The sequence below is a fragment of the Peptococcus simiae genome (genome assembly GCF_046569735.1).
In the GTDB taxonomy this organism is placed as follows: Bacteria; Bacillota; Peptococcia; order Peptococcales; family Peptococcaceae; genus Peptococcus; species Peptococcus simiae_A.
The window spans coordinates 1-44,772 of record NZ_JBKICG010000016.1 but is presented as its reverse complement, the minus strand read 5'-3'; the positions used below and the strand labels follow the sequence as shown (position 1 = coordinate 44,772).

36 protein-coding genes and 4 tRNA genes are annotated in these 44,772 nt (G+C 51.5%); 13 read left to right on the top strand and 27 right to left on the bottom strand.

Features of this window, described 5'->3' with window-relative positions:
- Window positions 1-92: 92 nt before the first annotated feature.
- The 17 genes from ACLGL1_RS07465 to leuS form a co-directional block, all read right to left on the bottom strand.
- Window positions 93-362 (bottom strand): type II toxin-antitoxin system RelE family toxin, encoded by a 270-nt coding sequence (locus ACLGL1_RS07465; RefSeq protein WP_411008071.1) that lies wholly within the window; start codon window positions 360-362, stop codon window positions 93-95.
- The gene (gene relB / locus ACLGL1_RS07460) at window positions 359-583 is read right to left on the bottom strand and encodes a type II toxin-antitoxin system RelB family antitoxin (RefSeq protein ID WP_408976491.1); all 225 of its coding nucleotides are present in this window, start codon (window positions 581-583) and stop codon (window positions 359-361) included. Before relB ends, ACLGL1_RS07465 begins: the two co-directional genes overlap by 4 nt.
- Window positions 584-723: 140 nt before the next feature.
- The gene (locus ACLGL1_RS07455; protein ID WP_411008070.1) at window positions 724-1,446 is read right to left on the bottom strand and encodes an amidohydrolase family protein; all 723 of its coding nucleotides are present in this window, start codon (window positions 1,444-1,446) and stop codon (window positions 724-726) included.
- Between the two features lie 95 nt (window positions 1,447-1,541).
- Window positions 1,542-3,344, bottom strand: a complete 1,803-nt coding sequence (gene lepA, locus ACLGL1_RS07450; RefSeq protein ID WP_411008069.1) for a translation elongation factor 4 — start codon at window positions 3,342-3,344, stop codon at window positions 1,542-1,544.
- A 20-nt stretch (window positions 3,345-3,364) separates the two neighbouring features.
- Window positions 3,365-4,939, bottom strand: coding sequence for a murein biosynthesis integral membrane protein MurJ (murJ, locus tag ACLGL1_RS07445; RefSeq protein ID WP_411008068.1), 1,575 nt, complete (start codon window positions 4,937-4,939; stop codon window positions 3,365-3,367).
- Window position 4,940: 1 nt separating this feature from the next.
- Window positions 4,941-7,055: a glutamine synthetase III gene (locus tag ACLGL1_RS07440; RefSeq protein WP_411008067.1), complete on the bottom strand. Its 2,115-nt coding sequence runs from the start codon at window positions 7,053-7,055 to the stop codon at window positions 4,941-4,943.
- 2 nt (window positions 7,056-7,057) lie between these two features.
- Window positions 7,058-7,516, bottom strand: coding sequence for a hypothetical protein (locus ACLGL1_RS07435; RefSeq protein WP_411008066.1), 459 nt, complete (start codon window positions 7,514-7,516; stop codon window positions 7,058-7,060).
- Window positions 7,517-7,624: 108 nt separating this feature from the next.
- Window positions 7,625-9,319 carry a lactate permease LctP family transporter gene (locus ACLGL1_RS07430; RefSeq protein WP_411008065.1) on the bottom strand — a complete coding sequence of 565 codons (1,695 nt, stop codon included), beginning with the start codon at window positions 9,317-9,319 and terminating at the stop codon, window positions 7,625-7,627.
- Window positions 9,320-9,583: 264 nt separating this feature from the next.
- Window positions 9,584-10,426, bottom strand: a complete 843-nt coding sequence (locus ACLGL1_RS07425; protein WP_411008064.1) for a metallophosphoesterase — start codon at window positions 10,424-10,426, stop codon at window positions 9,584-9,586.
- The gene (locus ACLGL1_RS07420; protein ID WP_411008063.1) at window positions 10,419-11,045 is read right to left on the bottom strand and encodes a phosphoribosyltransferase family protein; all 627 of its coding nucleotides are present in this window, start codon (window positions 11,043-11,045) and stop codon (window positions 10,419-10,421) included. The genes ACLGL1_RS07425 and ACLGL1_RS07420 overlap by 8 nt, the downstream gene beginning before the upstream one ends.
- A 345-nt stretch (window positions 11,046-11,390) precedes the next feature.
- A complete protein-coding gene (locus ACLGL1_RS07415; RefSeq protein WP_411008062.1) occupies window positions 11,391-11,708 on the bottom strand; it encodes a TusE/DsrC/DsvC family sulfur relay protein in 318 nt (105 codons plus the stop codon).
- Between the two features lie 12 nt (window positions 11,709-11,720).
- Complete coding sequence (locus ACLGL1_RS07410; protein ID WP_411008061.1) at window positions 11,721-11,921, bottom strand: hypothetical protein; 201 nt, start codon at window positions 11,919-11,921, stop codon at window positions 11,721-11,723.
- 90 nt (window positions 11,922-12,011) lie between these two features.
- Window positions 12,012-12,236, bottom strand: a complete 225-nt coding sequence (locus ACLGL1_RS07405; protein ID WP_408976480.1) for a hypothetical protein — start codon at window positions 12,234-12,236, stop codon at window positions 12,012-12,014.
- Window positions 12,237-12,277: 41 nt separating this feature from the next.
- Entirely contained in the window at window positions 12,278-13,366 is a 1,089-nt protein-coding gene (dsrB, locus tag ACLGL1_RS07400; protein WP_411008060.1) for a dissimilatory-type sulfite reductase subunit beta, read from the bottom strand.
- Window positions 13,366-14,574, bottom strand: coding sequence for a dissimilatory-type sulfite reductase subunit alpha (dsrA, locus tag ACLGL1_RS07395; RefSeq protein WP_411008072.1), 1,209 nt, complete (start codon window positions 14,572-14,574; stop codon window positions 13,366-13,368). The genes dsrB and dsrA overlap by 1 nt, the downstream gene beginning before the upstream one ends.
- Window positions 14,575-14,815: 241 nt before the next feature.
- A complete protein-coding gene (locus ACLGL1_RS07390) occupies window positions 14,816-16,210 on the bottom strand; it encodes a cobyrinate a,c-diamide synthase (RefSeq protein ID WP_411008059.1) in 1,395 nt (464 codons plus the stop codon).
- Window positions 16,211-16,218: 8 nt separating this feature from the next.
- On the bottom strand, window positions 16,219-18,675 hold the full coding sequence (gene leuS / locus ACLGL1_RS07385) for a leucine--tRNA ligase (RefSeq protein WP_411008058.1): 2,457 nt from the start codon (window positions 18,673-18,675) through the stop codon (window positions 16,219-16,221).
- Window positions 18,676-18,990: 315 nt separating this feature from the next.
- On the opposite strand from leuS, the gene ACLGL1_RS07380 reads away from it, so the two are divergent.
- From ACLGL1_RS07380 to ACLGL1_RS07370, 3 genes are all read left to right on the top strand, one after another.
- Window positions 18,991-20,889, top strand: a complete 1,899-nt coding sequence (locus ACLGL1_RS07380) for an aryl-sulfate sulfotransferase (RefSeq protein WP_411008057.1) — start codon at window positions 18,991-18,993, stop codon at window positions 20,887-20,889.
- A 74-nt stretch (window positions 20,890-20,963) separates the two neighbouring features.
- On the top strand, window positions 20,964-22,400 hold the full coding sequence (locus ACLGL1_RS07375; RefSeq protein WP_411008056.1) for an SLC13 family permease: 1,437 nt from the start codon (window positions 20,964-20,966) through the stop codon (window positions 22,398-22,400).
- Window positions 22,401-22,441: 41 nt separating this feature from the next.
- Window positions 22,442-23,104, top strand: coding sequence for a Crp/Fnr family transcriptional regulator (locus ACLGL1_RS07370; protein WP_411008055.1), 663 nt, complete (start codon window positions 22,442-22,444; stop codon window positions 23,102-23,104).
- A gap of 179 nt (window positions 23,105-23,283) precedes the next feature.
- On the opposite strand, the gene ACLGL1_RS07365 is transcribed toward ACLGL1_RS07370, so the two are convergent.
- The 5 genes from ACLGL1_RS07365 to murA form a co-directional block, all read right to left on the bottom strand.
- A tRNA-Arg gene (locus tag ACLGL1_RS07365) sits at window positions 23,284-23,357 on the bottom strand.
- Window positions 23,358-23,421: 64 nt separating this feature from the next.
- Window positions 23,422-23,508 (bottom strand) — tRNA-Ser (locus ACLGL1_RS07360).
- Between the two features lie 98 nt (window positions 23,509-23,606).
- A tRNA-Ser gene (locus ACLGL1_RS07355) sits at window positions 23,607-23,691 on the bottom strand.
- A 108-nt stretch (window positions 23,692-23,799) separates the two neighbouring features.
- The gene (rd, locus tag ACLGL1_RS07350; RefSeq protein WP_411008054.1) at window positions 23,800-23,961 is read right to left on the bottom strand and encodes a rubredoxin; all 162 of its coding nucleotides are present in this window, start codon (window positions 23,959-23,961) and stop codon (window positions 23,800-23,802) included.
- 97 nt (window positions 23,962-24,058) lie between these two features.
- On the bottom strand, window positions 24,059-25,339 hold the full coding sequence (gene murA, locus ACLGL1_RS07345) for a UDP-N-acetylglucosamine 1-carboxyvinyltransferase (RefSeq protein ID WP_411008053.1): 1,281 nt from the start codon (window positions 25,337-25,339) through the stop codon (window positions 24,059-24,061).
- A gap of 240 nt (window positions 25,340-25,579) precedes the next feature.
- Here murA and ACLGL1_RS07340 point away from each other — a divergent pair.
- From ACLGL1_RS07340 to ACLGL1_RS07320, 5 genes are all read left to right on the top strand, one after another.
- Window positions 25,580-25,650: transfer RNA gene (locus ACLGL1_RS07340), tRNA-Gly, on the top strand.
- A gap of 121 nt (window positions 25,651-25,771) precedes the next feature.
- On the top strand, window positions 25,772-26,203 hold the full coding sequence (locus ACLGL1_RS07335) for an RrF2 family transcriptional regulator (protein ID WP_411008052.1): 432 nt from the start codon (window positions 25,772-25,774) through the stop codon (window positions 26,201-26,203).
- Between the two features lie 316 nt (window positions 26,204-26,519).
- A complete protein-coding gene (locus tag ACLGL1_RS07330) occupies window positions 26,520-27,257 on the top strand; it encodes a (Fe-S)-binding protein (RefSeq protein WP_411008051.1) in 738 nt (245 codons plus the stop codon).
- A gap of 35 nt (window positions 27,258-27,292) precedes the next feature.
- Window positions 27,293-28,729 (top strand): LutB/LldF family L-lactate oxidation iron-sulfur protein, encoded by a 1,437-nt coding sequence (locus ACLGL1_RS07325; protein ID WP_411008050.1) that lies wholly within the window; start codon window positions 27,293-27,295, stop codon window positions 28,727-28,729.
- The gene (locus ACLGL1_RS07320) at window positions 28,730-29,449 is read left to right on the top strand and encodes a LutC/YkgG family protein (protein ID WP_411008049.1); all 720 of its coding nucleotides are present in this window, start codon (window positions 28,730-28,732) and stop codon (window positions 29,447-29,449) included.
- A gap of 243 nt (window positions 29,450-29,692) precedes the next feature.
- Here the strand turns inward: ACLGL1_RS07320 and ACLGL1_RS07315 are convergent, their stop codons facing one another.
- On the bottom strand, window positions 29,693-30,592 hold the full coding sequence (locus ACLGL1_RS07315; protein ID WP_411008048.1) for a MerR family transcriptional regulator: 900 nt from the start codon (window positions 30,590-30,592) through the stop codon (window positions 29,693-29,695).
- Window positions 30,593-31,029: 437 nt separating this feature from the next.
- Between ACLGL1_RS07315 and ACLGL1_RS07310 the strand changes: the two genes are divergently transcribed.
- Genes ACLGL1_RS07310 through ACLGL1_RS07300 form a run of 3 tightly spaced genes read left to right on the top strand, consistent with a single transcriptional unit; the run spans window position 31,030 to window position 34,027 of the window.
- Window positions 31,030-31,449 (top strand): hotdog fold domain-containing protein, encoded by a 420-nt coding sequence (locus tag ACLGL1_RS07310; RefSeq protein ID WP_411008047.1) that lies wholly within the window; start codon window positions 31,030-31,032, stop codon window positions 31,447-31,449.
- A 21-nt stretch (window positions 31,450-31,470) separates the two neighbouring features.
- Window positions 31,471-32,670, top strand: coding sequence for a CaiB/BaiF CoA transferase family protein (locus ACLGL1_RS07305; RefSeq protein ID WP_411008046.1), 1,200 nt, complete (start codon window positions 31,471-31,473; stop codon window positions 32,668-32,670).
- 34 nt (window positions 32,671-32,704) lie between these two features.
- Entirely contained in the window at window positions 32,705-34,027 is a 1,323-nt protein-coding gene (locus tag ACLGL1_RS07300; RefSeq protein WP_411008045.1) for a branched-chain amino acid transport system II carrier protein, read from the top strand.
- A 139-nt stretch (window positions 34,028-34,166) separates the two neighbouring features.
- Here the strand turns inward: ACLGL1_RS07300 and ACLGL1_RS07295 are convergent, their stop codons facing one another.
- From ACLGL1_RS07295 to ACLGL1_RS07280, 4 genes are all read right to left on the bottom strand, one after another.
- Entirely contained in the window at window positions 34,167-35,225 is a 1,059-nt protein-coding gene (locus tag ACLGL1_RS07295) for an NAD(P)H-dependent oxidoreductase (RefSeq protein ID WP_411008044.1), read from the bottom strand.
- Complete coding sequence (locus tag ACLGL1_RS07290; protein ID WP_411008043.1) at window positions 35,222-36,472, bottom strand: lactate/malate family dehydrogenase; 1,251 nt, start codon at window positions 36,470-36,472, stop codon at window positions 35,222-35,224. Before ACLGL1_RS07290 ends, ACLGL1_RS07295 begins: the two co-directional genes overlap by 4 nt.
- Before the next feature lie 2 nt (window positions 36,473-36,474).
- Complete coding sequence (locus ACLGL1_RS07285; protein WP_411008042.1) at window positions 36,475-41,301, bottom strand: hypothetical protein; 4,827 nt, start codon at window positions 41,299-41,301, stop codon at window positions 36,475-36,477.
- 81 nt (window positions 41,302-41,382) lie between these two features.
- Window positions 41,383-42,630, bottom strand: coding sequence for a M18 family aminopeptidase (locus ACLGL1_RS07280; RefSeq protein ID WP_411008041.1), 1,248 nt, complete (start codon window positions 42,628-42,630; stop codon window positions 41,383-41,385).
- An 82-nt stretch (window positions 42,631-42,712) separates the two neighbouring features.
- Here ACLGL1_RS07280 and ACLGL1_RS07275 point away from each other — a divergent pair, with 82 nt between their 5' ends.
- Both ACLGL1_RS07275 and ACLGL1_RS07270 read left to right on the top strand, forming a co-directional pair.
- On the top strand, window positions 42,713-44,026 hold the full coding sequence (locus ACLGL1_RS07275) for a CHAD domain-containing protein (RefSeq protein ID WP_411008040.1): 1,314 nt from the start codon (window positions 42,713-42,715) through the stop codon (window positions 44,024-44,026).
- Between the two features lie 141 nt (window positions 44,027-44,167).
- On the top strand, window positions 44,168-44,635 hold the full coding sequence (locus ACLGL1_RS07270) for a pyridoxamine 5'-phosphate oxidase family protein (RefSeq protein ID WP_411008039.1): 468 nt from the start codon (window positions 44,168-44,170) through the stop codon (window positions 44,633-44,635).
- The last annotated feature ends 137 nt before the right edge of the window (window positions 44,636-44,772 follow it).

The following is a 44,772-nucleotide window of genomic DNA, read 5'->3' as shown; positions in this document are numbered from 1 at the left end:
TGGCACTTGGTGGGCTTTTTTAGTGATTATAATGTATCATATTTCCTTAAGCCTAGTATATACTTCGGAATCAATCTTGCAAGATTGGTGATTTATGAACGATAGATATCTTTTCTATGCCCTATTTCCACGACTAAGATGATGAGCGTCTCATCTTCTATTCTGGCAATAATCCGATAGTCACCAATTCTATACCGCCAGTAGTCAGTTAAATGACCTTTTAAAGCCTTACCATGAACCCTTGGTTCTTCAGTATTTTGTAGGTGCTTAGCCAACCACAGGGCAATACGTTTCCTAGTGGTTTTATCTAGTTGACTGAGCTTTTTTTCAGCATTACGGGTAAGGACAAGCTCATAGCTCATACTTGTAACTCTTTTTCAATATCGGAAAAAAGCACAATATCGCTAGGGTTTTCCAGGTAATTTTGGTAGGCCTCATCAGCAACTTGAATGTCCCACTCATCTTCAATCTTCTCAATAACGGTCTGCCGGATAAAATCAGAAACGGACAAACCGAAGAAGCGAGCATAACTTTGAATGAGGTCTTTTTCTTCTGCATTGACTCGTGTGGTTATTGTAGCCATCTACCTCACTCCTTTCATATTACATTGTAACACAAAGAGCAGGTCCACAACAAGAGGAGCAAGCCCAGCTAAGCTATATACGCTGCTAGCCATCCTTGCAAGCGGCTGATAGATAGGCAATTATCTTTTTATCGCTAACCTTACAGGCCCATAAATTTTTTAATGTTGTTGTAAAAAACGTCTGCCTGGGCGGCTTCTGACAGGCCGCTGTAGCGGACCTTGTCTATTTCCACTTGGGGAGCGTGGAAGGGCAGGTCAGTGCCAAAGAAGATCCGGTCATGGCCGACCCGGTCATAGGCTTCTTTTATCTTGGTGGGCATGGGCATCCCGCTCATTTCCAGCCAGATATTGTCATACCGGCAGGCCATATCCAGGGCAGCCTGGACGTAAATGCCATGGCCATGGCCCATGTGGATCATGACCACCCGGACCTTGGGGTGGCGTTCTGCCAGGAGAGCAATCTGCCAGGGGGTAGAGAAGGGGACGTGGCCGGAATGGATAAAGACGGGGACATCCAGCCGCTCCGCCTCTTCCATAATGGGGTCGACACCGGGGTCATCGGCGGCGTAGGCATTGAAGAGGGGGTGGAGCTTAATCCCCTTAAAGCCCCGTTTTTCAATATAATGGTGGGCGGCTTCCGGGCCGGCATTCATGGGATGGACCCAGGCCAGGGGGATAAACCGGTCCGGGTACTTGTCTGCAGCGGCGGCTGCTTCATCATTGGTATCAAAACCGGTGGGACAAATAATGGCTTGTTGAATATGGTATGCATCCATGGTTTTAATGAGGTCGGCTGGGCCATTGGCGACATTGGCCCAGCCACCGAACTGCCCAACATGGGCATGAGCATCAATTATTTGCATACGAACACCTCCATAGGGTCTAGGATAGCGGATAGCGGGGCCAGAAAAAAGCGCCAAATGGCAGGATAAAACACCGACCATTTGGCGCTTTTGCTTTAATCTGTGTCGTTCAGGGAAAGGACGGCCATAAAGGCTTCCTGGGGAATTTCCACATTCCCCACCTGTTTCATCCGCTTCTTCCCTTCCTTCTGCTTCTCTAAAAGTTTCCGCTTCCGGCTGATATCCCCGCCGTAGCACTTGTCCAAAACGTTCTTCCGCAAGGCCTTGACCGTTTCCCGGGCAATGACCTTGTTGCCGATGGCAGCCTGGATGGGGACTTCGAACTGTTGCCGGGGCAGGAGTTCCTTGAGCCGGGCAGCCAGGGCCCGGCCCCGGTGGTAGGCCTTGTCCTTGTGGACAATACAGGACAGGGCATCGACCACTTCGCCATTGACCAGGACGTCCAGCTTGACCAGCTTACTGGCCTCGTAGTCGCCCATTTCATATTCCAGGGAGGCATAGCCCCGGGTCCGGGTTTTCAGTTGGTCAAAGAAGTCAAAGACGATTTCCCCAAGGGGCATATCATAGATGACAGTGGCCCGGGTTTTGCCGGTAAACTGCATATCCTTAAACCGGCCCCGACGCTCCTGGCCCAGTTCCATAACGGGACCCACAAAATCTGAGGGAACCATGACCTGGACCCGGGCAAAGGGTTCTTCAATGTGATCAATCTTTTGCGGCGAGGGCATAAAGGCCGGGTTGTCCACCTCGACCATGCTGCCATCGGTTAAGAAGACATGGTAGATAACCGAGGGGGCGGTGGTGATGAGTTCCAGGTTGTATTCCCGTTCCAGCCGCTCCTGAATGATTTCCATGTGGAGCATGCCTAGAAAGCCACAGCGGAAGCCAAAGCCCAGGGCCTGGGAGGTTTCCGGTTCGTATTCCAGGGCCGCGTCATTAAGGGAGAGCTTGATGAGGGCCTCCTTCAGTTCCGGATATTGTTCATTATCCACCGGGTAGAGGCCGCAATAGACCATGGGGGTAGCTTTCTGGTAGCCCGGTAGGGGCTCTGCCGCTGGCCGGTCGGTGGTGGTGATGGTATCCCCCACCCGGGTATCCGCCACTTCCTTCATACTGGCGGCAATATAGCCAACTTCCCCGGCAGCCAGGGACTTGACCTTCTTCTCACCGGGGACGTGGACGCCCAGCTCGGTGATGTCAAAGCTCTTCTGCCCGGCCATCATGGTGATCCGGTCCTTGTCATGGAGGGTCCCTTCCTTGACGCAGACGTAGGCAATGGCCCCCCGGTAGGCGTCATAAAAGGAGTCAAAAATCAGGGCCCGGACGGGGGCATGCCGGTCTCCTGCCGGAGCCGGGACGGTCTTGACCACCGCCTCCAGGATATCCTCAATGCCTTGGCCGGTTTTGGCGGAACAGAGGATGGCATCGTCCCCATCTAAGCCGATGACCTCTTCTATCTCTTCCTTGACCCGGTCCGGGTCTGCCGAAGGGAGGTCAATCTTATTGATAACCGGGATAATCTCCAGGTCATGCTCCAGGGCCAGGTAGACATTGGCCAGGGTCTGGGCTTCAATACCCTGGGCCGCGTCAACAACCAGGAGGGCCCCTTCGCAGGCGGCCAGGGACCGGGACACTTCATAGGTAAAGTCCACATGCCCCGGAGTATCGATGAGGTTTAAGATATACTCTTCCCCATCTTTAGCGGTGTAATTGAGGCGGACCGTCTGGAGCTTGATGGTGATCCCCCGCTCCCGCTCTAAATCCATATTGTCTAAAAGTTGGGCTTGCATGTCTCGCTCACTGACCGTTCCCGTGGCTTCCAATAAGCGGTCTGCAAGGGTAGATTTGCCATGGTCTATGTGAGCGATTATGCAAAAGTTACGTATCTTTTTTTGCATAAAACTCCTTCCTGAAGCGGCTATAAGCGGAGTTTGCGGCGCAAACTGCCAACCGCCTCTTCCATTTCATCAATCCGTAAAACAAGGGCCATGCCGGTGTAGCTGGCCATGCCAATGCTGATGGCCATGCCCAGGACAAGGAGCTGGGCGGCCTTACTGGTCAAGGTCAGGCCGTCTAGGCCAAAGAGGGTCAAACGAACGGCCAAGAGCATAACGGCACTGGCCACCAGGACCTTGACCAGGCTCTGGGCAATGTGCCGGCCGCCAAAGGGGCCGATTTTCTGTCGTAGGACCACAAAGAGCAGGACCATGGCCAACATCCCGGCAATAGAATAGGCCAGGGCCAGGCCGCGGAAGTCCATGGGGCCAACCAGGAGAAAGGACAGGGCAATATTGGTCCCGATGACCACTACATTCATCAAAACCGCCGACCGGGTATCCCGGACGGCGTAAAAGCCCCGGTTTAACATTTGCTGCTGGCTGTAGCCCACAATGCCGATGGCATAAAGGGCCAGGGCCTGGGCGGTAACCACCACATTGTGGTCGGTAAACCGCCCTTGTAGGTAGAGGGCCCGGATCAGAGGTTCACTGACCGCCCACAGGCCCACAGAAGCCGGGACCAGAAGGAAAAATATCTGGTTAATCCCGGCGGTTAATTGCTTCTTAAAGGCTGCTATTTTCCCGGCAGAGACCGACTCGGCCAGGCGGGGAAAATAAGCCGTAGCGATGGCAATGGCAAAGACCCCGACCGGCAGCTGCATGAGCCGGTTGGCATTATTGAGCAGGGTCACCGTCCCCGGGGCCAGCCAACTGCCCAGGTACTGGGTCACGAAGGTATTCAGGTAGATGACCGACAGGCCCAAAATCACCGGCAGGGCCAGGCGGAAGAATTCCACCACCCCCGGGTGGCGCAGGTTCAGGACCGGGTAGTAACGGAAGCCCAGCTTGACCAGGTAGGGCACATGGACAGCAAAGTTTAAAAAGCTCCCGATAACCACCCCATAGGCAAAGGCCCGGATCCCATACTGGTCCATCAGCTGGAGGCCGATGAAGATAATGGCGATATTATACAGGAGGGGCCCCACAGCCGGCGCTGTAAACTGCTGGTGGACATGGCAGATGCCCTGGGCAATCCCTGACAGGCACATGAAAAAGCTCTGGATGAGCATGACCCGGGTCAGGTAAATGGTCAGTTCCTGGGTTTCTGCGGCATAGCCGGGGCTGATAAAGTGGAGGACCACCCAGGGGGCCGCCAAATATAAGAGCCCGATGCCCACCGTGACAGCAACCAGGACAAAGTTTAAGATGGTTGAGGCCACCTTCCAGGCCTCTTCGTCTTCGTCCTTGGTAAAGTAGCCGGAAAGAACCGGGATAAAAGCGGTGCTGAAGGCTCCGCCAATTAAAATCAGGTACAAGACATCCGGGATTAAGAAAGCGGCCTTATAGGCATCGGTCATTGGCCCCTGGCCGAAAACCGTGGTAAGGACAATTTCGCGCACATATCCCAGCACGCGGGAGGCGGCGCTCATCAGGATGAGAAAACCTGCAATCTGTCCCAAAGACCGGCGCTTTAGGCCACCTTTAAAAAGGCCCATATCAGCCTTCCAGGAGTAGCGCCGTATAGCTGGGCATGCTCCAGACACTTTCGTCGCAAATCACTTCCAGCCGGTCTCCCAGCTCCCGGACCACCTTCATATTTTCTGTGACATCATCCTGGTAACTGTAGGCACAGGCCACCAGGTCATCCTGGAGGGCCTGGGCCGACCCGATGGAATGGTCCAGCTTAATGACCGCTTGGCGGAAGGCATTTAAGTAACCGGACAGCTCCGTTAAGAGGGCGTATTCAGCGCTTTCAGAGACATTGAGTTGGAGGTCCTTCTTGTCCCGCAGGATGGACAGGAGCAGGCGCTCGTAGCGGAGGACATCCGGGATGATGTTTTTATTGGCCATTTCTACCATGGTCAGGGCCTCAATATTAATCCGGCGAATATATTCCAAAAGGTGGATGTCCCGGCGGGAGTCAATTTCTTCCTGGGTGTAAATATGCTGCTCGGTAAAAAGGCCACAATTCTTAGGGCTGTTGTACTCCATAAAGGCATCCAGGGCATGGTCAATAATTGGCAGCCCCCGCCGCTTAGCTTCTTCAACCCATTCGTCTGCATAGTTGTTGCCGTTAAAGACCACCCGCTTATGCTCCCGGATTTCATCGACGATGAGCTGGCTCAATTCATCCCAGAAATTTTCCGCCCCTTCCAGCCGGTCGGCATATTGGCGGAGGACTTCAGCATAAGCGGCATTGATGGCAATATTGGGTCCGGCGGTCGAAGATGAGGCCCCCGGCATCCGGAATTCAAACTTATTACCGGTATAGGCAAAGGGCGAGGTCCGGTTCCGGTCGGAAATATCTTTTGGGAGCTTGGGTAGAATATTGACCCCGAGCTCCATCATCCCCTTGTCAACGGTATTGTAGTCCCGGCCCTTTTCAATTTCTTCTAAGATGCCGAGCATTTCCTCACCAATATAGATGGATAGAATGGCTGGCGGCGCTTCGTCGCCGCCTAGGCGGAGGTCATTGCCGGAGGAGGAAATCACCGCCCGTAGGAGTTCCGGATAAGTATCTACGGCATGGAGCATGGCGCAGAAGAAGAGAAGAAAGCGAGCATTTTCCTTGGCGGTATTGCCGGGCACCAGGAGGTTGACCCCGTCATCGGTTCCTATCGACCAGTTGATGTGCTTACCGCTGCCATTGACCCCCTGGAAGGGTTTTTCGGCCAAAAGACAGGCCAGCCCATGGCGGGGGGCAATGTTATGCATGCAGGCCATGACCAGTTGGTTTTGGTCATTGGCTACGTTACAAGTATTGAAAACCGGCACCAGTTCAAACTGGCCCGGGGCCACTTCACTGTGCTTGATCTTGGCCGGTACCCCGAGCCGCCAAAGGGCTTCGTCCAGCTCCCGCATAAAGCCGGCGACCCGCTCATTGATGGCGGAAAAATAGTGGTCTTCAAACTCCTGCCCCTTGGGCGCCGGGGCCCCGAAAAGGGTCCGGCCGCAAATAAAGAGGTCCTTCCTTTTGTGGTAATGGTCCAGGGGGACCAGGAAATACTCCTGCTCGGCCCCCATATAGGCATGGATTCGCCGGGTCGCATAGTCACCAAAGAGGCGCATAATCCGCAGGCCCTGCTGGTTGATGGCATTCATGGACCGCAGGAGGGGGGTCTTTTTATCTAAAACGTTGCCGGTATATGAGAAAAATACCGAGGGTATGTAGAGGCTTTTATCCTTGATAAAGGCCGGGCTGGACGGGTCCCAGCTGGTATAGCCCCGGGCTTCAAAAGTATCCCGCAGGCCCCCGGATGGAAAACTGGAGGCATCCGGTTCCCCCTTGACCAGGTTATTGCTGGAAAACTCGGTAATGGCTCGACCATTGCCGACCGGCTCCAAAAAAGATTCGTGTTTTTCAGCGGTCATCCCGGTCATGGGCTGGAACCAGTGGGCAAAGTGGGTTGCCCCCCGTTCAATGGCCCAGTCCTTCATGGCAGCCGCAACGACTTCTGCGATGTCTTTGTCTAAGTCTGACCCAGTTTCAATGGTCGCTTTAAGAGATTTATATATCCGCTTAGGCAGACGCTGCTGCATCACTTCATCACTAAATACATCTGCTCCAAAAAGGTCGAATTTAGAACTTGTCTCTGCACTGAATTCCGTCATGGTTATCTCCTTTTAGCTGGTTTTTTCTTTTTACGGCGGCCATTCTGAGAGGCTTCTTGGGCCCGACGCAAACTGTCATTGACAAAGTGCTTGGCATGGTTCAGATAACTGCACACCGGTACAAACAAGAGAGGGACGACCACCAGCCACTCTTCCTTCAGGACCGGGACAAGCTTGGCCAGGGGGATAGAAAAAAAGATAGCGCCCAGGACCAGCCCGCCGGCCAGGATGAGAAGGATGACTGCAAACCACTTGACCATATAAAAGAAAAGGCCGGCCTTCTCTACCTTAGGCCATTCCTTCACCCCTTCAGGCGAATAGGGCCGGAGAAGCGTCCCTATCGGCAAAAGAAAGGCGCCACCCCAATAGGGCACCCATTCCTTGTAGCCCATCCATATGACAGCATAGACCAGTAAGGCCATGGCTAACCGCCAGTAACCCATTTTTTGTTTAGCTGACATCACTTCACCCCTTCAGTCTCTATAACACTCCTATTCTATCATGAGGAAGCTTGCCTGTCACACAAAAAATGCGAACCCCCATCCGGGAGTTCGCAAGTTAATTCCTAATCAGCCTATAACAGCAAAGGGCAGTACATAAGCAAAGAGGCCATTGACGATACAAATCAGTAGGGCGAAAAGGAAACTGAAGCGAATCGTGTAGCGGAGCAATTCACTTTCTTTACCAACAATACCAACAGCTGCACAGGCAATAGCCATGGATTGCGGAGAAATCATCTTCCCAGTGACCCCACCGGAAGAGTTAGCTGCAACCAGGAGGACATCAGAGACACCAACTTGGTTGGCCGTCGTTGCCTGCAGGCCGCAGAAGAGGGCGTTCGCAGAGGTGTCGGACCCGGTTAAGAAGACCCCTACCCAACCGATTAGTGGAGAAATGAAGGGGAAGAAAGCACCGGTAGAAGCTAAAGCCAGGGCCATGGTGGAGGCCATACCGGAGAAGTTCATGACATAGGCAAAGGCTAATACACAGCCAATGTTGACAATCGCCCATTTCATTTCATTGACGGTTTCTTTAAAGGTATCAATGGCCTTGCCTGCGCCCATGCCGTAAACAAAAACAGTGGCAATGGCTGCCAGGAAGATGGCCGTCCCGGTCCCACTAAGGATATCCAACTTAAAGACCGCCGGCAGGACACTGTCCCCAATCGGCATGGCCTGTTGGACCATATTGTGGAGGCCCGGCATTTCAAAGGTGAGGACTGTCCCAGCTAAAGGACCGGCAGCAGCTCCGTCTACACCAGGCGCAAAGAGGGCCTTAAAGCCTTTATTGGTCCAGATGATGACGAAGACGATGAGCAGTAAGAAGGGGCTCCAAGCCCGAACGATGGCGCCGGCAGAATGGTGCTGCAGGTCAGCCAGGGCACCGGCTTGGACTTCTTCACCGGCTTCTTTAGCTGCTTCTTCAACGGTATAGACGTGTTTCGGCTTCCAGACCCGTAAAAGAACAACCATGGCCAGAAGGGAAACAACAGCAGAAATAATAGAAGGCAGCTGGGGCCCAAAGATATGAGCGGAAACCAACTGGGCACCGGCAAAGGATACACCGGCTACAATGGCTGCAGGCCAGCATTCGCGGATCCCCCGCATGCCGTCCATCAGGAAAACAATAAAGAGCGGTACGATCAGGGACAGGATGGCCAATTGGTTGGCGGCCTGTTGACCGATTAAGCTGGCATCAATCCCGGTAACAGACCCGGCTGTAATAACCGGTACCCCCAGGGCGCCGAAGCAAACCGGAGCAGAGTTGGCCACTAAGCAGAGGCCGGCTGCATACAGGGGTTTCAGACCAATCCCAGCCAAGAGGGCGGCAGCAATAGCAACCGGGGCCCCAAAGCCAGCGGCCCCTTCCAGGAAGGACCCGAAGCAGAAACCGACCAGAATCACCAGAATCCGTTGGTCTTCCGTAATGGACAGGATACTGTCCCGGATAATGTCAAACTGGCCGCTGTTAACGGATAGTTTGTACAGGAAGACCGCACAGATAATGATCCAGGCAATGGGCCACAAACCATACAGGAACCCATTGACCCCAGCCATCACTGCGGATGCGACTGGCATTTTAAAGACAATGATAGCAATAAGTGCTGATAAAACCGCCGTACAGAAGCCGGCAACATGCGCTTTCCAACGTAGTACCCCAAGGGTGACTAAGAAGAAAATAATAGGGATAAGTGCAACAAGGGCGGACAGCCAAACACTATCGTCGATTGGCGTATAGTTTTGCGTCCAAATAGCGCTAATCATAAGATACCTCCTCTACAATTTTGTATGATTGCTTAGTTTATTATACGGGGAATGGTAGCTAATTTCAACCTGTTCTGTATCAGTTTTTAGTGATTTGTCCAGAAAAAATGATAAGGCTATAAATATCCGAATGTATCCGGTTATTTTTCGAAATATTCCTGCTAATCTGTTTGCTTTTTCCCTATCTTTTTTTAAAAAAAGTGACTAAATATAAAAATACAGCTAACATTAAATCCATTAGCTGTATTTTTGTTATACCACAGGTCATGAAGCAGCGATATCCACAATGACCAGCTCCGGCCGGTTGTTCACCCGGGGGACCAGGGGGTGGAGGGCAAAGCCTGCGCTCACCACCATCCGGTAGGGATGTTTTTTCCCACACCGGTAGACCCCCCGGGTCAGCCGGGGAAAGAGGCCCTGGCCCGGCGCATAAAGGCCGCCAAGGCCCGGCAGCCGCCACTGGCCGCCATGGGCGTGGCCAGCCAGGACCAAGTGGGCCTGTAACTGGCTATAGAAGTTTTTTTGTTCCGGCCGGTGGGAAAGAACAATCCGGTAGGCCGAGGCACTGGGGGCCTTTTCCTTAAGGGGGAGGCCTGCTGCCCAGACCCATTCATCCCGGTCGGCGTAGGCGGTCTGGTCGACAAAGCCCAGGACCTCCACCCGCATGCCGGCCAGGTCAACGGCAACTCCGGCATTATCCAGGACAGCCACCCCCATCTCTTTCAGGTTATTGGCCATGTCCGCCCGGTCAAAGCGGCTTTCTTCATGGTTACCTGTGACAAAAAAGACAGGCATGTGGGGTACCAAAGCCGTTAATAAAGACACGCCTTCATCAATACCCCCCTTGGCATCAAAAAGGTCACCGGCAATGCAGAGGGCATCCACCTCTTCATTTAAGATAATCCGCCCCAGGGCCTCCCCACTCCATTGGCCGCTGCCGGAGTGAAAGTCGCTGACCAGGGCCAGGCGCAGAGGCCGGGCCCCCTGCCAGGCCGGGTCCGCCAGCCGATAGCGGCTGATGGTCGGTTCATAGGAAAAGAGCCGCCATATCCCGTAGTTGATCCCGGCCAGGGCTAGGACGGCACCCGCCCAGGGCCACTTACTCATAGTCCGCCTCCCCATCTGGGTCAGGTGTCTTGTCTTGCCCAATAGGTGCCATAGGCAGGTCAGCCACCTGGTCAGCCGTATAAACCGGTAGGGATACCAGGGCTACTAGGTCGGGGAAAAGGCTAGCCTCTTCCTGGACCATAATGGTCGCCATACCGGTGACATACCCGCCCAAGGCTTCGACCAATTCACCTAAGGCATACATGGTGCTACCATGCAAGACGCAATCATCGACCAGGAGAATCCGTTTGCCCTTGATAAAGGCGGCATCCTCCTGGCTGAGGTAGAGCTTGCGGACATCCAGGGGGACGTCATCCGTCCCCTCCATCTGCATGGCAACCACATCATCCATATGGGCCTTGGCCTGCTTCCGCGCCACAATATAACGTTTTAAACCGGCTTGCTTGGTCATCTCATAGGCCAGGGGGACCCCCTGGGTTTCTTCTGTGAGGATACAGTCAAAGGCCGGCACCCGGTCTAAAAGCTCTGTGGCCGCAGTGGTTGTGAGCTCTACATCGTTAAAAGCGGTAAACACCGCCTCAAAAGTGTCTTCATCCACTTGATACAAAGGTAAGCGCCGATACACACCTGCAACAGCTATATTGATAAATTTACGCATCTTTTGCCCTCCTTGTCGGTCAAGTGTCATATGCTTCATAATAGCAAGCAATTTCCTTAAAGTCAATTCCAAGGGAATGCGGTCCGGCCCAATTCTACCGGCAGCTTGTTTATTCTCAAGAGCAAGCCAAAAACTTTCTTACCTTAAGTTCACTACTTATAGGTTAACCAAAAATGACCCCTCGTTTTCTAGTAGAATAATGCTGGTTCAATAAAAAACGCCTCAATTGGCTTGAGGCATTTAAGGGTGCGCTTCGTTTTTTGTATAAAGAGCATATGGCTGACGCCAACTATTGGCATAAAATAAAAAAAGAACTCAGCCGAGGCTGAGTTCTTGGTCGCATGATTATACGCAACCGGTCGGTTTCGGCAGGCCAGCGATTTTACAAGCGCCTTTAGCCGGGCCGGACGGGAACAGATCATAGATCTGCTTTAAGCTGTAGCCGGATTCTTTGGTCATCTTACGAACCATCGGAGCAATCCCGTATTCTTTGAAATAGTTTTTGAGGTATTCAATGAGCTTCCAATGATCTTCATTGAGCTCACTGATGCCTTCTTGTTCTGCTAAATATTTAGCAACTTCTTCGTTCCAGTCGTCAAGGTTTACTAAGAAACCGTCTTCATCGACTTCAATTTTTTGACCATTTACATCGATTTCTGGCATGGTATCTTCTCCTTACATTTTGAATTGATCGAATTTACGAAGTGGATCCACATAGCCCGGATAGTCCGCCAGGTAATCTTTCAGCATGTCGGCAGCCATTCTCAGGCCGTCGACCTGCCCCTGTCTAAACTCCGACGGTTTGGAATCACCGAGTTCACGGATTAAATCCTCCACGTAATCCAGCCATTCCATACAGTCTTCCATGATCGCCATGATTTATCCCTTCCAACAAGAGTATTATAGCAAATTGTCTGTCTAATAGCAAAGTGCTAGCTATCAGTCTTGCTTATACTACACACAGCCTTATTCTGCGCCGGCAGTTCCTTTGGAACCGGGCAGGCAGATATAACTGGTACCCAGGTACAGGAATTCGATTTTACCTTCTTTGGCGAGGTCATTTACTGCCTTATCAACGTCACGTTTCTTCACGCCGATAGCAGCAGCGACTTCTTTGTTTTTCGCTTTTTCCACAGTACCCAGGAATTCAAGGATTTTTGCCGACAATTCCTCTTGGGTGAATTCAGCCATAAAGACATCTCCTTTCGGCAACGCGCACGAAAGCGAAGACTTTACATCGTTTCGACAGCGTCGGTGAATTTAAAGTTAGAGGTGGTACGGAAAGTCTTCACGGAGAAGGTGAAGTCGTCAATGTGTTTGTCGGTGAATTCAAGGCCAGTTAATTCAAAGAATTTTTCCCAACCAATACGTTCAACCCATTCACCATAACGTTCACCCGGACGTGCGTTTTCTACCCACACTTCAACAAGCATTTTGATGGTTTTGACCAGGGTCGGCCAACGGGGCGGTTCGTTCGGAACGTAAGGAACAACCAGTTTGGAGAAAGAAGGCCCTTTACGGGTGTTGGAAACCTTACCGCCGACGAAGATAGCGATACCGTCATCATCCGGGTTTGCAATCGGCAGGGCCGGGCAAACGGAGAAGCAGTTCCCGCAGTACATGCATTTTTCTTCGTTAATGGTAACGGATTTCTTTCTCGGGTTCGGACGAATAGCGCCAACCGGGCAGCTGGCTACCAGGTTCGGGATTTCACAGCTGTTAGCCACTTCTTCGTCAATGACGCGGGGCAGGGTTCTGTGAATACCAACGAAGGAAATGTCGGAGCAGTGAACTGCACCGCACATGTTCAGGCAGCAAGCCATAGAAATTTTAAGCTGAGCCGGGAGATCATCACGTTTGAAGTAGTCATAGAGTTCGTCCATAACAACTTTAGTGGTCCCGGAAGCATCTGTTGCAGCACTGTGGCAGTGTACCCAACCTTGGGTGTGCAACAGGGTTTTTAAGGAGTTCCCGGTACCGCCAACAGGGAAGCCGTATTCTTCAACTTCTTCGATAATTTTATCAACATTATCTTTGTTGGGGGTCAGGAATTCGATGGAACTACGGGTGGTAAAGCGGAAGTGGCCGTCACAATACTTGTCAGCCAGTCCAGCAAACCAGCGCAGGGATTCGATAGAAAGCAGACGCGGAGAGCCTACACGCACGGTGTAAACATCGCCGGCCGGGCCATGGTGCATGTAAACGCCAGGCTTAATTTTTTCGTGGTATTCCCATTTGAAATAGTTGTCCTGACAGACTTGGGGCATTCTCTCAAAATAATGAGGAGGTCCAATGTCAGTAGCTGCGAATTGTTGCGTCATTATTCTGCCACCTCCGTATCATTTTCAAAGTCATCGCCATACCAGTAGATATAGGGGTTTTCACGCGGGTGATGAACCATTTGCGGAACCGGTTTCATGTCGATGGCTTTGAGCAGGCTGTTCATCCCTAAGCGGTAAATTAACTCACCAAGACGTTCACGGGTTTTAGCGTTTTCATCCCACCAATCCCATACGCCTTCGAGGAACTCTTTGAGGTTGGCGTAGTCGTCTTCTTTATCGAGTTTCATGAAAGGAACAACAACCCAGCCGATGAAAGCGGACTGAACGATGGTTGCTTTACCACCGAGCAGGATGCTGGCGCCTTTTTCCTTACCGACCTTAAGCGCTTTCGGCATTAAGTTGATGCAGTGCATGCAACGGCTGCAGTTGGCATTGTCGATATTGAGTTCTTTCTTCTCAGCATCGTACTTGATGCATTGGGTCGGGCAGGGTTTAACGATAGCAGCTTCCATCGGCATGCCATTGTCAACATACTTAGCCACTTCAGCTTGATCCACTTGGATAGCGTCACGCCAAGTACCGATAATAGCAATGTCGGAACGTGCAGTGGAAGATACACAGTCGTTCGGGCAGCCGGAAATTTTAATTTTGGACTTGTAGGGCCACATCGGGCGGTGCAATTCCATTTGGTATTCCATGGTAATATTATAAGTTAAGTCCAGGGTATCAATGCAGGCGTATTCACACCGACCCGGGCCTACGCAGCAGCAGGGGGTTCTTAAGTTGGAGCCAGAGCCACCTAAGTCCCAGCCAGCGTCAGACAGGTCGTTGAAGCAGGGTTGCAAGTGGTCAGTGGTGGTCCCTAAAAAGACTGCATCCCCGGTGGTCCCGTGCATATTGGTTAAACCGGAACCGTGTTTTTCCCAGATGTCGCAAAGGGTGCGAATATCATCTGAGGTGTAGAAGAAACCGGACGGTTGGTTGATACGCATGGTATGGAATTCCTTAACTGCCGGGAATTTTTCCGGTTCCAGCGTATAACGGCCGACGACACCGCCGCCGTAACCACGAACGCCTACAATACCGCCGTGTTTCCAAAGGGGTACTTTGCGTTCATAGGATTCTTCAAGCAGGTCGAGAAGTTCGTGAGACATTTCATTGCTTTCACTCTTCTCAATCTCGGTGATGAAGGAGGGCCAGCGGCCGTTTTTCAATTCCTCCATCATTGGTCTGTTGTTAGTTGACAAATCCATACACCTCCATGTGATTGGGTTCGACCTTTTCCCTTAGGTCAGGTCTAGTCAGCTGTCATAAATAATAGTAATAAGCTCGGGGATACTAGGGCACCCCTCCATGTTGATAGCTTGTGACAAAAACCTAATGTATCCATCTACTGACTATAGTTTCCCACAAATGTCAGTATTTTGCAACCAATTGCACAAAGTTAGCGAAATGTTTTTCTTATGCTAGCAATAACCCTCCTTTATGTCAGGCCTTTGCGGCCATTTTTACAAATTTTTCCGCCCACAGGGCCTGGGCTGCGGCATGATAGTGGTGGTAGGTGGCCAGGGTATGCTGGTAGACCAGGCCATCGTATGTGATTCCATTCACAACCGCTAACCCCTTCCCCCGCTCGGTTTCAAAGGCGAAGGCCTGGTCGGCTGGGTCAACACCTGCCGGCCAAACGGCCCTGGAATGGTGGAATTCATGGCCGGGGATAAGGTCCCCCGGGGTGAAGTAGGGGTTGTTGGTCCGGATGCGCTGGAAGGCATAACCATGGCCCTGAGGCTTGCTGGTCATTTCAATTTCGCAGGGAAAGATCCCGCACATGGGGAAGTAGCCCTCGGTGGTCCGGATGCCCTGGCTCAGGTACATAAGCCCCCCGCATTCTGCGTAGATGGGGATGCCCTGATCAGCGGCTTTTTTGACCGAGGCCTTGAGGCTTTCGTTGGCGGCCAGGTCGGCGGCCATGACTTCCGGAAAGCCACCTCCAATGTAGAGGCCATCCAGGTCGTCCACATCCCTTGTTGTGAAGGCATTGACCGTCACCAGGTCGGCGCCGGCCTCTTCCAGGGCTTCCAGGTTTTCCGGGTAGTAAAAGCTAAAGGCCCGGTCCTGAAAAACGCCGATCTTGGGCCGCCGGGGCAGGTCCACCTGGATGGCGCCTCCACCTGGATCCTCAATAGGCGGGGCCGTCTTGGCAATGGCCAGGAGCCGGTCAATATCCAGGTGTTCTTCAACGAGTTCACCGAGCCGATCAACCCGAGACAGGAGCTCGGCCTCTTCGCCGGCTGGGACCAGGCCTAGGTGGCGGTCGGGAATCTTGATGTCGTCCCCCTTGGGGAGGGTCCCCAGGATGGGGACCTGGCAGTACTTCTCAATGGCCCCGGTCATGATCCGCTGGTGGCGGGGCCGGGCGACCCGGTTTAAGACCACGCCGGCAATATTGATCCGGTCATCAAACTGGACCACCCCATTGATGAGGGCGGCGACGCTCCTGGTAATCCGCTGGCCGCTGACCACCAGGATAATGGGGATATCCAGGAGGTGGGCCAGTTCGGCACTTGAGTTGGACCCGTTGATGTCAAAGCCGTCAAAGATCCCCATGGCCCCTTCGACAATGGCCAGGTCCGCCCGGTCGCTTTGGCTGCAAAGGCTGTGGATGAGCTGGTCATCCTTCATCATAATGGCATCCAGGTTCCGACAGGGGAGGCCGGAGGCAATGGTGGCCCAGCTGGGGTCAATGTAATCCGGTCCCTTTTTATAGGGCTGGACCCGAAGACCCCGGTCCCGCAGGGCCTTTAAGAGGCCAATAGTTACCGTTGTTTTCCCACTCATGCCCTGAATGGCGGCAATCATCAGCCGGGGAAATTCAGTTGCCATATGCCCCCCTAACCGACCACGAGGTTAACCAGTTTTTGTGGCACCACAATGGTCTTACGAACCGTTTTCCCGCTAATCAGGGCTTGGACACTGTCATCAGCCAGGACTTGTGCTTCAGTTTCTTCCTTGGATAGGCCGGCCGCTACCATGAGGTGGGCCCGGACCTTACCGTTGACCTGGATGACGATTTCCACTTCGTCTTTTTCCAAAGCTGAAGGGTCATAGGCCGGCCAGGGTTGGGCGTGGATGCTGTCCTTATGACCCAGGGCCTCCCAGAGTTCTTCCGCCAGGTGGGGCACGAAGGGGGCCAGGACGTGGATGAGGATATCGGTGGCTTCATCAATGGCCGGGGACCGGTGGTCCTGGTAGCTATCCAGGATGCTGTAGAGGCCGTTGACCAGTTCCATGATGGCGCTGACAGCCGTATTGAAGTTGAACCGGTCTTCAATGTCATCAGTAATCCGGGCCAGGGAGCTGTGGGCTAGGTAGCGGAGGTCTTTTTCCGCTTCCGGGGTCCCTTCGCCGGCCGGCAGGGCCAGGTAGCGCTGGATATACCGGTAGACCCGGCCCAGGAAGCGGTAGCAGCCTTCTACGGCCCGGTCATTCCATTCCAGGTCTCTTTCCGGCGGGGCTGCAAAAAGGATGAAGAGCCGGGCGGTATCGGCCCCGTAGGTCTTCATGATATCTTCCGGGCTGACAATATTGCCCTTGGACTTACTCATTTTAGCCCCATCTTTTAAGACCATCCCCTGGGTGAGGAGGTTTTTAAAGGGTTCATTGGCTGAAACCAGGCCCCCATCCTTGAGGACCTTGGTGAAGAAGCGGGCATAGAGCAGGTGGAGGATGGCGTGTTCCACCCCACCGATGTATTGGTCAACCGGCATCCACTTATCGGCCTTGCCCTTGGCAAAGGGGAGGTCGGTATTTTGAGCGTCGGTATAGCGGAGGAAGTACCAGCTGGAGCAGACAAAGGTGTCCATGGTGTCGGTTTCCCGCCGGGCCGGCCCACCACAGGCGGGGCAGGTGGTATGGACAAAGTCTGGGGCGTCATTTAAGGGTGATTCCCCGGTTGGCTTGAAGTCCACGTCTTCCGGCAGGCGGACCGGCAGCTGGTCTTCCGGTACCGGTACGGCCCCGCACTTGTCACAGTAGACAATGGGAATGGGGGCGCCCCAGAACCGTTGCCGGGAAATAAGCCAGTCCCGTAGGCGGTAGTTGACGGTCTTCTTGCCGGCGTCCTTTTTGGCCAGGGCTTCGACAATGGCGTCCATGGCCGCCACATTATCCATGCCGGTGTAGTCACCGGAATTGATCAACTTACCCGGGGCGGTATAGGCCTCCGTCATATCCGCTGCCTGAAGGTCCTCCCCTTCTTGGCTGACCACAGGGATAATCGGCAGGTTATATTTTCTCGCAAAGGCAAAGTCCCGGTCATCGCCGGAGGGCACACCCATGACGGCGCCGGTCCCGTAGTCGGCGATGACATAGTTACCGACCCAAACGGGGATTTTAGCCCCATTAATGGGGTTCGTGGCATAGGCCCCGGTGGGGAGCCCTTCTTTTTCCGCTGCATCCCCGGTCCGTTCCAGGTCTGTCAGGTGGCTCATCCGGTCGGCAAAGGCCCGGACGGCTTCAGCCTCGTCCTTGCCTTGGATCAGTTTTTCAACCAGCTGGTGTTCCGGGGCAAAAACCAGGTAAGAGGCCCCAAAGAGGGTATCCGGCCGGGTGGTGTAGACCTCAATGGTGTCCCCGGTTTCCAGTTCAAAGGTGATCATGGCCCCTTCAGACCGGCCAATCCAGTTTTCCTGCATGGTCCGAACCTTTTTCGGCCAGCCATCCAGTTCGTCCAGGTCTTTTAAAAGGCGGTCGGCATAGTCGGTGATCCGGAAGTACCACTGCTCCAGGGCCTTTTTATGGACCTCGGTCCCGCACCGTTCGCAGGCCCCGTCTACCACCTGTTCATTGGCCAAAACCGTTTGACAGGAGGGGCACCAGTTAACCCGGCCTTCTTTTTTATAGGCCAGGCCAGCCTTGTAAAATTGCAAAAAGAGCCACTGGGTCCAGCGGTAGTAGTCCGGCTGGCAGGTGGTCACTTCCCGGTCCCAGTCAAAAGACAAACCCAGTTGCTTAAACTGCCGCTTCATGGTTGCGATATTTTCCCGGGTCCACTTGGCCGGGGGGACACCATTTTTAATGGCCGCATTTTCTGCCGGCAGGCCGAAGGCATCCCAACCCATGGGATGGAGGACATTGTAGCCCCGCATGGTCTTAAAACGCGCCACCACATCCCCAATCGAATAGTTCCGCACGTGGCCCATGTGCAGTTTACCACTGGGGTAGGGAAACATTTCCAGACAGTAGTAAGAGGGCTTATCTGTCGCATCCTCGGTTTTATAAATGCCGGATTCTTCCCAGCGGGCTTGCCATTTTTTTTCAATATCACTTGCGAGATATTGGTCTTTCATAGGATATCCTCCTCTTTCCGCATATTGCGTATCAGTATTGGCCTTATTATACGGTTTGCGGTAAAAACCGTCAATGTAAGCACAGCTAAAGATAAAGCCAATATAACAGATAAAAGTAAAAATCTTGCCTTTTGGCAGCTTTCCCACAGCTCAGGAGGCATTATTATATAACAGACTCCTCCTCACAAACAATGTTCATTTATTTTTCTTATGAATATTATCGCTATTGTTTAGCCCGGGCTATGGCTTTTATTTATTAGCCCATGCCATACTATTTTTAGTAAATATAGAACTTATATGAGGAGGATAATTTTTATGCCTATTACATGTATTGAAGAAAAACACCTAATCAACAGGCAAGCAAATCGGGAGAAAGAAATTTTAGAAAATTTCGCTAAATCTAGTTATACTCTTGAAAATCCGTACGTCATCATCAACCCCTACTTTATTAATCCCTTATCTGCTCTGGTTTGCTTTAAAACTGAGCAAGAAACCAGCGTGGAAATCGTCATCAAAGGGAAAACAGAGGCCGCCAATTTCACGCAAAAATTCTCTGCCGCCAAGGAGCACATCCTGCCCATTGTCGGTTTATACGACGACTATCAAAACACCGTCGAAATAGCCCTCTCGGATGGACGGACAGCTGACGTAAAAATTCCTATAAAAAAACAAGATGTCAACAGGCCCTTATCTTGCGACACTGACCCCGATTACTTCAAGGGTCACTTGATGTTCTTATCTGCTAAAACAGCCGGCACAAATCACGCCTATTCTATCGGCGTGGATTATACCGGTGACGTTCGATGGATGTGCACAGAGATAGACAGCTGGAATATTGACCTCTTAGCTAATGGACATATCCTTTATACCTCTACCCGGACTTATGCCAAGCCCTATTTTACAGTTGGCCTTTTTGAAATGGATTTAATCGGGAAAATCTACACCGAGTACCGCATTCCTGGCGGTTTTCACCACGATGCTTTCGAACTACCCAACGGCAATATTTTAGCAGCTTCAAATAACCCGGACCCGGCAGCCGATTCAGTAGAGGACTACCTTGTCGAAATTGACCGCCGAAACGGACAAATTGTCCAAGCCTGGAACCTACTAGACCTGCTGCCCAGGGATGGCGGGAATGCCGGCGACTGGACCTACCATGACTGGTTTCACAATAACGCCGTCTGGTATGATGAAAAAACAAATAGCATTTCACTTTCCGGTCGCCATAAAGACGCCATAGTCAATATCGACTATGGCAGTGGCCAATTAAATTGGATTCTTGGCGATCCAACTTCCTGGCCCGAATCCCACCAGCCCTACCTCTTTTCTCTCAAAGATCCAAAAGCCCAATGGCACTATGAACAGCACGCCGTCAGCCTTTTACCCAATGGTGATGTTCTCCTATTTGACAACGGGACTTACCGCAGCAAGGGTAAGGACCAAGGCCAAAGGACCAAGCCTGAAAACAACTTTTCACGAGGACTTGTCTACCATCTTGACAAGTCTAAAATGGAAGCCAGCCAAGTTTGGGAATATGGCAAAGAACTGGGCTCTTCTTTTTATTCACCCTACATTAGCAACGCGACCTACTATGCCGACAATCATTTTCTAGTGCATTCAGGCGGCATCGGCACTTACAAAGGAGAACACACCGATACCCTAGGTGCCTATTTACTGCGAACCTATAAGGACGAGCCGGAAAATGTACGTGTTAGTGCGATAACCTTAGAAGTTCTCAACAATGAAGTTGTCTACAAGATGGAAATCGAAGGCGGTAACTACTATCGTGCTGTTAAAATGGCCCCCTACCAGACCCCTTCCAGCTTTAAACTGGGTGCCGGCAGCCTCAAAGGTACCCTCGGAAAGACAGCTACCGCTAGACCTCTTGAAGCTGTAGCCACTGATGCAGAGGTCCCTGAAAAGCACCACCTCCAGTTCATCCAAGAAGAAGACCGCCTAGCCATCAAGGGCGATTTTAAAGAAGGAAGTACTATCGGCCTTCGTCTTTATCAGCTGGACCGGAAAGATCAGGTCCGCCACTATAGTCTACCGACACAAGTTCACCGCGCCACAACCGAAACCGGCCCCACAGACCCGAACCAGCTAACATCCTTTGATTACTACATTCATTTCGATGGCTTATCCGGTGATTATGCCGCCTTTATTTGTATCGAAGGCTGCTTATATGATACGAAACAAACCATTCGTATATAGGTCGTAAATGCTTTGATAAGCCGCCCCGTAAATTTTCTTTCGAAAGGGCAATGAAAGAACTAAGGAGATCAACTATGGGTTCAGTTAAAGATAATCTTATGCTAAAAGTCATCGGCTACTTGATCATTTTCATCACTTTTTGCTTATTACCACCAGTAGGTTCTATTACTATTGAAGGTATGCGACTTCTAGGCGTATTTATCGCCTTTATCTACGGATTAACCGTCACCAGTGAGGTCTGGCCCTCTCTGTTGACCATCGTTATCCTCCCTTTAATAGGCTTAATTGATTTTACCGACTTGCTTAGTTACAGTTTCGGTAATGATGTTTTTATATTCGTTTTACTCTCTTTGGTCTTAGTCTCTTACATGGATAGCTCTGGAGCTTCTACCTTTGCCGCTGTATGGCTCTTAAAGCGACCTTTTTTAAAAGGGCACCCCTGGTACTTGTTTTTCATGCTACTTTTTATTTGCTGGCTCTTATCCAGCTTTGTGAATGCAATTGCAGGTATGATGTTGGTTTGGATTTTTCTTTATAAGATATTCGACCAATTTGACTTAAAACCCTTTGAAAAGTTACCAACGATTATCCTGATTGGGACCTGCGTCACAGGCGGGCTTGGCCTCAGCACCCTCCCCTGGGGGAACAATTCAATTGTTATCTTAGATGCTTTTACAAAAAATACTGGCCTTGAAGTAAACTATTTTCTTTACATGGGCTATTCCATCCCCTATTCCATAGCTGCCATACTGGTTTATCTTTTCCTGGCCCGGTTCCTCTTCCGCGTTGATGTCGAAGCCATCAAAGAATTTGACCCCGATACCCTATCACAGGAATCCCAAGTATTAACCCGTGAAAAAGCCTGTGCCCTATTATCGATTGCCGCTCTGGTCCTACTAATTTTAGTACCAACCTTATTCCCGTCCAATTCCCTGGTTGCTACAGTCAGCAACCAATTAAAGTTAAGTGGTAAACTGATCGCCGTTTTTGCTTTTCTGCAAATATATAAAATCAACGGTAAGCCAGCTTGCTCTTTTGTTAAAAACGCTAAAGCTGGAATCAACTGGAATTTAATGATGGTTATCGTTAATATTATGGCCTTTTCGGCCTTGATTAGCTCTGATGAAGTCGGATTAAACACCAGCTTAGCCAACTCCATCGCACCTTTCTTTGAAAATAAACCTAGCCTACTATTTATTGTACTGGCAGGCATTATGACGGTCACCGTAACCAACTTTATGTCTAATAAGATTGTCGCTGTCCTTATGATTAGTATCACCATGCCGATTGCTCAATCTTTAGGCGTTAACCCAACACAGCTGGCCTGCCTCTACACAGTTATCTGCACAGTGGCCTTCCTACTCCCCTCATCATCCCAATCTTCCGTTGTGCTCTTTTCAAATACAAAATGGATCCGTGCCGGAGATGTCTTTAAATACGGTTTTCCCGTTCTCATTGTACTCACGATCATACAGCTAGGTTGGAATATCATCTACTTTCATTCCTTCTAAAATCAAGACCTATGTTATACTGGTCAAAAGGAGGGCTCTAGATGGATTTATCATTCTTATGCCAGGATGTAAGCGCCAAGCAAGTATCCTTTTCCAAGGGCGAATATATTATACACCAAGGGGATCAGTTGACGCATGTCTACTACATTAGCCAGGGGATTTGTGAACGCATCGAATACGCTGAAGATGGTAACGAGATTTTATTTAGCACTAAAACTTCTACAAAAGGCTTAGAGGCTTTAGTTGGGTTAAATAATCTTTGGAATCCAAGCCCTTATAGCATCAGTAGTTTTAGAGCTATTACAAACCTTACCTGCTGGCAGATTGATGCGGCCAATGCAAAAAAACACCTATCTGCCTCAACCAGCATATTGAATGCTATCGTGGCTATGCAGGCAAAAAACTACATCTCTTTGAGGCGACTTTTTAAATCGCATCATGAACGACGGGTCCCTTCCCTGGTCTGCCATTTTTTATTGGATCACGCTAAGGCGGATAAGGGAAACTGGCTTGTCCCTAAAAACTACACGAATGCTGCTATTGGTAGACATCTCGGCGTTCACCCAGTAACAATCTCCAGGGTGCTTACCTTCTTGAGAAAAAGAAGTATCCTCACCCGCACCGAAAAAGGCCTTTACATCATCAATCGCCAAAAACTGGAGACTTATGCCAATGACAAGAAAATGCCTTACAAGGAGACCTGAAAACGCCTCTACAATATATACCTAAGCATATGACAAAGGACTACTGCAGCCTTAGCTGCCTGTAGTCCTTTATTTTTTATATGTATTTTAGCGTTTCGACTTAAAAATAGACCTTTGTCTATAGCATAAACAACTATAAAAAGGCACAAAAAAAGCCCCTGCTTTTGCAAGGGCAAGGCCGCGCCGCAAGGGATTCGAACCCCTGACCTTCTGGTCCGTAGCCAGACACTCTATCCAGCTGAGCTAGCGGCGCACATATCAAATTTTTCAAAGAGAATCTATAACCATACCCTACGGAAGCATGGTCTTCCCTCTCACGGAGAGAGAGGGATTCGAACCCTCGATACGGTTCCCCGTATACTCCCTTAGCAGGGGAGCACCTTCGGCCTCTCGGTCATCTCTCCAGCGAACGCAAGAGTTATTATAACAAACGATTTACACTTTGTCCATACTCCGCTAACAAATTCCCTGTTTTTTTATGTCCCTTATGATTCCCGGGCAACGGAGAGGGTGGGATTCGAACCCACGGAACCTTTCAGCTCAACGGTTTTCAAGACCGCCGCCTTCAACCGCTCGGCCACCTCTCCAGAGTCTTCCAACAAGTAAATATTTTATCAAAAAAGGTCCCCCTGGTCAAGGCGCAAAAACAGGCAAGAAAAAAGCGCCTAAGCAGGCGCTTTAATGATGGTTTAAGATTATTCTTCTACACTAAATTGGCTCTTGTCAGCGCCGCAGAGCGGGCAAACCCAATCTTCCGGAAGATCAGCAAAAGCAGTGCCGGGTTCGATACCGCCGTCTGCATCACCTTTAGCCGGATCATAGACATAACCACATAAGTCGCATACATATTTTTCCATTCGTAAATCTCCTCTCCATAGTAAGGTTTTCCCACAAGCTTAATTGTCATGGTTTCTAATTTTATTATACCCGCTTTCACAGGTAACAAACACAAGTTTATTGGTCAACTCGCTCAATTTTAGCACCGAGTTGTTTGAATTTGCCAATCAGGTCTTCATAGCCCCGGTCTAAATGGTGGAGCTGACTGATCGTCGTTTCTCCTTCAGCAGCTAAGGCAGCAATAATGAGGGCAGCCCCGGCCCGAAGGTCTGTCGCTTTCACATCCGCCCCATAAAACATGGGTATCCCAGTAACAAAGGCATTTTTTCCATCAAGTTGGATATTTGCCCCCATTTTTCGCAGCTCATCAACGTGCATAAAGCGGTTTTCAAAGATTGTTTCCGTAAAATTCGCCGTCCCCTCCGCCAGACACATATAAGCCATAAATTGGGACTGCATATCTGTCGGGAAACCGGGATAGGGCAGGGTCTTGATGTTGACCGGGCGAATATGAGCCCCACCAACGACTTCTACCGTCATGGCCTCAGCATCAATAAGAACTTTTGCCCCACTCTCTTCCAGCTTCTCTAAAACCGGCCGCAAGTGGTCTGCGATACAGTTGGTCACCTTAATTCGACTCTTAGTAATAGCCCCAGCCAGCAAGTAGCTGCCAGCTTCGATGCGGTCCGGAATAATGGTATGGCTAGCCCCATGTAGGCGGTCGACCCCGGTAATCCGGATCATTGAGGTGCCGGCTCCGCGAACTTCTGCCCCCATGGCATTGAGCATGTTGGCCAGGTCAACAATTTCCGGCTCTTCAGCAGCATTTTCTATCCGGGTCACCCCTTCGGCCAGGGCTGCCGCCATCATGATATTTTCCGTCGCACCAACTGAAGGGACCCGCAAGAAGATATCATTGCCATGTAAACGACCATTACTTTCCGCATGGACGCCGTCCTCATCAATATGGATGGTCGCCCCTAAAAGTTCCAAGCCCTTTAGGTGGAGGTCAATGGGCCGGGTGCCAATGGCACAACCACCCGGCATAGATAGGTTCACGCGACCAAAACGCGCCAAAAGCGGCCCCATAATCAATACCGAGGCCCGCATTTTTTGTACATATTCATAAGGGGCTTCCGTCTTGGACACATCAGCCCCCTCGATGACCATAGTGTGCCCCTGGTAGTCCACCTTGGCTCCTAAAGACTGGAGCACTTCGGAGATGGTTTGAACGTCTGCTAAGCGGGGCACATCATATAAGGTACACTGGTCTTCTGTTAGAAGGGTTGCCACGATAATCGGCAGAACAGCATTTTTGGCACCACTGATTGCCACTTCTCCAGATAAGGTCTGCTGACCGGATACGATAATTTTTTCCAAATGATCGTCTCGGCCCATGCCGAGTCTCCACCTCCCACTCTCTTTTACACTTACCCCTTTATTCTACTTGAAAAGAGAAATGAGGTCAACGACTTCACTGGTTTTAAAACCTCTTAATCCAACTGTCATCCGAAGCAGCAGCTGGATTCACAGCTTGAATGAAGAGCGAGCTTAAAAAGACCAACCTGTTTTTAGTAAAAATGATTGACAAAGTCTCCAATATTCCTTATACTGTCTCAAGACTTCTTTGAAGATTGAGCGGATGTGGTTCAATGGTAGAACATCAGCTTCCCAAGCTGAAAACGAGGGTTCGATTCCCTTCATCCGCTTATACCCCAACTGTACTTTGTGCGGTGGGGTTATTATTTTATCCCAAGCGTTTCCTATGCATTAAAAGTTTTCTTTAAAAACTCTTCAGGCATGTCTTAGAATTTCCGGAGGAGGTTAGAAATGGCATTAAATGTAACGACTGATTACGCCATCCGCATTATGCTCTACTTATCTGGAAGCGCACCCGTAGGCGTTAGCGTGACCGGTAAAGTGATTGCCGAAAATATGCGCATTCCCTACAATTACTTCCTTAAAATTGTCCCTCACTTAAAAGAGGCCGGTTTTATCGAATCTTTCCAAGGGAAAAATGGCGGTTTCGCCCTCATACGCAATCCCGAAGATATTACCCTTTACGACATTATTGCAGCTATGGATGATACCCTTATCATTAATGAATGTTTGCAGGACCCGGTCGCCTGTGGCCGGAATGCAGCTGGCCATTGTGCCGTCCACAATGCTTTTGCCAACATCCAGGTTGACCTGGACAAGCGGTTAAAGAGCATCACCCTGGCCCAAATTCAAAATGACCAACAAATGCTCAATGACCTTTAAAAAGACTCTTGTAAAATAGCCCCAACTCAAAAATGAGCTGGGGCTTTACTTGTATGCCCACCACGCATATATGACCTATAGCATAGAGATAATGACACTCCTTTTAGATGTATTAGTGCCTAGCTCAATTACTAATAAACGGATATCAGTTCATCCTTTGCATGGAATAAGAATTATTTATTGATTTAGGCCCTCAAAAACCTTATTCCCGAGAGAATTCTTTTGCAGTTCCTACAGGCCCTTGTTATAATATAGTTAAACTTTTTTTGACTGTCTCCCCGTGAGGTGAGCATACAACATTGAGGAAGGTGTAAATATGAAAATTCATTTGTTTACGCAATGCATGGTAGACATGTTCTATCCCCAAGTGGGCATTGCCGCTGTCGAGGTCTTGGAGCGCCTCGGCTGTGACATTGTGGTTCCAGAGAAACAAGCTTGCTGTGGCCAACCGATGATTAACTCCGGCTATGTTCAGGCCTCTAAAGCAGCCATGAAAAATACCATTAAAGCTTTTGAAGGGGCAGAAACCATCGTTAGCCTGTCCGGTTCCTGTGCCTTTGCTATGAAGCATGAATACGAACGTCTTTTTGCCGACGAACCTTCTTGGCAATTGCGTGCTGCCCAAATGGCTGATAAGCTCTACGAATTCACTGATTTTATTGTGAATGTTTTAGGGGTAACTGATGTCGGCGCCCGTTTAAACAAGAAAGTTACCTTCCATAAAAGCTGCCATGCGACCCGCCTGCTAGGTGTATCTGAACCCCCTCTAACCCTACTGAAAAATGTCGAAGGCATAGAGTACATTGAACTGGAAAAAGCAGACCGCTGCTGCGGCTTCGGTGGGACCTTCTCCGTCAAACAGCCGGAAATTTCCGAACAAATCGTCGCTGAAAAAGCCCAATACATTGTCAATAGTGGAGCGGATGTCCTCTGCGGGGCCGACCAGGCTTGCCTGATGAATATTGCCGGCCGCCTGGACCGGATGAAAGACCAGGGGCAAATGCCTCACCCGGTTAAAGTAATGCACATTGCAGAGGTGTTGAACTGCCGTTAAGCTAACCCCTTAACGCCACGATAGAGGAGGATATTATGGCTATTATTTATGATTCCAAGCCCTTCAAGGAAAGGGTTGAAGGCGCCTTAGCGGACGATTTTAAACACCAGGCCATTGAAGCTGCCCAGGATATGTTCCAAGGCAAACGCGTCAATATTGTAGCCGGTGTGCCGGCTTGGGAAGAATTCCGGACCCAGGCGGCTGAAATTCGTGACCACGTTTTATCAAACCTGGACTACTACCTGGACCAATTTGCCACCAATGCCGAAAAGGCTGGAGCCAAGGTCTACTTTGCCAAAGACGATAAGGAAGCGGTTGACCAGGCCATTGAAATTTTCCGCCAGGTCAATGCCAAGTCTTGCGTAAAAAGCAAATCCATGATGACGGAAGAAATCGGCCTCAACCACGCCCTCATCGATGATGGCGTCACCGTTTATGAAACGGACCTGGCTGAAATGATCCTCCAGTTAAACGACTGGAACCCCCCTTCCCACATCGTTGTACCGGCCCTGCACAGAGACCGGTATATCATTAAAGACCTCTTTGCCGATTCCGGCTATGAGGGGTCTGAAGATCCGATGGAATTAACCCACTTTGCCCGTCGCTATATGCGGGATAAATTCCTAACCGCCGACGTTGGCGTCACCGGTTGTAACTACGGGATTGCCGAAACCGGGACCACCACCCTGGTCACCAACGAAGGGAATGGCCGGATGGTCACTGCCCTGCCGAAAACCCAAGTTATTTTCTTAGGTATGGAGCGGATTTTACCCAACTTTGAATGCCTGGATGCCATTATGGAACTCTTTGTACGGGCTTCTGTCGGCTCTAAGATCACCTCCTACTTCTCCCTGTCTACCGGTCCGAAAAAGGCCGATGAAGTAGACGGTCCTGAAGAACAGCACATCATCATCATCGATAATGGCCGGACCGACATCTTAAAAGGTGAATTCCGCGAAATGCTCCGCTGCATCCGCTGCGGCGCCTGCCTAAACATCTGCCCGGTTTACCGCCACATCACCGGTCACGGCTACGGGTCTATCTATCCGGGACCGATGGGCGCTGTCTTAACCCCGCTTTTGGTTGGCTTTGAAAATGCTAAGTACCTGCCTTTCGCTTCCACCTTATGCGGCGCCTGCACCGACCACTGCCCGGTTAAGATCCCCCTCCACGAAATGCTCTTGCGCCAGCGGCAGGTCATTGTTGAAGAACTGAAACTCATGAGCCCCATCGAAGGCGGTATCTTCCGCGGTGCCGGTATCGGTCTAGGAAACAGCACCATCTATGACTTAGGGACCAAGGTAGCTGCCCCGGTTATGAAAGTCTTAGGTGACGGGGACCGTCTTAAAGACAATGTCCAAATTCCAGTCCTCCGCGATTGGACCTCCAGCCGCGACATGGACCTCTTAAAGAGCTATAAATTCCGTGACTGGTTTAAAGACCACCAAAAACAGAAAGGCGGGCGCAAATAGATGTTAACCCAACAAAACAGAGAAGCTTTCTTAAAAAATGTATCTCGGGCGCTCGGCCGTGAAGCCATTCCGGCCCATGTAAAGGCACCCGACCTTTCCAAGGGCCCCCAAGCCACCATGTACCAGGACCTGAGCCAAGATGAGGTTCTGGATATGTTCAAGAACGAATGTGACGCCCTGTCCATTCGTTACCGGGAAGCCAACCCCGATAACCTGGCCGATGTGGTTATGGAATCCATCAAAGACTGGGGCGGCGGCAAGCTCGTCTACCCCCAGGCGCCGGAAATGGAAGAATTCGGCATCCAAGCAAAATTTGATGAAGCCGACGGTAAAGATGACCTCTCCTTTGTTCAATGGGATCCTGAAAAAAGCCGGGAAGAAAACATCAGCAATGCCGAGGATGCCAACCTAGGTCTAACCTTCCCCTCTATGGCCATTGCTGAAACAGGCACCCTGATTCAGCCGATGAGCCGGGGATCCGGCCGGTCTGTGGGCCTCCTGCCCATTACCCATATTGCCGTTGTCCGCCGGTCCACCATTGTTCCCCGGATGACCCAGTCCATGGCCAAACTCACCGAGCAATTCCGTGAAGACCCGGCCAACTTCCCCTCTTCTGTCATTCATATCTCCGGTCCTTCTTCAACCGTTGATATTGAATTGGTCCGGGTGGTCGGCGTTCATGGTCCGATCAACCTCACCTACATCATCTTAAACGACTAACATATAACAGAAAAGGCACTGTATTCATTTGAATACAGTGCCTTTTCTGTTATATGTTTTTTATTTTTCTATACCTATAGATGATTTGCAGGCATGTGATCCAACCCCATTTATCATAGCTTAAAATGTTTTCCTATTTTTTAATAATTGAGTTTAATTCTCAAGGCAAATTTGGAAGGGTGCTACACTAATTATCAGCTATAGGTACATAAGATATATGCCATCCTAGCTGCGAAACAAGGGCTATGCTTTTTGACTGGATTTTTCCGCAGGTGCAAGAATTTTCGTTAAGCAATAGTCTCGGCTACTAGTATCAATAGGCGATACTAGAAAAGTATCCCGGATGCAACCATTTAATCGATAATTATTTTTATTAATCCATCTCATAATTTGTAAATAAGGGAAAATCAGTCCCTGATAATTTCCCTTATAAGTTAAAGTTGCCGCATTAAATCCAGGACTTTCTTTTAAATAAGGCCTTAATTCGCCAACATCTCCATCTTCTATACTAGAAACTTTAATGGGAAGTACAATTTCGTAATCACAAACGTCTGTATAAAATTGCTCCATAGGCCTGCAATGGTATATGACGGAAATAGGGCCTGCTGAAATAAGGCGGTAACGATTGGCAATATCTAAAAGTTTACCCCATAAGCTTATATTGATTTCTTCATTTTTATAATGCTTTATGGTTTTACGAATTGATAAAAGTGTTTGATCGGGGATCCACTCCAACTTAACACCATCACTATTGTCATTAAATTTACCGTAAGAAGTAGCACCTTCTACTTCAATGTCCTTTAACCGACGAAGCAAGGTGTCAGCCTTTGCATGCATTTCCGCCAACATAAGAATATCCTCACTAATTTGTTGAACCTTGCTATTCATAACTACGCGTGCCTCTTTAATGACATCTGGAGAATTAATAACTTGTTTAATTGTTGATAAGGGTACATTAATTTCTCTTAATTGTTTAATAAAAAGAAGATGAATCAGCTGGTCTAATTGGTAATATCTATACCCTGTCTTCGGATTTCTATAAGCTGGTGGCAATAGACCAATTTTATCGTAGTACCTTAGTGTTTTTACAGATATACCGCAAACTGAAGCTGCTTCACCAATAGAATAATATTTAATAATCATAGTGATCATCCTTAATATTGATATTAAACTTTTATTCATGAACGGTGTTTTCTCAGAAAGTCATACTTATAAAGAGGCTGTAAGGAAATGATTCCTTTTAGATAAAATTTTTAGCTTATACCAATTATATCCTAAAACCACTGCTTATTTTTTGAAAGTAATTGTAAAATACTCTCCCCTTAAAAAGTTTTTTATCCCTTAACTATTTATTCTAAAAATATCATTTTTTCAAAAAATCAACAATTAATGTCTATTTTACTATTCCATTTTCGCTTTTAAGGGTCAATTTTTTGGTAGTGTTTACGTTGAGCGGAGCGTATTTTCTATAAGTTCCAGCTTGAGTCTCCTCTTATAGACTCCTGTATATTGACTGTAAGCTTTTAAAAGCCAACCCCCTATTAACGAACACCTTAACTATTATGAAGGAGGAAATGACTATGATTGGCGAAAAAGTAATGATTAGGTTACGTATGAGCGTAGGGGATGCTCATTATGCAGGTGAGTTAGTGAACGGATCGCATATTCTAGATATCTTCGGAGATATTGCAACCGAACTTTTGATTCGGATGGATGGTGATGAAGGTCTATTTAGAACATATGAACATGTAGATTTTCTAGCTCCTATTTATGCTGGGGACTTTATTGAATACACTGGCTGGATTGAAAGTGCCGGTAACTCTTCTAGAAAAATGAAGTTTGAAGCGCATAAAGTAATTGAACTCTGTAAAGATCCTGCTCTTGCTAATTCCGCTGCTCACATCCTTGAAGAGCCACTTTTAGTAGGAAGCGCTGAAGGAATTTGTGTTGTACCTAAAACCGTACAGCGTGGTGTTCAAGATCCTGCTTTTAACGCCTAACAGACCTGTGCAACAAGTGAGGTGAATTCATTGAAAAAACCTTTAGACGGCCTGATGGTCCTCGATCTAACACAAGCTTATAGCGGACCTTTTTGTACCATGCACTTAGCCGACCAAGGCGCTGAGGTCATTAAAGTTGAATCACCAAAAGGAGACCAATCAAGAACTTGGGGCCCCTTAAAAAACGGTTACAGCGCCTACTATGCTTATATCAACCGCAATAAAAAAGGAATCGTTCTAGATTTAAAAAAAGATAGGGGAAAAACAATCCTCTGGGAGCTCATCCAAAAAGCCGATGTCCTTTGTGAGAATTTTCGTCCAGGGACTATGGATCGCTTAGGATTTCCTTACGACAAAATAGAAAAGGCTAATCCAGGGCTCATTTATGCCTCCATTTCCGGTTATGGACTAAATGGCCCCCTATCTAATCGCCCTGCATACGATATTGTGACTCAAGCAATGAGTGGCATGATGAGCGTAACCGGTTATCCAGATCAGCCAGGGGTAAAAGTAGGACCATCTATTGCTGATAACTACTCCGGGACCTATTTATCCCTAGGCGTTTGTATGGCCCTTTATCAGCGTGAAAAAACTGGTCGCGGGCAAAAATTGGATGTAGCCATGCTTGATACCCTTTTCTCAATTATGGAAAACTATGTCGTTATGTATACCGTTGGTAATGAAGTACCCAAACGACGGGGGAATATTGACTCAGGCATTGCTCCCTTCGATTCTTACCAAGCTTCAGATGGTGAGTTCGTTTTAGGTTGTGGTACCGACAAAATGTGGGCAATCCTTTGTCGCTTAATGGAGCGTGAGGACCTTGTTGACAACCCTCTTTACTGTACAAATGACAGCCGTTGTCAAAATTATGAACCTGATTTAAAAAACATCATTGAAAGATGGAGCATGACAAAGACTGTAGATGAATTAGAAGATCTTTTGGTATCCGCCGGCATTCCCTTTGGTCGTATTAATGATATCGCTAAAACCTGTGCCTTAGACCAAATTGCTGCCCGCAATATGTTATGGCAGGTCGACGATCCTGGTATTGGAGAAAAAATTCAAATACCAGGCACGCCAATAAAAATGCAAGGCCACATAGATGAGGCATCAAATCCGGCACCATTGAAAGGGCAAGATACAAAATCGGTATTACAAAAATACCTTAACCTGACAGATAACGAATTATCTATTTTATCTGAAGAGGGCATTATATAGTGGCGACTATTTAACTCGAAAGTAGGATGATGCCATGAAAGCAGACCTATCACCTAAGCAACTAATTATCATGAGCGGTGCACTTTTTTCAATGCATTTTGGCGCATCTTGTATGCTATTTCCTGTAACATGGGGGAAAGAAAGTGGTTCTTCTTTTCTGCTCGCCTATATTGCCATCGTTTTATCAGCCATATTACTCCCTCTCTTGGCTTACTTTGCTCTAGCAAGAGGTAATGGAAACTTTTACTCTTTAACTGAACGCATCCTGCCAAAATTCGGACGAATTTTTTGTTCTATCACCGTGTTAGTTATGGGCCCTTTATATGTTATTCCACGGATGAGTGCTGCCTCCTGGGATGCTTTAATGCAGCTCCTAAATACCAATATAGATAGTCATATACCAATTTTTTTATTTAACCTTATCTACTATGCTATCACCTACTGGTTTGTGGCCAGTCGGTCTGATACTGTAGATAAAATCGGAAAAATTCTATTCCCAATCCTAATCTTGATTGTGCTTGGAGTCATTGGTAAGGGACTTGTAACACCAATTACAGGTCATATGCTCCCTAAAACTTACGAAGAATCCGCCTTAGTCTATGGCTTCCTCCAGGGCTACCAAACAGGTGACCTTCCGGCAGCCTTACTGTTCGGTTTTGTAATCATTCAAGGTATAAGGAAAGCTAAGGTTCCAGAAAACCGCATCAACCATTATTTGATGGTTCTTGGGTTAATGGGCTTAGGATTTCTAGCCTTAACCCACTTAGGACATATGATAGTTGGCGCTTTTACAGCAGGTACAATTGACCTGACCCTTTCCAGTTTATATGCAGAAATCGTCCTCCAGTTATGGGGTACTATTGGTGGGGTGTTTTTTAATATTGCCCTTATATTTGCAGCCCTAACAACTGCAGTTGGCTTATCCGGATCAACAGCTGAATTTTTTGAAGAAGTCTTAGATGCAAGGGTTTCTTATAATAAGGTCGCCCTTGCTACTGTGGTGGTTAGTACCCTCATGGCAAGTATGGGTCTTGGAAACATCGTTAAATTTATAGGCCCTTTATTGGATGCTTGTTATCCGGCTTGTATTATCCTTGTATTGTTTTACGTCATTGCAGGGACTAATTTACAAGGTCGTTTTGTAAATGGAACCAAATTTGCAATGATTGGTGCCCTGATCGTTGGGTTTGTAGATGCTATAAATGTCTACAATGAACTCCTAGGCATTAATAACCAGATGTTAACGGATATTTATACTCTTATTCCATTGAGTTCCGTGCGGTTAACTTGGGTTCCCATCAGCAGCCTATGCTTTATCATCGGTGTCATGATCAGTAAAGCAAAAAGGCCTGCCTAAAACAACTTAAATGTTTGAAAGGCCGGGCTTATATTTTCAGGAGCCGGGTTGTTACTTTTTTCTTTACATTCTATAATTCTATAGACAAGAATAAAAAGGCCAGGGGCCATGAGAAAAACTCATGGCCCCTGGCCTTTTATCAATCGTCAGGGTCTAGGATGGCAGCAATCTGCCGGGCAAAAAGCTGGGCTCTTTCTTTTATGTGGTCCCGTTCCAGGATGGCTCTGGGGCGGTTGGCTGTGACCATGGCTGCAAAGTAAGGTGGCAGGCGGAAGCCTTTATTGAGGCAGAAGGCATTGAGCAGCTGCCGGGCCAGGAGGTCACTACCGGAGTAGCCGCTGACAATAATGGCGTAGAGCCACTGGCCGATGATCCGGTCGGTATTGGCCAGGTGGGTCAGCCGGTTGATAAAGGCCACCAGGTCCGGGCCCAGGCCGTCGTTTAAGTTCGGGGCCAGGACCAGGAGGGCATCTGTCTGGGCCACCCGGTCAAAGCCGCCTTCCACCATGAGGTCCCGGTCCGGGCACCCTCTTTCTATGCAGGCTGCATAGGAACAGCCCCGGCAGTCGGCAATCTGGCCCTTGCCCAGGTTCATAAAGTTCGTTTTTATGGTCTCCGGCAGGGCTCCCCGGACCATTTCCCAAAAACAGACTGTATTGGCCACTTTCATCCGGCTGGTGGCAGCGACGGCCAGGAGCCGGGCCGGAGGCACCAGGAGGGGCGGCCGGTCTTCTTGGAGCCGACCCACCAATTCAGCCAAATGGTAGCCATAGGCAGTGGCTAGGTCGGTATCCAGGAGCCGGGCCCGGAGTTCAAAATTATAGAGGTCCCCTATCCCCTCGACTAGGGCCTTGGGGATAAAGGCGCAGCCGGCCCGGTTGGTATAAAAGACGATTTCCCGGGCCACGCTCTTGGTAAAGAGGTCCCCGGGCCCATCGACTAGGAGGGCACCGGTGGACCCATGCAGGAGGGAGGGGTCCCGGGCCAGCCGCCGTTTCATAGCGTCCAGCTCAGCGTTCATCCCGCTTTCATCCAGGCTAACGGCAAAGAGGATATGCCTGCCCCGGGCCTTTTCCAGGTCATCAGCCTCCTCAATCAGGGTGGCCTCCGGCGGAAGGTATTTTCTCAGCAGGCTATCTAACCGCTTGTTATCCTGCCGCTTGGCTGCCGGTGGCGCCACGATGGCTAGGGGGTTCATATCCCTTCATCTGCCTCAATCTCCGCTTTCAGCTGGGCCACACCCTCAATGAGCCGGTCACATAGTTGCTGGTCTAGGTTCAAATACTCTAAGGCCGGCAGGCCATTCCGGGTCCGTAGGGGGACCCCATAATAGACCCCATCCATAAAGACAGCGCTGTAGTGTCTTTCCCCCCGGAGCCGGCTTAAGAGGCTCAAGGCGCCACTGGATACAGCCGGTCCGACAAAGGGCTTGTAGCCGATCCGTCGGAGTTCCATATTGAGGGTGGCGACCCGCTGGCTTAAATCTTGAGAAAGCTGATCATCATAGGCAGTGATGTCATTGGCCAGGATAAGACCCTCGCCATGACGGCCATAGGCCCGGCCATGTTTGATATAGCTAGGCATCACTGACCCGGCTCGGGCATGCATGACCCCCAGACCATAGCCTTCAACCTGTTCTGGCCGGAGGCCCTGGCCGTCAAAGACGCCTGCCTCATTTAAGTTGGACTGGCGCCAGGCCACCTGGGCCAACCGCTCCACCGGGTCTGACAGCATGATAAACATCCCATCATAATCCCGGTCTCTGGCCAGGCGGGCGTACTCGGCCACCATGGGGGCATTCTTTAGGTACTGGTCTCGGCGGACATCGTCCACTTCTTCGCCGGGCTGGGCAATCCCTCGGGTTGCCGCAAAGATAACGATATCAGTGTGGCGGAAGAGGTCTTCTTTTTCCAGCCGGTGGACCCTGGGCATGGCCTCACCGGAAAAGGACCAAACGCACTGTTCCATCTCAAAGGCCCAGCGTTCAATGGCTGGGTCCAAGACATCATAGATGCCGATATCCCCAATGAGGTCCCCGCCCAGAAGTTTCAGAGCCATGAGGCAGGTATGCCCCACATCCCCCAGGCCGATAATCTGGACCCGGGCCGGCAGCCGAGAGGGAACACCCGGGTGGTGAAGCCGGTACTCCCAGCCTTCCCAGGAGGTATTCACCGCAATGATCCGGTGTTCGGTCAGCGAAACCCTAAAGGGGGCATAGGCCTCGCTCAGACCTTGACCGTCATCCATCAAGCCGCGGACGCCAAAATGCGGTGCTTCGATAAATTGTGGCCGGTTGACAATATAGGCACTGGGGTCCTCATAGCCCCCTTCATAGAGACGCAGGATGGTATCCGCCTGGGCTGTTTTACCAAAGGCTATTTCTTCAGCTCCTTCCGGCGCTTGATCAGCCAGCACGGTATAGCCCTTGTACAAGTATGCTTTCATGGTTATCGCTCCTTTGGAAGGATATTTTCAAAATAGGCCAGTTGTGATAGGTTCTGTTCAATATAGTGGGAGGGGCTCCGGGTCATATCGTAAATCGGCCCAGCCCCAAATTCCGGAATCATGGGCCGGTTAAAGACCTCGGCCATCCGTCTCAGGGTCAGGTTCCGTTCATTTTCAACCTGGTAGCTTTCTTCTAAGACCTGCATAATGGCCAGGGCATTCTCCAGGGCCGTTTGCGAATACCTCCAGACGGCCCCGCTATCTGCCTCCCCGAAGAGGGGTGAGGCGGCAAAGGGGAGGACTGGGTTGACCACCCTAGCTAGGCCGGAAAAGATACTGGCCGGCTGGTCAGCCCGGGCATAACCGTCAATAAAGGGGTAGGCCTTGCTGTCCACCATCCAGTAGCGGATATTGGGCAGGTAGTGGAGGGCCCGGTAGGACAGGCCCAGGTCCTCCTGGAGGTCCCGGCCGCTCCCGGTGATAATACCGCAGACAATGCTTTGAATGGGTACCCCTTCTGCTTCCAGGAGGGGCAGGAGCCCTTCTAAGGTCCGGCCCCGGTTGAGGACTTCATCGGTCAGGATCACCGGCCTATGGAAGGAGGACAGGACCTGGGCCTGGGTCTTGAGGTCCGGCTGGTAGGGCAGGGGCCCTACCGACAGCTGGCGCATGTCGCCGGGGTATAGGCGTTGGACAAAGAAGGGGCGGGTGACCGTATTGGCCACCAGGGACCGGCGCAGGAGGTGGCCAAAGGGCACACACATGGCCGGGCCCAGCTCCCGCTTGTCCCCTTCCTGGACCGGGACCCCGTTTTCGACACTGACCAGGCGGGCCAATTCTGTTTCCAGGGCGGCACTTTCATAGGAAAGGACCAGTTCACCCGGATGGAAGGCCGTCATGGCGGCCATGAGCTGCTGGTGGGTCCGGGCCAGGACCCGGTCCACTGCCGGCAGCTGGGCATAGGGGGCCTTGAGCAGGGTGGAGACATTGTTGGACAAGAGCAGGGGCGCCCGCATATGGACGACTGCATACCAGTCCTCTCCCTCTGAATTAAAGGCGGCCGGTAAAAACTGGAAGCCGTGCCGGGTCAGGAGGTCCGTCAGCCGGTCCCTTTCTGCGGCCCCCTGGCCGGCGTATACGGCCAGGGTGGCCGATTCTTCCAAGGCCCAGAGGAGGGCTTCCGACAGGGCCCGCTGGCCCCCATCCAGGGTCTCCTCACTAAAGGCCAGCCGGGACAGGAAGGCGATGTGGCCGGACCCCTTCTCCCGCAGGTAGCGGCAGATATCCCGCCGGCCAACGACATCGTAGAGGTGGCGGGAGGAGACCACCTGGGCCAGGACAAAGCTCTCCAGGGCCCCCTCCCGACGGATATTCACCAAAATACTATCCGGCGGCAAGGCATGGCCTAAAAAGCCCAGGGCCTGGGTTTCCAGTTTTTCCCTTTCAAAGAGGGCCTCTATGTCATGCCAGAGCCGCCCATCTTCCGCCGGCACCCGCCGGACAGTATAAGGCGCCAGGACCTGGACGGCCTTGGTCTTCCGCTCGCCCAGGTAAAGGTTGTGGGTGTAGATATAGTTTTGGGCCATGGTATCGATCAGGTGGGAAATGTCCCGGTTCTTCTCGATATTTTTCCGGATGGTCGTGGACGATACGCCCTCCGGCAGGTCGGGCAGGTCCATTTCCAATACCTTGGCCTCCAGCCGGGCCAGGGCCTCTGCCCTGGTTTCTGTATCCATCCCGTCGCCAGGTCGGTGGACCACAATGTGGTTGATCTGGTGGACTGAGTCCGGCGTTGGTGGCAGCCGGTAGGCCGAGGCATTGGCCAGGACATCGCTCCCGACCACCAGGAAGAGGTCCTTGTTGTGGAAGACCTCCTTGAGCCGGGCCAGGTCTTCCGCTGCGGCGATATTGACCGGGAAGATAGGCGGAAAGAGGAAGACGTTTTCTTCTTCAGCCACGCTCATCTTTAAGATGGACCGCCGGATCAGGGTCGGCTGGGTGTTCTTGCTCCAGCTGAATTCATCCAGGCCCAGGTAAACCTCAAAGCCCTGGTCCCGGATCTTCTGGACAATGGCCTTGTGGCCCAGGGTAAAGGGATCAAAGGTGCCCGGGAAGAAGGCCACCTGCTTGTTTTCAAACAAGTGCCAGCTTTCTCCGCTGAGGAAGTAGTCACTGAGGAAGCGATAGAGGTGGTTGAGCAGGGCGCAGCGGGCGTAGAAGTCCAGGGCGTCTGCCTCCTCTTCGGAAACCACCAGCATAAGGAGCCGCTTGTAGGCGATGTCGAAAATATCCCGCCGGTAGGCTAGCGGCAGCTGGGCATTGCCAAAGACAAAACGGCCCAGGGCCCCCAAGGTTTCCAGTTTTACCGGGTCATGGAAACCGGCCAGGCCCTTCATGAGCAGGCCGACCAGCCGGGACAGGTGCTGGCGACGGGTTGCTGCTGATTCGTCCATATCCCGGCTTTCAAAGACCGCCACCATATGGGCCACGGTGTCCACAGCCAGCTGGGCCGTCGTTTCATTTTTGGCATCGACCAGGCTGGCCAGGGTGACCAGGATTTCATCATATTCCCGGGGCTGGAGGTGGTTGCAGAGCCGGGCCAGGTAGGTGGGGATGTACTTGGTGAATTCAAAGGAGTCCATCTCCAGGCCCCGGCAGAGCTCAACGGCCACTTCATTAACTTCCTCATCGCTTAAGTGGGCTGCCAGGTTGACCAGCATGGTGCCGGCCTCGTGGCGGACGTTGATCTGCTCACTGACCTTGAGCAAGTTGGAAAAGTGCAGGGCCACATGGAGCCGGTTCATCTGAGGGTCATCGACCAGGGCTTCGGCCAGGCGGCGGATATTGACCCGCTTGACCTGCCAGGGGGTCGATGACTTTAGGTTTTCCAGGAAAAGCTCCGAGCTCCGCAGGTCCGGCAGCCGGCAGTGACCCCCGCTCAGGAGGGCGTCGATATGGGCCTGCTGGTAGCCCTCCCCGGCCCAGATTATGGGCAGGGCCCGGACCCGGTCCCAGTAGGGGGCGACGACCTCTGCCGCCAGCTTGCCTTCTGCTATGAATTTTTCGAAAAATTGCAGGGTGGCCAGGCGGACTTCCACATTATCCCGCTTGGCCAGGATTTCGGCTGTCCGCAGGAGCATCTGCCCGTCCCGGTCGGAAATCAGCTTCATGGGCACTTCAGCCAGGGCATCCAGGAGGATGAAGGCCGTCAGGTCATCACAGTCCGGCTTCCGGTAGTAGTGAAAGAGCTGGGCTAAAAACTGGGGCCGGTCATCATCCGGTAGGTTGGCCAGGAGGCTGTTTAAAATTTGGTGGAAGGCATAGCCCTGGAAGCGCCGGTAGCGGTCGCCCAGCTTGTGGTCCGGTGAAAAGACCTGGTCCAGGACATCATGCCAGAGGGACAGGGCTGACCGCCCCTCCCGGTCACGGACGGCATTTTCCGGCAGCCACTTGCTGTAACGTTCATCAAAGCCGGCCAGGAGGGTCCCAATCAGGTGGGCAGCCTGGCGGCGGATATCCCCTTCGGGGTAGATGAGCATTTCCAAAAGATAATTAAAGATCAGTTCCTTTTGGGGCCGGGTCATATAGGTCATGTATTCTTCAAAGACCGTCAAATAGGCCCGGACGGTGACGGCGTCATCTGCCGCCCGGAGGGCCTCCAGCATATTGCGGAGGTAGGCCGGCTGGCCCAGCCGGTACATAATATCAATATTGTGCCGGAAGGCCAGGTCCTTAAAAATCCGCGGGGTGGCCTGGGCATCCAGCATGCCAATCCAGGCCGGCCGCCGGCTGGGCGGCTGCCGGTCACCCAGGGTCACGTCTACCCCGTAGCCGGTCATAAAGGCCTCAAAGTCTGCCAGCCGCTGGTAGACCCGTTCGTACCGGTGCCTTTTGGCCTCATCAACATTGTCCAGCTTGTTCAGGATGACCTGGTAGGCCTCAGACAGGCTATAGATGACGATTTCTTCATGGGAACCCCGCTTCCCCTCCCTAGCCTTGCTCCGGAAGTCCCCGTAAATGAGGAGCATGGATTCTACGGCCAGGTTTTCCAATTCCAGGTCCCAGGTGGAATGGTTGGCGGCAATATGGCCAATGCCGGGCAGGCCGTGGCGGTTGCACCATTGCTCGGTATAATAATAGTGGAGGTAGGCCATCCGCTTGCTTTCTTCGGCATTTTTCGGGCCGAACTTCCCAATATCATGGACCATGGCCGCCCCGGACAGGCGGACCGGGTCCACCGGGACCCCGCCGGCCTTGAGTTGAAGGCCAACGGTTAAGGCCACCCGCTGGACTCCGACAATGTGGGCCAGGAGGTCATAGGGGGTTACCTCCCGTCCCAGGCGTAGGATTTCGTCAATATAGTCAACCTCCCAGACATTGAGGAGGCGGGCAAACTCTTCTGCATAGGGACTGGCCTCCCTTTCTTCCTCCGGCAGGGGCAGGAAGTCCAGCCGCTTGTCCAGGCCATTGACCTGCCGGTGGGCATCCAGGCAAAAGGCCAGGAGGTCCAGGCTGAAAAAGGCCGCTGTCCGGATCCGGTCAGCATAGATCAGGTCCGGCTGGTTATTAAAGAGGCTCTTGCTCCCCAGCTTATAAACGGTCAGGGGCCAGTTTTCCGGCAGGGTCAGGCCCAGGGCGGTCACATAGTCGCCGGCTAGGGCCACAACCCCCTCAGCTGAAATAAGGGACCCCTCTAAAAGGGTCCTGACCCGGTCGTACCAGTCAGCCTGGTCGGCCAGGCTGGCCAGGTCTGCCGGGGAACAGCCCAGGGCCGTTGCCAAATACTTATCCCGTAAAATCGCATTCAATTGGCGCTTTAAATCCACCATATCCACCCTCCTTTTCATGCTTTTTATATATTATACCCAACTGGCTATGGCTTTTATACGTCTAATCGGCCTAAGGCCGGCCTAGCCTTCATAAAAAGCCTGTAAAGCTGCCTGCATCCAGACCTGGTCCTGGCAGCCCCCCACTTCCCTGGGGGCATGCATGGCCAGGAGGGCATTGCCGACATCCACCACCGGCATGGGCAGGCTCTGGGCCAAAATCGGGCCCAGGGTTGCCCCGCCCCGGAGGTCAGAATGGAGGTAAAAACGCTGGACCGGGACCCCAGCCTGCCGGCAGAGGTTTTCGAAGACCACTGCCGTGACCCCATCGGTGGCGTAGCTTTGGTTAGCTGCACACTTGACGACCGGGCCCCCGTTGAGGGCCGGGGCATTGCCGGGATCCATTTTTTCCGGATAGTTGGGGTGGTTGCCATGGGCCTGGTCGGCCGATACCATAAAGGAAGCGGCTAGGGCATCCCGCCAGGGGGTGTCAAAGGCCCGGTGGAGGTCTTCCAGGATGTCCCGCAGGCGGAGGGCAGCGGCCCCGGTTGCTGACCCGCTGCCGACCTCTTCATGGTCAAAGATGACCAGGACCTGGGTCTGGGCTCCTGCACCGGCAGCCAGGAAGGCCTGGAGGGAGGCGTAGACCATGGCCCCGTTATCCAGCCTGGGGACACTCATCAGGCTCTTATCCGGGCTGGCAAAGGTCCCCCGCTCCGCCGGCAGGAGGTCCAGCTCATAGCCCAGGACCTGGTCCGGGTCCAGGCCCCACTGGGGCAGGAGGTCTGCCACAAAGCCCCCCTCCCCTTTCCCACTGACAATGGGCTGGAGGTCCTTTTGCAGCTTAAAGGTATAGCCGGTCCGGAGGTCACCATTCATATGGATACATAAGTTGGCTGTGGTACAGACCGCCCGGCCGGAGTCCACCAGCCGGCAGTCCGGCTTGAAGGGGTCCTCTCCGGCCAGGTAGACCTCGCCGGCCACCCGGAGGGGCCGGTCCATCCAGGAGGACCAAATGGCCCCGCCATAGGGGGCCACATTGAGCCGGTGAACTGGGTCCTGGCCCAGGTCAGCCCGGTCTTTGAGCCGCAAAGCCGGGGCGTCACTGTGGGAGCAGACCAGGCGGAAACCGGCCGCCTGGCCCCGGCGCCAGGCACAAAGGAAACCGCCGGCCCGGGTAAAGCCCCGAGGGGCCTGGACCAGGGGACCGGCCGTTACTTCTTCAAAACCAGCTGCCGCCAAGTCTTCGGCAACGGCCTGGACCGTATGCCGGGCGGTCGGCGTCCGGTCAATAAAGTCAAATAAGGCCTCGCAACAAGAAATATAATCCATGGACATCATCTTCCTAACTTGAAAAAAACCGTCAATAAGGGTATATTTGAACTAAGATACCGCCCTTTTGAAAGGAGTTACTATGCGTTTAATATTCATGCGCCACGGTAAGGCAGTAGACAGGCAGGAAGCTGCAACAGATGCGGGCCGCCCCTTGAGCCTAGAGGGCCGGCTGGCTTTAAATGAAGATTTGCCTTATTTGGCCCGATATTTACGGCATACAGACAAGTGCCGGATTTGGCATTCCCCCTTGGTCCGGAGCCGGGAAACGGCCGAGATCCTAATCCGCTATATGCCCGGCCAGGCCCTGGAAGTCTACGACTTCATCGCCAGCGGCGATGAAGCGGCCCTGGTCGAGGCCCTTAAGAAAGTGGACCAGGAAACGACCCTGGTCATCATCGGCCATGAGCCCCACCTGTCTACCTGGCTGGAAGACCTGGCCCGGCGGCGGGACCATTTCAAGAAGGGGGAATCCGCCGTCCTCCTGCTGGACGCCGGCGACCCCTATGATGCCGTCCGGATGACCACCATGCGGCTCAACGAATTAAGCCGCTTGAGCCCCGTCGACCTCCCCCTCCCGGTGGCCCTCCAGGCCATTTTACTGGATAACCAGAAGGAAATCCTTAAAGAAAAGGACCGCGTGCTCACCGATATTGAAAGTGAAGAAGCCGTCCATGACCTCCGGGTAGCCCTCCGCCGGCAAAAGAGCTACCTGGCCTTTGCCCAGCCCTTTACCGATAAGGGCAGCTACCGCAAGGCTCAAAAGGCCTACAGCAAGCTCTTAAAAGAGCTCAGCCACCTCAGGGAACTGGATGTCGTCCTGGCCTCCATCCATGAGGCCAAACGCTGGGAACTGGCCCCGGCCGTCGCCTCCGTTCAAGCGGAACGCACCGCCGAAGCCCTGGCCCTGGACATGCACTTTTCCCAGATTGATAGCGACCGGGACTATGCCGAGGCCTACGCCAGCGCCATGGAGGCCCTGGCCACCATTGATGACAACCGGATCTTTTCAGTGGTCGCCGAGAAGACCATGCCCAAGCGCTTTAAGCAGGTCCAGAAGAAGGCCAAAAAATTAGTTGATGTCCAAGACCCTAAAAAGGTCCACCGCTTTCGGGTAGAAGTGAAACACCACCGCTACCTCTACGAGCGGATGGCCTGCATGGCCCACTACGGCACCGCCCAACGCTACCGGCTCCTCAGCCGGCTCCAGAAGGCCATCGGGACCTATACAGATACCTTCTTTAACCAGCAGGTCATGGAGGACCTCCGCGGGGACCAGGAAGACCACGACCTAGACCGGGCCCTCAAGGTCTATGACGACCTCCAGACCGAGACCCGGGAGGCGGCCTACGACCAGGTCCAAGCCCTCTTAAAGGACCTCATCCGCTGTCCCTAGCCCCGGCGGTGCCGGCGAAAAATTTGAATCAACTGGTAGGCCACCCGCCCCATCATCACTAGGGCGACCAGCCAAAAAATAAGGGCTAATGCGTAAATAAATGTAATCATTCTATCTCTCCTCATCCACACGGAGGTGCCTATGGCTAAGTACCATCGGATTAAATATACGGAAGCAAGAGTCTTTGAGCGGCTACCGACCGCCAGTTACGGCATCCTATCTCTAATCGATGCCCAGGGCCGGCCCTACGGGGTCCCCCTGAACTATGTCTATGTCGCCGACCGCCAGGCCCTCTACTTCCATGCTGCCAAAAGCGGCCGGAAAATTGACGCCATCCGGGCCCATAACCGGGCCCACTTTACGGTGGTCTTAAATGAATCCGTCATGCCGGAATTTTTTGTGACCAACTATGACGCCCTCATGCTGGAAGGGAGGGTCCAGGTCGTTGAAGACGAGGACGAACGGCTCATGGCCATTACCGCCCTTTGCGACCAACTGGCCGCCGGTGAAGCCCGGCGGGACGAAGTCATCGCCGGCAGCCTGCCCCGAACGGCCATTGTCCGCTTTGATATTCAATCCGTCAGCGGCAAAGCCAACCGGGACCGGTAGCCCTATCATAGCATAACCCTGTCCATCCATGCACCATCCGGTCGGCCCAGCCGATTAGAGCGGTGCATCTTTTATTGAGCCAGCTATAAAGATGTCAAGAGAAAAACAACTTCTTTTGCATAAATAGCGGGTCAATC

Coding starts and splice junctions, on each gene's coding strand:
- ACLGL1_RS07465 (WP_411008071.1), bottom strand. CDS start 362: ATGAGCTATGAGCTTGTCCTTACCCGTAATGCTGAAAAAAAGCTCAGT.
- relB (WP_408976491.1), bottom strand. CDS start 583: ATGGCTACAATAACCACACGAGTCAATGCAGAAGAAAAAGACCTCATT.
- ACLGL1_RS07455 (WP_411008070.1), bottom strand. CDS start 1,446: ATGCAAATAATTGATGCTCATGCCCATGTTGGGCAGTTCGGTGGCTGG.
- lepA (WP_411008069.1), bottom strand. CDS start 3,344: ATGCAAAAAAAGATACGTAACTTTTGCATAATCGCTCACATAGACCAT.
- murJ (WP_411008068.1), bottom strand. CDS start 4,939: ATGGGCCTTTTTAAAGGTGGCCTAAAGCGCCGGTCTTTGGGACAGATT.
- ACLGL1_RS07440 (WP_411008067.1), bottom strand. CDS start 7,055: ATGACGGAATTCAGTGCAGAGACAAGTTCTAAATTCGACCTTTTTGGA.
- ACLGL1_RS07435 (WP_411008066.1), bottom strand. CDS start 7,516: ATGTCAGCTAAACAAAAAATGGGTTACTGGCGGTTAGCCATGGCCTTA.
- ACLGL1_RS07430 (WP_411008065.1), bottom strand. CDS start 9,319: ATGATTAGCGCTATTTGGACGCAAAACTATACGCCAATCGACGATAGT.
- ACLGL1_RS07425 (WP_411008064.1), bottom strand. CDS start 10,426: ATGAGTAAGTGGCCCTGGGCGGGTGCCGTCCTAGCCCTGGCCGGGATC.
- ACLGL1_RS07420 (WP_411008063.1), bottom strand. CDS start 11,045: ATGCGTAAATTTATCAATATAGCTGTTGCAGGTGTGTATCGGCGCTTA.
- ACLGL1_RS07415 (WP_411008062.1), bottom strand. CDS start 11,708: ATGCCAGAAATCGATGTAAATGGTCAAAAAATTGAAGTCGATGAAGAC.
- ACLGL1_RS07410 (WP_411008061.1), bottom strand. CDS start 11,921: ATGGCGATCATGGAAGACTGTATGGAATGGCTGGATTACGTGGAGGAT.
- ACLGL1_RS07405 (WP_408976480.1), bottom strand. CDS start 12,236: ATGGCTGAATTCACCCAAGAGGAATTGTCGGCAAAAATCCTTGAATTC.
- dsrB (WP_411008060.1), bottom strand. CDS start 13,366: ATGACGCAACAATTCGCAGCTACTGACATTGGACCTCCTCATTATTTT.
- ACLGL1_RS07390 (WP_411008059.1), bottom strand. CDS start 16,210: ATGGCAACTGAATTTCCCCGGCTGATGATTGCCGCCATTCAGGGCATG.
- leuS (WP_411008058.1), bottom strand. CDS start 18,675: ATGAAAGACCAATATCTCGCAAGTGATATTGAAAAAAAATGGCAAGCC.
- ACLGL1_RS07380 (WP_411008057.1), top strand. CDS start 18,991: ATGCCTATTACATGTATTGAAGAAAAACACCTAATCAACAGGCAAGCA.
- ACLGL1_RS07375 (WP_411008056.1), top strand. CDS start 20,964: ATGGGTTCAGTTAAAGATAATCTTATGCTAAAAGTCATCGGCTACTTG.
- ACLGL1_RS07370 (WP_411008055.1), top strand. CDS start 22,442: ATGGATTTATCATTCTTATGCCAGGATGTAAGCGCCAAGCAAGTATCC.
- rd (WP_411008054.1), bottom strand. CDS start 23,961: ATGGAAAAATATGTATGCGACTTATGTGGTTATGTCTATGATCCGGCT.
- murA (WP_411008053.1), bottom strand. CDS start 25,339: ATGGGCCGAGACGATCATTTGGAAAAAATTATCGTATCCGGTCAGCAG.
- ACLGL1_RS07335 (WP_411008052.1), top strand. CDS start 25,772: ATGGCATTAAATGTAACGACTGATTACGCCATCCGCATTATGCTCTAC.
- ACLGL1_RS07330 (WP_411008051.1), top strand. CDS start 26,520: ATGAAAATTCATTTGTTTACGCAATGCATGGTAGACATGTTCTATCCC.
- ACLGL1_RS07325 (WP_411008050.1), top strand. CDS start 27,293: ATGGCTATTATTTATGATTCCAAGCCCTTCAAGGAAAGGGTTGAAGGC.
- ACLGL1_RS07320 (WP_411008049.1), top strand. CDS start 28,730: ATGTTAACCCAACAAAACAGAGAAGCTTTCTTAAAAAATGTATCTCGG.
- ACLGL1_RS07315 (WP_411008048.1), bottom strand. CDS start 30,592: ATGATTATTAAATATTATTCTATTGGTGAAGCAGCTTCAGTTTGCGGT.
- ACLGL1_RS07310 (WP_411008047.1), top strand. CDS start 31,030: ATGATTGGCGAAAAAGTAATGATTAGGTTACGTATGAGCGTAGGGGAT.
- ACLGL1_RS07300 (WP_411008045.1), top strand. CDS start 32,705: ATGAAAGCAGACCTATCACCTAAGCAACTAATTATCATGAGCGGTGCA.
- ACLGL1_RS07295 (WP_411008044.1), bottom strand. CDS start 35,225: ATGAACCCCCTAGCCATCGTGGCGCCACCGGCAGCCAAGCGGCAGGAT.
- ACLGL1_RS07290 (WP_411008043.1), bottom strand. CDS start 36,472: ATGAAAGCATACTTGTACAAGGGCTATACCGTGCTGGCTGATCAAGCG.
- ACLGL1_RS07285 (WP_411008042.1), bottom strand. CDS start 41,301: ATGGTGGATTTAAAGCGCCAATTGAATGCGATTTTACGGGATAAGTAT.
- ACLGL1_RS07280 (WP_411008041.1), bottom strand. CDS start 42,630: ATGGATTATATTTCTTGTTGCGAGGCCTTATTTGACTTTATTGACCGG.
- ACLGL1_RS07275 (WP_411008040.1), top strand. CDS start 42,713: ATGCGTTTAATATTCATGCGCCACGGTAAGGCAGTAGACAGGCAGGAA.
- ACLGL1_RS07270 (WP_411008039.1), top strand. CDS start 44,168: ATGGCTAAGTACCATCGGATTAAATATACGGAAGCAAGAGTCTTTGAG.